We start from the raw sequence: 52152 nt of genomic DNA on the forward strand, positions 1-52152 counted from the left end.
ACGCCGGCCGTGATGCCCCACAGGGCGGCGGCGGTGCCCACCCACTCCTTGCCCTCCTCGCGGTGGGCGAAGGAGGTGCGGTCGTAGAAGACGTCGCCGAAGCCGTACTCGCCGGGCACCTTCGTCGGCGCGATGCCGAACAGCCGGGAGGGGAACTCGGCGACCAGCGGCTCGTGGTCGTGGGTGGCGATGTAGCCGGCGTGGCCGCCGCCGAAGCTCTGGTGCATGCCGAGCGTCTGGATGTCGCCGCAGGCGATGTCGGCGCCGTACGCGGCGGGCGGGGCGAGGACGCCCAGGGAGATCGGGTCGGCGCCGACGACGAGCAGGGCGCCGTGGGCGTGGGCCAGGTCGGCCAGCTCCCGGCCGCGCGTCTCGACGACGCCGTACACGTTCGGCGTCTCCAGGTAGATCGCGGCGTACGAGTCGTCGAAGGCGGGGACGGCCATCTGACCGTCGTCGCCCACGGGGGCGGGCACGATCTCGATGTCCGGGGCGAGGAAGTCGCGCAGCTTGCTCAGCTTGTCGGCGGCGACGGCCGCGCTGACGAGCACCTTCGAGCGGCCGGTGTAGCGGCAGGCCATGCGCAGCGCGGTGCCCGCCGCCTGGAAGCCGTCGTAGGTGGGGACGTTGACGACGTCCATCTCCAGCAGCTCGCCCATCATGCTGACGTACTCGAACAGGGCCTGGAAGCGGCCGTGGTCCTCGTACGGCTCGCCGGCGTACGCGGTCAGGAACTCGCTCCTGGAGTTGACCTCGTCGCAGACGGCGGGCACGTGGTGCGGGTAGCAGCCGTGGCCGAGGAAGCTCAGCGCCTCGTCGGTGCCGGTGGTCCGGCCGAGCAGGCCGTTCATGTGGCGGACCAGGTCGGGCTCGGCCGTGAAGGGCGCCGGCAGGTCGAGCGGCCGGTTCAGGCGCAGGTCCGCGGGGATGCCGGCGTAGAACTCCTCGATGCTCTCCGCGCCGATCGCGGCGAGCATCTCGGCCCGCACGCCGGGTTCGGCGTTCGGGATGTACGGGTGCGTCACGTGTCTCCTTCTGTCCTGAGCACGACGGCGTCGCGCGGGGCGAGGACGGCGTCGCCTCGCAGGTCGGTGTCGGTGAGCAGGTCCCGGCCGGGGTACGGCAGGGTGATCCGCTGCTCGTCGGTGGTGTGGTTGAGCAGGAAGAGGTGCCGGCCCCGCCGGACCGCCTCCACCCCGGCGGGCACGGCGATCGCCGGGACTCCGGCGAGCACGCGGTCCAGCACGGGCGTCAGGTCGGCGGGCAGGCAGCCGAGGTAGGTGGCGTTCCCCTTGCGGGTGATCGCGGGCAGCCCGTCCAGGTCGCCGCCCTCGAAGCGGGCGAGCACGGCCGTGCCCTTGTCGGGGCGCAGCCACTCGGCCCAGGTCCGGGCCGAGCCCGCGCCGCCGCCGGCGTGGCGCAGGGGCTGGGTGAGGCCGTCGGGCAGCGGCCAGAACTCCTCGACCGCGACGCCCAGCAGGTCGCGCAGCGGGCCGGGCGCGCCGCCGTCGTGCACCTGGTCGGCCTCGTCCACCACTCCGCTGAACGGGCCGACGACCAGCTCTCCCGTCACGGCGGCGAGTGCCTCGGCCTGCTCGGCGGTGCACAGGTAGAGGTTGGGCACGATCACCACGCGGTAGCCCGACAGGTCGGCGCCGGGCGGCGCCAGGTCGACGGCGATCCCACGGGCGTGCAGCGGCGCGTACCAGGACAGCAGCAGGTCCTTGAGCCTGAGCCGGTCGGAGGGCATCGACTCGGGCGCCTCCAGCCCCCACCAGCTGTCCCAGCCGAACACCAGCGCCACGTCGGCGCTGGTGTGGCCGCCCGCGACCTCCGCGAGCCGCCGCAGGTCCGCGCCGAGCCGCAGCGTGTCGCGCCAGCCGCGCGTGGCCGTGCCGCCGTGCGGCAGCAGCGCCGAGTGGAACTTCTCCGGCCCGTACTTCGCCTGCCGCCACTGGAAGAACATCACCCCGTCGGCGCCGTGGGCGACGGCCTGCAGGCTGTGCAGGCGCATCACGCCGGGCGGCTTGGGCGCGTTGACCTCGCGCCACGACACGGCCGACGGCGCGGACTCCATGAGCAGCCAGGGCCGCCGCTTGAGCGAGCGCATGAGGTCGTAGCTGAGCGCGACCGCCACGTGCGAGGCTGGGTCGGCCGGGTCGGGGTAGGCGTCGTCGCTCACCAGGTCCTCGGCCTGCGCCCAGGCCCAGTAGTCGAGGCCGTGCAGAATGCTCATGAAGTTCGTGGTGACGGGCACGTCCGGGGTGACGGCGCGCAGCGCGTCGCGCTCTGCGGTGAACAGCTCCAGCAGGGCGTCGCTGCAGAAGCGCCGCCAGTCGAGGAGCTGGGCGGGGTTGACCGGCCCTGGCGCCTTGCGGGGCGGCTCGACCTGGTCGAAGCCGGTGTAGTGCTGACCCCAGCAGGACGTGCCCCAGGCGGCGTTGAGCCCGCCGACCGTGCCGTAGCGGGCCTGGAGCCAGGCGCGGAAGTGGCGGGCCGACTCGGGGCAGAAGCATTCGAGGGTGTGGTCGGCGTACTCGTTGCCCACGTGCCACAGGGCCAGCGCCGGGTGATCGCCGTACCGGGTGGCCATCGCGGTCGCCAGCCGTACGGCGTGCTCGCGGAAGACCGGCGAGCTGGGGCAGTAGCCCTGCCGGGAGCCGAACTCCAGGCGGGTGCCCGCGGCGTCGACCGGCATGACCTCGGGATGGCGGCGCACCAGCCAGGGCGGCGGGGTGGCGGTCGCGGTGGCGAGGTCGGCCGCGATGCCGTGCTCGTGCAGCAGGCCGAGCACGCGGTCGAGCCAGCCGAAGTCGTACGCGCCCGGCTCGGGCTCCAGCCGAGACCAGGCGAAGACCGCCACGGTGACCATGGTGACCCCGGCCTCGGCCATGAGGCGCACGTCCTCGGCCCAGACCTCCTCAGGCCACTGCTCGGGGTTGTAGTCGCCGCCGTACAGCAGCCCCGGAACCCGGGTCAGACCCACTCGACACTCCCTCCTGTGTTTTGTATTCAGAATTCATAGTGCAGTATTTTGAATCACGTCAAGGGCTAGTATGGGCACGGCCGAAACCGAAGGAGCGTCATGCCGATCGACCGGCGACCGCTACGTGAGCAGATCCGCGAAGAACTGCTGGGCAGGCTGGACCGGGGAGACTTCGCCGCGGGCACCGACATCAACGAGGTAGCCCTGGCTGCCGAGCTCGGTGTGAGCCGCACTCCCCTGCGCGAGGCGCTGATCACGTTGGCGGGCGAGGGCGTCCTGGAGAGCAACCAGGGGCGCGGATTCCGGTTCGCCCCGATGAGCAGGAAGGAGTTCAGGGAGCTCTGCGAGATCGTGGCGGGGCTGGAGGCGCTGGCCCTCGACCGCTCCGACCCGGCCTACCTGCGCGAGATCGCGCCCGAGCTGCTGCGGCTGGCGCGCGACTTCCCCGACCGGATCGCCGAGCAGCACGTGATAGAGCGCCACGACGACGAGTGGCACGACCTGCTCGTCAGCGGCTGCCGCAACGAGCGGCTGATCGACCTCATCACCAGCGTCAAGGCGGGGCTGCGCCGCTACGCGCACCTGCTGGCGGGCGACGACACACCGCTCGAACGCGAGGCCGCCGAGCACTGCCGGGTGGCCGAGCTGCTCATGGCCGGCGACCGGGCCGCGGCCGTCCAGGCGTTGCACGACAACTGGGTCAACGGCATGGAGCGCATGATGTCCCGCATCCCCGCCTCCTGATGTGAGCTGCCGGGGGGTGCCTGACAGCCGCTGGTGAGGAGCCTGTTGCCGAGCTCGATCGCGCCGTGCAGGCTCAACTCCGCGGTGGGGGCAGCCTGCTCCACCAGGGCGCCCGCCGGCGAGGACCGGGCCGGGCCTGACGTAGGGCCCGACCTGGCCCTCCACGATCGGCCGAACAGCCGAGGGTCGGTCTCGGGTCAGGAGGTCGGGGGGTGCGGCGCCGGCTGGGTGTGGTGGTCCAGCAGGCGGGTGAGCAGTTGGACGAACTGGTCGCGTTCGGCAGGGGTCAAGGGGGCGAGCAGCTCGTCGTGGAGGTCGTCCAGGACCTTGTCGAGGCGGCGCAGGTGCCGGCGGCCCTGGGCGGTGATCGTGATGACGTTGCGGCGGCGGTCGTCGGGATCCGGCATCCGCTCGACGAGGCCGCGCTCGGCCAGTTCGTTGAGAACGCCGACCATGTCGCTGCGGTAGATGCCGGTGCGTCGGCTCAGCGTCGCCTGGCTGCCCGGGCCGTGCTCCTGCAACGAGGCGAGCACGGCGTAGTGCCACTTGCGGGCGTCGACCTGGGCCAGTCCCTCGTTCATGAGCCGGTCCGACTGCGCGGACACCCCTGAGAGCAGGCGACTGGCCCGCCGGCGCAGCCTCTCCGGCGTCTTCGTCTCGCCGTCGTACGGCATGTCCGCGGCTTCGGCTCTGCTGCTCATGACGCTGATCCTATCCCGTTGCGTTCGTCCGACTAACGATGTAGATTCGTTCATGACAGAAACGTTAGAGAGATAAACGTTAATTCGACGAATGAAACGGGGCGCCATGTCCACCGATACCCTGATCGCCGACCGCATGGAGATCGCCGACTTGTTCTCCCGCTTCGCGCGACTGCTCGACGAGAAGCGATGGGAGGATGCGGGCACCGTCTTCACCGACGATGTGGCGGTGCACTCGCCGCGCGGGGGCGAACTCCGCGGCCTCGACAAGGTCGTCGGCTTCATGCGACAGAGCGAGGTCGAGGGGCAGCAAGCCCAGCACATCACCACTGACCTGCTGGTGGACGTCGACGGCGATCAGGCGGCTGCCTCGGCGTACTCGCTCGTGCACTACTACCGCGACGGCCAAGCACCCCACTTCACAGGCGGCCTGCGAATGACGGGCACCGTGGTGCGGACGCCGGCGGGCTGGAGAATCCGTGAGCAGCGGATCACGCCCGCCTGGACCCGCGAGAGCTGATCACCCGGCGACCGGCGACGGCCGCAGGGCCAACGCCGTTCCAGCCTGCGTCTGAAACCCACATCCCAGAAGGAATCCCCTCATGCCCACGATCGACGTCCTCGACTCGACGATTCACTACGAAGACCACGGCAGCGGAGCCACCGTCGTCTTCCTGCACGGCAACCCCTCCTCCTCACACATGTGGCGCAAGGTGCTGCCCCTGGTCGGAGCGGGACGGCTGATCGCGCCCGACCTGATCGGCATGGGCCGCTCGGGCAAGCCCCTCGGCGACTACCGGTTCGCCGACCACGCCCGCTACCTCGACGCGTTCTTCGACGAGCTCGGCCTGGACGACGTCGTGCTCGTCGGCCACGACTGGGGCGGCTCGCTCGCCTTCGACCGGGCGGCCAGGCACCCCGATCGGGTGCGCGGCCTCGCCTTCTTCGAGACGATCGTGCGTCCGATCGCCTCGAACGAACTCTCCGAGCAGGCGCGCGCCCGTGCCGCGAAGCTGCGCTCCACCGAGGGCGAGTCCCTGATGCTCGACTCGCACTTCCTCATCGACACCGCCTACACCGGGGGCGTGCTGAACCCGCTCAGCGAGGAGGAGCTCGACCTCTACCGGGCGCCGTACCCCACCCGGGAGAGCCGTCGCCCGCTGCTGAACTGGACTCGCTCGCTGCCGATCGACGGCGACCCCGCGGACGTGACCGCCCGGATCGACGCCTACGGCACCTGGCTGGCCTCCAGCCAGGACGTCCCCAAACTCCTGCTCACCTTCGACTCCTCACCAACCCTCCTCGTCACCCCGGAGGTCGCCGCCTGGTGCAAGGACCACATCGCCGGCCTCCAGATCGAACACTGCGGTCCAGCCGGTCACCACGCCACCGAAGACCAGCCTGAAGCGATCGCCGCGGCGATCTCCACCTGGCTGGACCAGCAGAACCTCCGCTCTCATCGTTGAGAGGCTCCAGCCGGTACGGGGGCCTTCGTTCAGTTGGGCGTCGTGGGCCGGCGCCGGGGCAGCAGCAGGCTGGTCGCTGCGATGGCCAGTCCGAGTCCGGCCGCGATCAGGAAGACGCGGTCGTAGCCGGCGGCGAGGGCGACCGGGGAGCTTCCGCCGGCCGCCGTCTGGGTGGCGGCGGTGGCGAGCACCGCCAGGCCCAGCGATCCGCCTGCCTGGCCGGCGGTCTGGGCCAGGCCGCCGATGGCTCCCGCGTCGCGGTCGGGTACGTCGGCGGTGGTGGCGGCCATGAGGGTGGGGAAGGTCAGTCCGATGCCGGTGGCGATGAGCAGGGTGGGTCCGAGGATGCCGACGAGGTAGCCGCTGTCGCTCTGGGCCTGGGCGAGCCAGCCGAACCCGGCCAGGAAGCAGGCGCTGCCGGCCAGGATCAGGGGCCGTACGCCGGTGCGTGGCAGCAGGGCGGCGGCCGATCGCGCGATCACCATGAACATCACCGCCGCGGGGGTCTGCCCGAGCCCGGCTTGAAGCGCGCCGTAGCCGAGGACGTTCTGCAGGAACAGCGAGGTGAAGTACCACATCGCGATGCCTGTCCCGCCGAACAGCAGCAGCATGGCGTTGCCGACGGCCACCCCGCGGATGCGTAGCAGCCGCAGGGGCATCATCGGGTGGGTGGCGAAACGTGCCTCCACCACGGTGAAGACGGCGAGCAGGAGCAAGCCGGCCACGGCCGGCACCAGGACCGGCGCGGACGTCCAGCCGTGGTCGGTGCTGTGCATGATCCCGTAGATCAGCGCGGCCAGCCCTGCCGTGCCGGTGACCGCGCCGACGATGTCGAGGGTCTCCCGTCGGGCGGTTCGAGTGCTGGGCAGCGCCCTCATGGCTGCGGCGATCAGTGCCACGCCGATCGGCACGTTGATCAGGAAGACCCACCGCCAGGACAGGCCGGTGGTGAGGGCGCCGCCCGCGACGGCGCCGGCCATTCCGCCGACACCGCCCGCGGCCGACCACGCGCCGAACGCGCGGGCGCGCCGGCGGCCCTCGGTGAAGCTGGTGTTGATCACGGCCAGCGTCGCCGGGGCGAGCAACGCGGCTCCCACGCCTTGTGCGACGCGGGCGGCCACCAGGACCTCGGGAAGGGTCGCCAGGCCGGCGACCAGGCTTGCGGCGCTGAACAGCACCAGTCCGCCGGTCAGGATACGGCGCTGGCCGAACAGGTCGGCGGCTCGGCCGCCCAGCAGCATGAAGCCGGCGAAGGTGAGCAGGTAGCCGTTCACCACCCAGGCCAGGCCGGCGGGTGCGAAGCCGAGATCCCGGTCGATCGAGGGCAGCGCGACGTTCACGATGGAGGAGTCCAGGATCACCATGAACTGGCAGGCGCACACCAGCGCCAGGATCAGCCACTCGGGGCCGGTACGTGTTCCGGCCTGGTCCCTGATCACGGGGGACGCGGAAAGTCGCGAGGTCACAAAAGTCTCCTGAGGGCGGGATTCGGTCGAGGTGACGGCGCCACTCACGCGGTCCGGAGGGTGGTTGCGGACTCGGCCGCGCGGGTGTCCCCGTCCCCGTCCCCGTCGGTGCCGGTGACGCCGCTGCCCGCCAGCAGCCGGATCGCGGTCCGGGCCAGCCGCTGTCCCTGGTAGCGGGCGGCGTCCAGCGCCGCGCCCTTGAGGTCGTCTCCGGTCGGTCCGGTCACGGCGGAGACGCCGTAGGGGTTGCCGCCCGCGGCGTACACGGCGGGGTCGGTGAACCCGGGCGGGACGATCAGCGCGCCCCAGTGGTAGAAGACGTTGCCCAGCGACAGGATCGTGGCCTCGCTGCCGCCGTGCCGGTTGTACGCCGAGGTGAAGGCCGTCACCGGCTTGTCGGCCAGGCCGCCTTCCTGCCACAGCCCGCCGGCCTCGTCGATGAACTGCTTGAGCTGCGCGGCCGGCGCGCCGAACCGCGTCGGCGTCCCGAACGCGAACGCGTCGGCCCAGGCCAGGTCCTCGACGGTCGCCTGGGTGATCGACGTGGTCGCGTCGGCGTGCCGCCGCCACTGCGGGTTCTGGTCGATGGCGCTGTCGGGCGCCAGCTCGGCGACCCGCCGCAGCCGCACCTGGGCCCCGGTCGAGGCGGCGCCTTCGGCAACGGCCTGGGCGAGGGCGTGCACGGTGCCCGTCGCGCTGTAGTAGATGACGGCGACCTTCGCGGTCATGTCGGCTCCTGATGGTTGCGTAGGATTAGTTATGCGAATAACGTTATCCGCATAATAGTTATGCGCCTAACGAACTTGTCAAGGGGAGCGTCCGTGGACTTCGACCAAGCCGACACCATCAACCAGGCCATCCGTCTGCTGACCCTGCGTCACCGGGCCAGGGCCGCCGAACTGCTGGCCCCCCTCGGGCTGCACCCCGGCCAGGAGGCGCTCCTGCTCGAACTCGCCCGTACCGGCCCGATGATCCAGGCCCAGCTCAGCGAGGCGCTCTGCGTCGAGCGGCCCAGCGTCACACTCATGGCCCGCAAGCTCGAAGCGGCCGGTCACATCCGGCGCAGCCCCGCCCCCGATGACCAGCGCGCCACCGTCGTCGAACTCACCGACGGAGGCAGATCCCTGACCGAGGAGGTCAAGCGGCTATGGTGCGCCCTGGCGGAGGAGACCCTCGCCGGCCTGCCCGCCGAAACAGTGGCAGGGCTACCCAGCCTTCTCAAGACCCTGACGTCCAACGTCGACACCAGGCGCCCCCACAATCGCCACGCCGCCTCGGCGTCGCGAGCGTCGTCGGACGGCACTCCTCCCGTTCTGTGACCCATGCCACATGCAGTTCCTGTCAGCAATCGGGGCGCCGTTCCGCTCAACTCAGCGGGAGCAAGCGAACCGACAGGAGCACCACATGAAGCACCGCATCGTCGTCCTCGGCGCCGGCTATGCCGGGGCCTACGTGGCCGGGAACCTGGCCCGCCGGCTGTCCCGGGCGGACACCGAGATCACCGTGGTCAACGCGGTGCCGCACTTCGTCGAGCGGCTGCGGCTGCACCAGTTGGCGGCCGGCCGGGAGATCGAGGCTCAGAAGCTCGCCGACGTCTTCGCGGGCACGGGCATACGGCTGCGCCTGGCCCGGGTCACCGACGTCGACCCCGAGCGCCAGGTCGTCGCCGTGGCCGACACTGACGGCGGCGGCGAGCTCGGCTACGACACCCTTGTCTACGCGCTCGGCAGCCACGGCGCCGGCCAGGGCGTCCCCGGCGTGGCAGAGCACGCCTTCGATGTCGCCGCCCGGCCCTCGGCGCTGCGCCTGCGCGAGCGCCTGGACAACCTGGACAGGCAAGGTGAAGGCGGGAGCGTGGTGGTCGTCGGCGACGGGTTGACCGGCATCGAGACCGCCACCGAGATCGCCGAATCCCGGCCCGGCCTGTCAGTGGCGCTCATCGCCCGCGGCGAGCTGGGCGCCCGGCTCTCCGCCGCAGCCCGCGGCCACCTGCGTCAGGCCTGTGACCGGCTGGGCGTCACCGTCCTGGAGCACACCAGCGTCGAGGCCGTCGAGGCGACGGGGGTGCTGTGCGCCGACGGCACCGCCCCGGCGTCCGACGCGACCGTGTGGACGGCCGGGTTCGCGGTCAGCCCCATCGCCGCCGCCGGCGGGCTGGAGGTCACCGAGAACGGGCAGATCGTGGTCGATCGCACCATGCGGTCGGTCTCGCACCCGAACGTCTACGCCGCCGGTGACAGCGCCTACGCCATCGGCGACAACGGCCGGCCGCTGCCGATGTCCTGCGCTTCGGCCGGCTTCACCGGCGGGCAGGCGATCGCCGCGATCGTGGGACACCTGACTGGCCGCAAGGTCCCACACACCAAGCTGGTCTACTCCTACAACCACATCAGCCTCGGGCGGCGGGACGGGATCCTGCAGATGGTCGACGACGAAGGGCAGGCAAGGCCGAAGTACGTGGGTGGCCGGAAGGCCGCGCGGATCAAGGCGGGCATCCTCAAGGTCTCGCTGTGGGCCAACTCGCACCCGACCTTCGGCCTGCCCAAGCGCAGGCGCCGCCTGGCCGCCACGCCGGGCGCGTCCCCCGAGAAGGCGACCGCCTTCACGCCGGACGCGGCCGCCGAGAAAGCGGTCGCCTGACCGCCTCCCAGGGTTGATCCGCATGGACGCCACCGCCACTGATCGCTTCGACACCGGTCGGTTCGAGGCCAGCCGGAACCGGCTGGCCTCACTGGCCTACCGGCTGCTGGGCTCGGCAGCCGACGCCGAAGACGCCGTGCAGGATGCGTTCCTGCACTGGCAGGCCGCCGACCGGCAGCGGATCAAGGTGCCGGAAGCATGGCTGACGAAGGTTGTCACCAACCTGTGCCTCGACCGGCTCCGCTCGGCACAGGCTCGCCGCGAACGCACCGTCGGCGCCTGGCTGCCCGAACCGCTCCTCGACGGCGACCCGATGCTCGGCCCGGCCGGCACCTTCGAGCAGCGTGAATCGGTCTCCCTGGCCGTGCTGACTCTCATGGAGCGCCTGTCACCCCACGAACGGGCCGTCTACCTCCTGCGCGAAGCGTTCTCCTACAGCCACGCCGAGATCGCCGAGATCCTCGACATCACCGAGTCCGCAAGCCAGCAGCACCTCCACCGGGCCAGGCGCCGCATCACCGCCGCACGCCGCGGCGGCGGCGAGATCGACCCCACATCGGCCCGCAGGATCGTCGAGGAATTCCTCGCCGCTGCCTCCTCGGGCCGCACCGAACGGCTGGTGGAGCTGCTCACCGACGACGCGACCGCGATCTCCGACGGCGCCGGCCTGACCGAGAGGCTGCTGCGGTACGACACTCCGCAGCGCATCGCCGCCATCGTCCGGGCCGGCTTCAAACCCACACCCGCGAAACGGCGACTTGCCGGCGGCACGTCCGCCGTCCACTACGCGCTCGTCAACCGCGCCCCCGCCATCCTCTTCGTGCCCGGCGACCAGGTCGTCGGGGCCGTGACATTCGACATCACCAACGGCAGGATCGCAACCGTGCGCGGCATCGCCGCCCCCACCCGCCTCGCCCGGCTCACCGAAGCCTGGCGGCAGCACGAACCGGACAAGCCGCTCATCACCCAGTGGTGACCCGACGCCGACACGCCACCGCAGTCACCGCTGCCCGGCCCGCCCCGACCCTGACGAAAGTAAGGGCTCGACCCGGCCTTTCGGGCATGTCGGGCATGGCGCCGTCATTCCTACAGTGCTGCACATGATCAGAACTCGACGCAACCCCGCAGCCCTCCTCCTCGCCTTGGCACTGGCCCTCCCGGTGTCGGCCGCGGCGGCCGCCTCGACGTCCTTGCCCGCAGCCGCCTCCTCCACGGGGACCTCCGACGTGCGCTTCGCGATCCCTCGCCCCACGGGCCAGTACGAAGTCGGGCGCGACACCCTGCATCTCGTCGACGTCGGCCGCCGCGACCCGTGGATGCCCGCAGCCGGCGCACGCGAGTTGATGGTGTCGATGTACTACCCGGCTCGCGCCGGTGGGAGCGCCGCGCCGTACATGACCGTGGACGAGGCTCGCCTCCTCCTCAAGGGGCAGAAACTGGACACCGTCTTCAAGGCCGAGCAACTCGCCGGTGTCAGCACGAACGCACACGTGGGCGCCCGCCCCGTCGGCGGCAGGCACCCCCTGGTGGTGCTTTCCCCGGGATTCTCCCTCAACCGCGCCACCCTGACCACGCTCGCCGAAGACCTCGCCTCCAAGGGCTACGTCGTCGCCCTCGTGGATCACGCCTACGAGTCGTTCGGCACGACCTTTCCCGGCGGCCGCACCCTGACCTGCGTCGCATGCGAGACGGTGGAGAAGGCCCCCTCCGATGAGGCGGAGAAGGCGCTGATGGCCAAGGCCGCGGTCAACCGGGCAGCCGATCTGTCCTTCGTCATCGACCGGCTGACCCACCCCGCACGGTCCGCGCCCGCCTGGAAGCGCTCGCGCATGATCGACCCGCGCCGGATCGGCGCCGCCGGCCACTCGCTCGGCGGCAACGCCGCAGCGAGCGTCATGGCCACCGATCAGCGCGTCAGCGCCGGGGTGAACCTGGACGGCTCGTTCTTCGCCCCGGTCCCGGTCTCCGGCCTCGGCGAACGGCCGTTCCTCATGCTCGGCACCAAGGCCCAGCACTCGCCCGGCTCCGCCGACGCCACCTGGCCGCGGGACTGGCGACGCCTGGACGGCTGGAAGCGCTGGCTGACCGTGGCCGACTCCGGCCACTTCACCTTCATCGACCTGCCCATCCTGGGCGGGCAGGCCGGGATCACCGACCCTGCCGCGCCCCTGTCGGGCCAGCGGTCGGGCGAGATCACCACCGCGTACGTGGGCGCCTTCTTCGACCAGCACCTCAACAGCGAGCACCAGACCCTGCTGGACGGTCCCTCCCCCACCAACCCGGAAGTGACCTTCCAGAACCCCTGAGGCACGCGCCCGGAGCCAGACAGTCGGCTCCGTACATGCCCAGTGCCGGTCACGGCCGGGCGAGGCGACCCCGGACGCGCCACTCCCGACCTTCAGGGTGCCTGAAGCTTCGACTAAGCTTCAGGCAAGCTGAAGGTAGGAAGGAACGCCCATGGAACATGTCCTGTTGTCGGTGCACGTGCTCGCGAGCATCGTCTTCGTCGGAGGGTCGGCCGTCGCCGTGAGCCTGTTCCCTCGGTACGCGCCGATCGCCGTCGCCGTCCCTGCGGGCACCGGAGGGGCGGACTCGGTGGGGGCGGACTCGGAGGGGGCGGAGCCAGAGGTGCGCAACCGCGCGGTGGCTGTCGCGCTGCACCGCGTCACCGGGGGCTACGCCGCCTTCGGGCTGATCGTGCCCCTGGCCGGGATCGCCCTGGCGACCCTCCAGGGACGGATGGGCGAGATCTGGATCACCGTGTCCATGCTGCTCACAGCCGTCGCGGGCGGCCTGCTGGCCACGCAGATCCACCCGCGCCAGCGCGAGGCTCTCCGCGCCCCCGGCGACGGCCGGGCGCTGCGCACGCTGTCCATGCTCGCCGGTGTCTACAACCTGGCGTGGGCCGTCGTCGTCATCATCATGATCGTCCGCCCTGGCTCGGGCCGATGAGCGCGACCCCGGCCGGCGCTGCCGGGATGAGCGCGGCGCACCTGCGCGTGCTGCGTCTCGCGTCCGGCGTCGAGGCGCTCTCCCTGGCGACGCTGCTGGTCAACCTGCTCACCGTCCACGCCGAGGCGATCACCACGTTCGGCGGGCCGCTGCACGGCATGTCGTACCTGGTCGTCATCGGCGCGGTCTCGATGGCGCCGGCCGCCGCCGGCTCCGGAGCGCGGTGGCGCGCCGTCGTCCCCGGCGTCGGCGGGCTGCTCGCCCTGCGGCGCCTGCGGGGCCGCCCGGCCCCGTCGGACGCCGCCCCCGGCCTGCCGCGTCAGGACGGCTGAGGCCGTCACCGGGTACGGCTCAGCAGGCGGACGGTGACGATGTCGCCCGCATCCTTGCCGATCGCGCGGCGGACCTCGGCACGGACCGGCAGCTTGTGAATGCCGCCGCCCATGGCCATGAACGAGCTCTCGAACGGGTGACCGTCGATCGTCGCCCGTACCTTCACCAGACCCCGGGTCCCGAAGAACCCGGCCGACTCGGGCCAGACGACGTAGGTGTGGCCGCCCTTGGCCGGGCTCTTCTGCAGCGTCGCGGTGAACTCCTGGTCCAGCGCCTGCGGCTCGTCATGGAGCCGTCCGGTGTCCGCCATCGTGGGTCCTTTCCCGTTCACTGGACGATCTCGAGGCCGTTGCCGTCCGCGTCTCGGAAGGCGAACATCGGCGGGATGCCCTCCCACCGCAGCAGCTCGCCGACCGCGACACCGTGCGCGGCCAGCTCCTCGTGGAGGGACGCGGCGTCCGCCGTCGTGAGACGGATCCCGGTCTCGACCCCGGTGCTCGTACGCTCGCCCGCCGGGACCAGGGCGATCGTCGTCGCCGAGCCCGGAGGCGCCACCTCGATCCAGCGCCCGCCGAGCCGCCCCACAGGGACGTCCACGCGCTTCTCCAGGCCCAGCAGGCCCACGTAGAACTCGACGGCGCGGTCCTGGTCGGCCACGGGAACCCCGATGGTCCTGACGCCGGTGATGACGATGCTCATCCGCTCGCTCCCCTCGCTCCGGGCCGATGCCTCTCACCGTTCCCGCTCTCTGTACGAACGGCTACGCCCGTTGACGACGTTCGGCGAGCCGATTCGCCGAACTTCTTTCGCCCACCACGAGTGGTGCGGCGCGTCGCGGGGGGCTCCCCTGGATGAGGCAGAATCGTGGCTCGTGAGCGAGGTTTCCGCAGATGACCTGACATGTGCCCGGCAGGGGGACGGCGACGCGTTCGGCCGGCTCGTGGAGCCGCTGCGCCGGGAGCTGCACGCGCACTGCTACCGCATGCTCGGCTCCGCGCACGACGCCGACGACGCCCTTCAGGAGGCGCTGCTGCGCGCCTGGCGGGGGCTCTCCCGTTTCGAGGCCCGCGGCTCGCTGCGCTCCTGGCTGTACGCCGTCGCCACCCGCGCCTGCCTGGACACGATCGAGGCGCGCGGCAGGCGGGCGCTGCCCGTCGACCTCGGCCCCTCCAGCGACCACACCGTCGTGGACGCCGCCCCGCGTGACGACGTGGCCTGGCTCGGCCCCTACCCCGACGCGGCGCTGGGCGACGGCCCGCTCGGTCCCGACGCCCGTTACGAGCAGCGCGAGGCCGTCGAGCTGGCGTTCGTCGCGGCCCTGCAGCACCTGCCGGGCAACCAGCGGGCGGCGCTGCTGCTGTTCGAGGTGCTGGGCCTGTCCGCCGCCGAGATCGCCGCCACGATGCGGACCTCGACCACGTCGGTCAACTCGGCGCTGGCCCGGGCCCGCAAGGTCATCGCCGACCGGGTGCCGGCCCAGAGCCAGCGGCAGGCCGTGCGCAAGCTCGGCGACGCGCGGCTGCGCGACCTGGTCGCCGGGTACGCGGCCGCGATGGAACGCGGTGACGCCGCGGCCCTGGCGGCGCTGCTCACCGAGGACGTCACCTGGTCGATGCCGCCGCTCCCCCACTGGTACCGGGGCGTCGAGGCGGTCATGGACTTCGCCGTCCAGGTCCCGCTGACCCGCTGCGGCTCGTGGCGGCACCTGACGACCAGCGCGAACGGCCAGCCCGCCGTGGCCTCCTACCTGCGCAACGGCGGCACCGGGCCGTACCGGGCGTGGTCGTTGAACGTGCTGACCGTCCGCGGTGACGCCATCGCCGCGATCACCTCGTTCCTCGGCCCGGAGCACGCCGCCCTCCTCGGCCTGCCCGGGGCCCTTCCCGGATGACTTTTGGGAGGGAGACCGTACCCCTCGTCAGGGGGCGGGCGGCGTCCAGGCGGGGTCGCGGCCGGTGAGGCCGAGCAGCCGGTCCATGAGTGGGGCGTCGCCGGGTACGGGCACCGGCGGCCCGAACAGGCCGGGACTGCCCTGCGGAGATCCGGCGGCGACGGCGCTCACCCACGTGTACGCCTCCCGCAGGGCCTCCGCCAGTGCGGGCTCCTCGCCGGGGTAGGGCTGCCCCGTGGCGACGGCCACGTCCCAGCCGTGGATGACGACCTCGTCGACGGCGGCGGCCCCGGCGACCTCGGCCGGCATCCGGCCGCCGCCCACCTCCGCCGTCCCGCTCCACGCCGACGGAGCCCGCCACGCTCGGGCCAGCTCGTCGAGGCGGGCCGGGATGCGGTCACGCCAGTCGTCGCCCAGCCGCGACGCGTCGGGCGTCCGGGCACGGCCGCCGTCCTCCAGCGGCGTCTTGGTGGCGGCGGCGGTGAACGCCACGCAGAGACCGTCGATGTGGTCGAGCAGCTCGGCCACGGTGATGCCACCGGAGGGCGTCGGGGCGGAGAGCCGGTCGCCGGGCAGGCTCCGGATGATCGCGGCGAGGGCGTCCGTCGCGGGCCCGAGGTCGGCCGTCATCGCCGCACCACGTCCATCAGGGTGCGCGTTTCGTGGCGTACTGCGGGAAAGCTGACGGGCTCTGCGGGCATGAGGCCTCCTCGTCGCTCCGCCAGCCCGGCGTCCAGCTCCGGAGCGTCCTCCACCCTATGGCCGAGGACGGTGGGGCTCAACGCACATGACCATGAATTCAGAAGGCGTTGACGAGGACGACGTAGACGGCGGTGCCGATCCCGACGCTCAGGATCGTGCGGCGGCCGAAGGCGAGGTGCACGCCCGCGGTGACGGCGACCGCGAGCAGCGCGTACGGCATCGCGCGTGGTTCGGCGGAGACGGTGCCGTGCAGGGCGGTCACCGCGAGGATCGCGAGGATGCCCACCGGCATCCACACGGCCAGGTTCCGCACGACGGCGGAGCTGTGCAAGGTGCGCAGCAGGGCGAAGGGGACGGCGCGCAGGGCGAAGGTGATGGTGAAGACGATCGCCAGGACGGCGACGAGATAGGAGATGCTAGGCATCGACGGTCTCCGGGGTGGGCTCCTGGGCGGGCTGCCGGACGGGCTCCTGCGCCGGGCGGCGGGTGGTGAGCGCGTGGCGGGCCAGCAGCAGGGCGACGAACAGCAGCAGCGCGGTGAACATGGCGGCGCCCGGAGTGACGATGAGGGCGACGGTCACGCTGGCGCCCGCGAGCAGTGCCGGGGCGATCTCACGGCGGGAGCGGAAGGCGTCCAGCGTGAGCACGGTGAACAGGGCGCACAGCGCGAATTCCAGCCCCTTGACCGGCGCGGGCAGCGCCGTGCCGATGGCGACGCCGACCAGCCCGCCGCCCACCCAGTAGGCCTGGGAGGAGAGCTGCATCGCCAGCAGCCGCGGCGCCGAGCGCTCCGCCGCGGGCAGCGAGGCGCTGACGGCGTAGGCCTCGTCGATCATCGCGTAGATGGAGTACGCCTTCGCCAACCGGCCCCTGACCAGGTGCAGAGGGAAGGAGAAGGCGTAGAAGACGTGCCGGAAGTTGACCACCAGAACGGTCAGCGCGACGGCGGCGAGCGGCGTGACGCTCGCGATCATGCCCACCAGCAGGAGTTCGAGGGATCCGGCGAACGCGGCCAGTGACAGGGCGGGGGTCAACCACCAGGGCAGGCCGGCCTGGAGGATCAGCAGGCCGAGGGCGATGCCGAGCGGGAAGATCCCCAGACCTGCGGAGAACGAGTCGCGCACTCCTGCGACGATCTGCTGCCTCCGGGTGATCGGAGCGCAGCTGAGCGCAGGTGTGGCGATATGGGGCCGAACGTTCGATTGCACCCCTCTATGGTCTCGCAGAACCCTCGCCATGTGGTTGCGAGTATTGCGCTCAAGCGAGCGGCTACGGCAATGTTCGAGACATGGATGCGGTGGACAGAGCAATTATCGCCGAGCTGGAGCGGAACGGACGGCTGACGAACGTCGAGCTGGCCACGCGGGTCGGGCTCACCCCCGGGCCGTGCCTGCGGCGCGTGCAGCGGCTGGAGGCCGAGGGCGTCATCCGCGGCTACCGGGCGGTCATCGACCCCGCCTCCGTGGGCCGCTCGTTCGAGGTCCTGGTCGACCTCACCCTCGACACCCAGGACGCCGAGACCGTCGAGCACTTCGAGCAGACGTTGGCGCGGGCCGAGGCGGTCGTCGAGCTGCGCCGGCTGTTCGGCAGTCCCGACTACTTCGCCCGCGTGGCCGTCGCCGACCTGGCCGCCTACGAGGCCTTCCTCAGCCGTCATGTCATGACCATCCCGCGGATCAGGAACGTCACCTCGCACTTCACGATGAAGAACGTCAAAGTCGCCACGGGGTGAGCTCAGGTGCGCGGGGCGGACCCGGCGTGAGATTTCCGTAACGCCGTCCGTAGCCGGTCAGCAGGGGTTCATAACCGGTCGTCGCCAGGGTGAGGTCAACCGACCGGACGGGCGCGGTGTTCTCCCACCGCACCGTCCGTCCCTCCCTCCCCTGGAGCCACCCTCATGGCCGCCGCCCCGAACCGCTGGTGGGCACTGCCCGTCGTGCTGGTCGCCGTCTTCATGACGACGCTGGACTTCTTCATCGCCAACGTGGCCGTCCCCTCGATCAGGACCGGGCTGCACGCCGACGGCTCCGAGGCCCAGCTCGTGATCGCCGCCTACGGGCTGGCGTACGCCGCCGGGCTGGTCGTCTCCGGCAGGCTCGGCGACCTGTACGGGCCGCGCCGGGTCTTCTCGGCGGGCCTGGCGCTGTTCACGCTCGCCTCGGCCGCGTGCGGGGCCGCGCCGGCCGCCTGGGTCCTGGTGCAGGCCAGGGCCGTGCAGGGGGTGGCCGCGGCGCTGCTCGCCCCGCAGGTACTGGCCCTGCTCGGCGGCCTGTACCAGGGGGCGGACCGGGCCAGGGCCTTCGGCTGGTACGGCACGGCGGTGGGGCTGGCGGGCGTCAGCGGGCAGGTGATCGGCGGGCTGCTGATCGCGGCGGACCCGTGGGGGCTGGGCTGGCGGGCCTGCTTCCTGGTCAACGTGCCCCTGGGCCTGGCCGCCCTCGTGGCGACCGCGCGCGTCCTCCCCTCCGCACCGCCTGTCCGACCGGAGGACGGGCCCACGGCCGGCGCCGGGCGGGGGCTGGACGTGGCCGGGGCGGGGCTGGTCGCCGCCGGGCTGGTGGCGGTCGTCCTGCCGCTGGCTCAGGGGCGCGAGCACGGCTGGCCGGCGTGGACATGGCTGTGCCTGGCCGCCTCGGCTCCCCTGCTCTGGGCGTTCGCGCACCGGCAGCGCCGTCTCGCCGCGGCGGGGCGGCAGCCGCTGCTGGACCTCGGCGTGTTCCGGGAGAAGGGGTTCGCGGGCGGGCTGGTGGCGGTGGCGCTGCTGTTCGGCGGCTCGGCGGGGCTGTCGTTCGTGCTGGCGCTGTACCTCCAGGAAGGGCTCGGGCTCGGGCCCGCGGCGGCCGGGGCGGTGTGCACGGCGCTCAACGGCGGGTTCCTGGCCGCCTCCGCGCGGGGGGCGGCCATGGCCGGGCGCCTGGGAGCGCGGCTGCCCATGGCCGGAGCCGCCGTGCTGCTGCTCGGGCTGCTCCTGCTCGACCACGCCGTGGCCGGACACGCCGGCGCCGCCTCCGGGGGCGGGGCGGTGGCGTGGCAGATCGCCGGAGCGCTGCTCGTGACGGGCGGCGGGATGGGGCTGCTCATGCCGCCGTTGCTGTCCACCGCGCTGGCCCGGGTAAGGCCGGCGCTGGCCGGGGCGGCGGCGGGCGTGCTGGGGACCGTACAGGAGACAGGGGGCGTGCTCGGCGGCACGCTCACCGGGACGGTCCTGCTGGGCTCGCTGGAGTCGGGGTGGGGGCCGGCCGCGCGGGCGGGGCTGGCCGTGCCCATCGCGTGCGCCCTCGGCGTGCTCGCCATGACCGCGCTGACCTGCCGGCACACCCCGGCGGCTCGCGCGGCGTCGCGGCCCACCACCACCGGCGGGGCCGGGTCAAGAACGAACACGACGCCATGACCTGCGCAGACGCCGGGGCAGCCGCGCACGGCGGACGGACCGGAGTAGACTCGGGCTACCGAGGACTTTCTTGTGCGTTGGCAGTGGGCCGGCGTCGCCCACGGCGATAGAACACTTGGGGCCCCGTGCATGAGGGGCTTGGACGGGCAGGCGATCATGCCGCCGGCGCTTCTCACTGCTCACGACCCGCTCAGCGGCGCGGGCGCACCACGCTGCGCATCGGCGTGCACGCCTCTCCTGCGGATCGTCCCACCCGACGCCGCCCGCGGTCGCTAGCCGCCGGCCCGTGGCCTGGGTGGCCGCCGGGCGTCCCACACGTGTTCTCTGTGCTGTGACAGGAGGCTTCCATGCGCATCTTCTCGCCGGCTCGTCCGGGCAGAGCCGGTCCGGTGACCACCATCGTGTACCTGACCGGCGAGATCGACATCTTCACCGGCGAAGCCCTCCGGCGGCGGCTGCTGCGCGCCCTGCCCGGCGAGGGCGGCCGGCTCGTCGTGGACGTGTCCTCGGTGTCGTTCTGCGACGCCTCCGGCCTGGGGGTCCTGGTCGACATTCAACGCCAGGCCCGTTCGCGGGGAGTCGCGCTCGCCCTGCGGGCGCCGCGCCCGCACATGACCAGGCTGCTACACATCACCGGTTTGCACCGCAGCCTCACAGTCGTACCGTAATCGCGCTGACCTGCCGCCCAGCACGTCGAGCAGCGCGGTCAGGTGGGCGCGGGTGAGGTTCAGCGCGTGATCATCCCGGGATGCGCGGCGTCGAACTCGGCGAGCCCTTCAGGGGTGAGCCTCAGGTAGAGGCCGCCGGGAACGTCCACCACCAGAGGCGTGCCCTTGCCATGGAGCACGATGGAGATGTCCAATTCGAGATACGTGTTCTCGTGCTGCTTCTCCAGGAAGTTGCGTTCGATGATGTCGGCGTTCCGCGATCCGGCTTCGTCCGCCGTCTTGGTGCTGCCACCGATGCCGCCGAAGCCCAGATTCCCATCGGTCGATCCGGCGGACCCGCCTCCTCGGACCCCCTGGCCCCGGCCACGCTCCTGGCCGTGCCCGCTGGTGGTCATGGTCTGCGCGTAGACGCGTTGCTTGACCAGCGCGCTGGTGATCTCGTGGGCCCCGTTGACGTCGATCCCCACCTTGCCGATCCCGGGAATCTCGTAGTCATGCGCGAGCAACTGCTGCAGATGGGCGCGCATGGTCCTTTCCTTGGTGACCTCGGCAAGGGACATGCCGGCCGGGCTGGAGAGCTCGAATCCGTTGGGCCGGTCGGCCAGCGAGGGCACCTCCGCCCGGAGCTTCGGCGGTACCGCGGCCATCGGCGCCCATTGCTCCACCAGTGTGGCGGCCGGGAACGCGACCTGGCTGACGTCTCCCTTGGGGACACCCTCCCTCAGGGTGGTGGACATGGCGTTGGGCCCTGCCGTCTCCGCCCATCGCGGGTCCGCGGCGACGACCGGCGTAGGCGCCGCGACCGGGGTGCCCTGCGGCACCTCCGTGGTGAGGTGTCCCGGCACCAACACGCCGAGCCCGCCGTTCGCGACCGCTCTGGACGTCGAGACGACCCCGACATGCCTGTCGAAGAGCCTCCCGGCTCCGTCGTGTCCGGTTACCTCGCCCACCTTGAGCACCATCCTGCGGGCCGCGCTCTGCATGGGTTCCAGGACAGGGCGGACCGGGACGCGCTCAAGCGTGATCTCGTAGGCGACCGGATGCCTGAACTCCTGCGGGGCTTCGCGTGTCTGGTAACGGTTGATCTCTTTCACAGCTGTTCCCTGCGCGTCCGCGGTGTGGGAGTCGCGATGGTTCGCGTACCCAGCTTCGCCTCCCCTGAGATCGCCGTCCGAAGACTGCAGGTAGCGCGCGAGCACCTCCGCGCCGTGGTCCGAGCCCACTTCGCGCACCCTCAAGTCGCCACCGAGGCGCTCGCTGCGGAGCATCAGGCCGGTGTCAGGACGCTCACCGACGTGTACTCCGTCACCGATCTCGGCGGTGACCCGGATACCCACGCGTTCGGTGACTCGGCCGTGTTCATCTGTGACGAACAGCCAGGATGACACTCCGTTTCCGCGAAGCTCCCCCAATTTCGTACCGAGCGCGCCCTGGCCGTAGTGGCCTCGCAGGTGCTCCGCCACTGGGTGGTTCGTGAACTCCTGCTCCGGGAAGAGAAGGCCATCGTCGCGGAGCATCTCGACGATCTTCGGGAGTACGGCATGCGCGTCGAGATGCTGAACGGAGGCGGTGTTCATCGCCGCCTCGGGCGCGGCGTAGGCGCGGGCCGTGTCCCCCGCCTGCTGGGCGGGCTCCACCGCCTCCGGGCCGTCCAGTCCGTGACGGCGTGCCACCTCGTCCGGAAGGACGAGGTCCATGATCTCCTGCACCCGGACGTACGTGGTCGGGCCCCGTTCGACCGTTTCCCCGCTGGTTCTGGTCGGTGTCACCTCCAGAACCAGGTCCGCGCGGTACCAGTGCGAGGTGCTCCCATCTGCGTAAGTGACCCGGGCTACGTCGCTGCCGCCCAGATAGGAGCTCTCCTGCGCCATCCGCTTCGAGGTGCCATGCACACCCGCTCGCGCCACGACCTTTCGCTTGGTTCCGCTGGGCTCCTCGTCTCCTCGCGTGTGACCCGCCGACTCCCCATCGCTGCCGAGGGTGACGCGCAGACCGGTACGGGCGTGCCCGCCCAGGGACTGCCTGCTGCGCTCGCTGTTCGTCATCCTCGAGTTACTGTTCGAGTAGCTTTCGAGCTCTACTCCGTTCTCCGACTTGACGTGCTCCAACCCGGCCACGTGCGCCTTCACGTGCACATCGTGCCGCGATCCCCCTCGCTCGGAGACGGTGTAGTACAGGCCGTCAGGGTGAGATGTGATCATGGTTTCCAGCCTGATCACGTCAGTGGCGGTTTCGAACACGGGCGGTACGTCCAGACGCTCCGCAGGCACCGGCAGTCCCGCCCACCTGGAATATGCCTCCGCCACCGCCCGAGGCAGGTCAGGCATGGCACCCAGACGGACGATGGCGGACAGCTCATCGTCACGAGGACTCCATGCATCACGGGGCGGCTCGGTCGACGACTCGATACGTCCCAGCTGCGCGACGTCCTGCGCGAGCACCGGCGCCTCCGGCAGGTGGGCATACGGTACGAGGAACTCCGCCTTGCTGCCGTGCACCTCCCACGACGCGTTCGTCACCTCTGTGCCGTTTCGCGAGGTCCTCATCCTGACGTCGAAGGAGAGATCCCGCGTGATGGTGAAGCCGCCACTGGTCTCCGTGCGGTCGTACCTCGTGTTACCGGCGGAGAAGCCGACACTCTCCGCCTTCGTGCCGCTCCCGGTGAGAGCCAGGTTCACCGGGTCGACCTTCAACCCGTCGTTCACCTCGGCGCGCGCGACACCACGCACCTCCCCACGGCCTGCGACAGAGGTCTCCCGCTGGCTGGTGTTGGTCTGCGACGTGATCCTGCGCTCGTTCACCGTCATTTCGGTCGAGCCGACCTCGTGCCGCCGGCCGAGAGAGCCCTCGGCCAAGATCTCGACGGTGTAGCCGCCGATCGTCTTCTCGTACCTGATCCCGTGTAGAGCATGCGTCAGGTCGGCTTCCAGGGCCACGCCCCCGAAGCGGCTTTCGATGTCCCGCATGATCTGCCGCCTGATCCCTTGCGGGAGGTCGGGCAGTGCCTCGTCGACAGCCCGGCGGATCTCCGTGGAGAGGAGCGTCTCGGAGTGGACGCGGACGCCGCTGCCCAGTCCTGTGCCCCGCCCGGCCGCGAGCGTCTCAGGCTCCAGCACGTGCGGGTCGTAGCCACCGTCCGGATGCTCGCCCCGGGCCGGATCTTCACCATCCGGTTCGCTCCGCACGAGCTCCCTACGTACGTCGTCCACCTCCCGGTGGAGATCGGCGAGTTTCCGCTGGATTGCGTTGAATTCGCCGGGCGGCCGGAGATCGTGCCCGAAGATGTCCTGCTCCATCCGGGGCGCGTCGCGAGCCGGTATGAGCAGCTCGGCCTTCACCCCGACCTCGAACGTGCCCATCTTCTCGGTCTCGACCCGCAGCACCATGTGGGCGTCGTACATGGTGACGTCACGGACCTGGGTCAAGACGGTGTGGTTGCCGTGTGCCCTGTTGGTGCCCGCCACATGGTCCGTTCCGAAGCCGAACCCGCCAATGGCCCGGGCGACGACCTCCGACCCGCTCCCCAGGGCCACACCTATCTTGCCACCAGCATGAACGTTGAGGCTCGCGCCCTGCCGATGTATCGTCCCCTCGCTCTCGCGCCGTCCCATGTCGTCCCGGAACATCGTCTCGATCGGTGGCCGCCCGCTTCCGTCGACAGGCTCGATCCGCGTGATCCGGCTGGTGATCTGGACAGAGTCCTCCGCTGATCGCAGCGGGGAGCTCTTGTACCGGACCGCCTCGGAGGCGGCCCCGCTCGACAGCATCGACTGGCTACGGTTCTTCATTCCCTGCTCGCTGAGCACCGTGGACGTGAGGTGCTCAATGATCTTGACCACCTCACCGGCGGGCACACCCGCCGACAGCGCCCGACGCTGCACCTCCAGCACAAGGGGCGTGACGTCCATCCCGGTGATGGAGATTCCGTGATCACGGAACTTGTGCTCAGCTCCGATCGGAACCTCGTGGCGGGGAAGCGGCGGTGGGTGGTCGGCGGGCAGAAGCGGCCCTTCCCGGGTGAACTGCCGAGGGAAAGGGAGGGTCACTGACAGTTCGGGGACTGCCGCGGTTTCTGTGACCATTTCACCGTTGCGGTAGATGTCGAGGGAGATGCCCGCGGCGAAGTAGTCGTGCACCGGGGAAACGGCCTTGTGACCGCTGATGACCTCGATGCCATTCGTGTGGGTCGTGCGGAACGTACTGCTGATGCCCGCACGAGGCAGGGCGCTCGCCTCAGCCTCGTCCGGCGAGTGGTACAGCCCTCTCATCAGACCCGCGCTCCGATCCAGGGAGGAGGCCCGCGAGGACTTGCCCTCCACACCATCCCCGCCGAAGGCGACCGGCTTCTCGGGCGCCAGGCTCGGGTGCTCCACGTGCCTGAACTCACTCGGCCTCAGCTTGAGGTAGACGACATCGCCACCGACGCCGAGCGCCACGCCCCTTTGGAGGCGGTCGGTCCATGTTTCGCGGTTGCCGTCGGAAAGCACCTGCGTCAGCCAGTGGCGAATCGCAGCTCGTTCCCGCGGGGTGACACCTTGGACGCCGTCGGACACAGCCTGAGCCGTCGCCCTCGAGTCTCGCGGGACCTTGACGTCGTGTACGGCCGTTTCGCCCATGGCGCCGATCTCGACGGTACGAGGTGGATGGACCTCGGGCTTGTCCATACCGGCCGACGCCTCAAGCCGCTTCCAGGTCGGCGAACCATCAGGCCGCAACCCCGCAGAGGGGTACGCGACAGGCTGCGGCATCTCCGTGTTGGAAGCCAGACGAGGCGCGGGAAATTCGGCCTGTGAGAACAGCGCGTCGGGGCCCTTCCAAGCAGTCGACCTGATGGCCTCCTGGTTGTGTCGCACCGCCGCCAGGATCGTTTCAGCGTCGGGCCCGGGTACGCGCTTGAGGCCGGCGTCCGAGCCGGACGGAGGATGTTCGGACGGAGGATGTTCGGACGGAGAGGTCGGGTGAGGCGAGGGCGAGGCGTCGGCACCATGTGGCAGGGACCCGGCCAGGTGCTGCCCGTCCGCACCGAGCGCACTGGACGTGATGCCCTTCGCCAGCACGTCCCAGCTGAAGTTCCCCTGGGCCAACAAGGTCCCCGCGGTCGTGATCCCGCCGGTCACGGCATACTGCGCGGCCTGCCCGTACAGGGACGAGCTGGCCGCGGCCAGCAGCTTCTCGGCCGTGGACATCTCGGCCCTGGTCAGGCCGGCCCGCAGGGCCTGCGAGGCCAGCCGGTTCAGCCCGCCGGAGAGCAGCCCCATGAGCGCGCCCATGGCACCACCGGTCAGCGCCGAGATCACGAGCTGGGGAACGTCGATTTCGTCTCTGCGGCCCTTCACCATCTGCAGGATCTGGACGCCCATGTCCATGCCGGCCACGATCCCGGCGAACAGCGCCATGTTGCGCAGGCACTGCCTGGCGATCTGCGCGACCGTCATCCGGGCAATCTGTAGACGTGGTGGGATGAGCGCCAGACTCGCCCCGCCACTGGCCAGGGCCGCGCCCAGCAGATACACCAGTTGCGCGATCAGCAGCCAGACCGTGATCTCGATCATGTATTTGGTGTACTGGATCTGCACTCCCACGCCGTTGAGCGCGACAGCGGCCTCCACGAGTCGTTTGACCACCGTGGCGACCTGACCGCCGACCACCGTGTTGACGTGGGCGGCGAAGGCGAGGTGGGCCTCCCCGTCCCAGTCGGCGCCGATCTTGGCTGCGCTTCCCGGCTGCTCGGCCTCCGTGCCCTCGACGAGCCGGTACGCGGCGCTCACGCACGCGTCGGCCAACCGGAAGCAGCCGGCCTCGTCCCCTTCCGGCCAGTCCATGCCGACCACCCAGCCGATGTACGGCTTGGCGAAGTCGGGTACGAGGAACCCGTCGAAGCCCACGGAAGATCAGCTGCGCTCGACGGAGGGTGGCTCCGTCCCCTCGTAGGTGCGGGCGTTGACGTTCAGCCCTGAGGCGACACCCTCAAGCTCGTCGATGTGCGTCTTCAGGGCGTCGAAGATGCCGCTTTCGATCGCGGGCAGCTTCTTGGCCAGTTCGGCGCCGTACATGTCGTGGCCGAGCGTGTTCCTGTCCCGGTCGAAGGCGGCGCGGAGGTCGGCACGCACCTCCTCCGCGTCGTGCGCGAGCTGGTCGTAGGCCTTGGCCCGTCGGCGCAGCGCCTCGAACCGCACGAAGTAGCCGCTCACGGGGCCGGCTTCACGGGGCTGGGGAAGAACGCGTCGAGCATGTCCCGCTCTCCGAAGACCTCCTGGTACGGCATGCCCTCCGGCATGAGTGGCTCCAAGAGCTGCTTGCTCTGCTCCGAGACCGCGGCGGTGGCTTTGCCGGCCTGCTGCATGATCGCGTCGGCCAACTGCGAGGGGGACAGGGTGCGATACGCCCGGGGGCTCAGCTCGATGCCGCGTAACTGACCGTTGCGGCCAACAGTCACGCTCACCATCCCGTCCGTGGAACATGCCGTGTGCTCCGTGGCGGAGAGTTCTTCGTATGCCTCGCGAATACGCGCCAACTGCTGATTGATCTCACCAGCGAGCCTTCCGATCTCGCCCTCGAACGCATCCGTCACAGAGGAACCTTTCGTCCGTCTAATGCCGGTTGGCATCTTACGGTGCCTCTTCGCGAAGCTTCAAACGAGCTGTAAGGTTTGCCGGCGGCGCAGGGGAGATCACGTACAGCGACCGGCACCCTGACCCGCTGGTGTGGCGGTGAACGCAGCCCACCGGACCCGGCCGGACACGCAAACGAACCGGGGCCCGCACCAGTGAAGGTGCGAGCCCCGGCTCGGGTGTGCCCTGGGTCAGGCGGGAACGATGTTCTCGGCCTGCGGGCCCTTCTGTCCCTGGGTGATGTCGAAGGCCACGCGCTGGCCCTCACGCAGCTCGCGGTAGCCGCCCTGGGAGACGATGTTGGAGTAGTGGGCGAAGACGTCGGCGCCGCCGCCGTCCTGCTCGATGAAGCCGAAGCCCTTTTCCGCGTTGAACCACTTCACGGTTCCGTTAGCCATGTCGATCTCCTTCTGGTTGGCAGGGCCGGTGTCCGCCGTGTGCGGACGCCGCGTCGCCGTAATGAGCCCATCCGGAGATGACCGGCAAACAAAAATACGCCTGAAGGTTACATACCGTCAGGCGCACACGTTCGTATGGGTACCTCAACTGCAACTGCGTTCAGCCTAGCACATCCACGGGCCACTCCCCCGGCCGTCGTCACCCCGCGAGTCAGGGCAGCGGGTCGCGTAGGGATCTCGTCAACATTCACGCAGTTGGCGTATGAAATCCGTCAAGATTCGCAGAACCCGCCAAATGTCGCGCTTAGCTCGTCATGGGGCCGTTCAGCGGGACGGCCGGACATATCCGGAAGTGAGGAGCGGGGATGGCGGACGTCGTCTACCTGGCCCTGGTGATCGCGGTCTTCGTGGTCCTGGGACTGGCCGTCAAGGCGGTGGAGCGGCTGTGAACGCCGTCAACGCCGCGGGGCTGGCGCTGGCCGCCGTCCTGGTGGTGCTCATGGTCGTGGCCCTGCTTTTCCCGGAGCGCTTCTGATGTCCTCGTCCCTGGCCGGGATCGTGTTCATCGCCTCGATCCTGCTCGCCCTGGCGATCTGCTACCGGCCGCTCGGCGACTACATGTACCGCGTCTACACCGGCACCAGGCACTCGCGGGCCGAGCTGGCGTTCTACCGGCTGGCAGGCGTCAAGCCGGACGGCGAGCAGCGCTGGGCCGTCTACGCGCGCAGCGTGCTCGCGTTCTCGGTCGTCTCGATCCTGTTCCTGTACGGCCTGCAACGCCTGCAGAACCACCTGCCGCTGAGCCTCGGCATGAAGCCGGTGGCCCCCGACCTGGCCTGGAACACCGCTGTCAGCTTCGTGACGAACACGAACTGGCAGGCGTACTCAGGCGAGTCCACGATGGGCCACGTCGTGCAGACGGCCGGTCTGGCCGTGCAGAACTTCCTCTCGGCGGCCGTCGGCCTGGCGGTCGCGATCGCGCTGGTGCGCGGCTTCGCCAGGAACAGCAGCGACAGCCTGGGCAACTTCTGGGTGGACCTGGTACGCGGCACCGTCAGGATCCTGCTGCCCATCGCCTTCGTGGCCGCGCTGGCGCTGGTGGCCGGCGGCGCGATCCAGACCTTCGGCGACCATGTCTCCTGGGCCACGCTGACGGGCGGGCAGCAGACGCTCACCCCGGCCGCTGCGGCGTCGCAGGAGGCGATCAAGGACCTGGGCACCAACGGCGGCGGCATCTTCAACGCCAACTCGGCCCACCCGTTCGAGAACCCGACGGCCTGGACGAACTGGATCCAGATCCTCCTGCTGCTGCTCATCGCCTCCTGCCTGCCGCGCACCTTCGGCCGCATGGTGGGCGACAACAGGCAGGGCTACGCGATCGCGGCGGTGATGGCGACCCTGTTCGCCGTCAGCGTGGCCGTGACCACCTGGGCGGAGCAGAGCGCGGGCGGCACGGTTCCGCAGGCGATCGGCGCCGCCATGGAGGGCAGGGAGGCCCGCTTCGGCGTCCCGGACTCGGCCCTGTTCGCCTCCGCCACCACGCTGACCAGCACCGGCTCGGTGAACTCCTTCCACGACTCCTACACCGCGCTCGGCGGCGGCATGCTGATCTTCAACATGCTGCTCGGGGAGGTGGCGCCCGGCGGCGTCGGGGCCGGCCTGTACGGCATCCTGGTGCTCGCGGTGGTCACCGTGTTCGTGGCCGGGCTCATGGTCGGCCGCACCCCCGAGTACCTGGGCAAGCGCATCGGCGCCCGGGAGATCAAGCTCGCCTCCCTGTACTTCCTGGTGACCCCGGTGCTGGTCCTGACCGGCACGGCCGTGGCCATGGCCACTCCGGTGGGCAGGTCGGCGATGCTCAACACCGGCCCGCACGGCTTCTCGGAGATCCTGTACGCCTACACCTCCGCCTCCAACAACAACGGCTCCGCGTTCGCCGGCGTGAGCGTCGACACGGTCTTCCACAACACGACGCTCGGCCTCTGCATGGCACTGGGCCGCTTCCTGCCGATCGTGCTGGTGCTGGCGCTGGCCGGCTCGCTGGCCGGGCAGGCGCCGGTCCCCGTCTCGGCCGGGACGCTGCCCACGCACCGGCCGCAGTTCGCCGGCATGCTCGTCGGCGTCACGGTCGTCCTCGTCGCCCTGACCTTCCTGCCCGCGCTGGCGCTGGGGCCGCTGGCGGAAGGGATCCAGCGATGACCGCGAACCCCGCCGGCGCCGGACGCGCCCTGGCCGGCCGTCAGCCCGCCAAGGGCGGCGGCCTGTTCGACCCGCGCCAGCTGCTGAGGTCGCTGCCGGACGCGCTGCGCAAGCTCAACCCCGCCACCATGTGGCGCAACCCGGTCATGTTCATCGTCGAGGTCGGCGCCGCCTTCACCACGGTGCTCGCCGTGCTCACGCCGTCGTCGTTCGCCTGGGCCGTGGTCGTGTGGCTGTGGCTGACCGTCGTGTTCGCCAACCTGGCCGAGGCCGTCGCGGAGGGGCGCGGCAAGGCCCAGGCCGCCACGCTCCGCGCCGCCAAGCGCGACACCGTGGCCCGCCGCCTGGCGAGCCCGGACGCCTCCGAGTGGGAGAGCGTCGCCGCGCCCGAGCTGCGGCAGGGCGACCTGGTCGTGGTCGAGGCCGGGGAGGTCGTCCCCGGCGACGGCGACGTGGTCGAGGGCATCGCCAGCGTGGACGAGTCGGCCATCACCGGCGAGTCCGCGCCCGTGATCCGCGAGTCGGGCGGCGACCGGTCGGCGGTCACCGGCGGCACCAGGGTCCTGTCCGACCGCATCATCGTCAAGATCACCCAGAGGCCGGGTGAGAGCTTCGTGGACCGGATGATCGCCCTGGTGGAGGGCGCCAACCGGCAGAAGACGCCCAACGAGATCGCGCTGAACATCCTGCTGGCCGCGCTGACGATCATCTTCCTGGTGGTCACGGTGTCCATGCAGCCGCTGGCCATCTACGCCAAGGCGGTCAACCCCGGCGTCCCCGACTCGATCGCGCTCGACGGCGACGGCGTCACCGGGATCGTGCTGGTGTCGCTGGTGGTCTGTCTCATCCCGACCACCATCGGGGCGCTGCTGTCGGCCATCGGCATCGCCGGCATGGACCGGCTCGTCCAGCGCAACGTGCTCGCCATGAGCGGCCGGGCGGTCGAGGCGGCCGGTGACGTCTCCACGCTGCTGCTGGACAAGACCGGCACGATCACGCTCGGCAACCGGCAGGCGGCGGAGTTCGTCCCGGTGCCCGGGGTGTCGGAGCTGGAGCTGGCGCGCGCCGCGCAGCTGTCCAGCCTCGCCGACGAGACCCCCGAGGGCCGTTCGATCGTCGTGTTCGCCAAGCAGGCGTACGGCCTGCGCGAGCGGGCCCCCGGCGAGCTGGCCCGCGCCCACTGGGTGCCGTTCACCGCCCAGACCCGCATGTCGGGCGTGGACCTGGACGGGCACCAGATCCGCAAGGGCGCGGCCACCGCGGTCATGAAGTGGGTGCGCGACCACGGCGGCCACCCCACCGACCAGATCGGCCACCTCGTGGACGGCATCTCCGCGAGCGGCGGCACCCCGCTGGTCGTCGCGGAGCAGGGCCGGGTGCTCGGCGTCGTCCACCTCAAGGACGTGGTCAAGCACGGCATGCGCGAGCGGTTCGACGAGATGCGCCGCATGGGCATCCGCACCGTCATGATCACCGGCGACAACCCGCTGACCGCCAGGGCCATCGCCGAGGAGGCCGGGGTGGACGACTTCCTCGCCGAGGCCACGCCCGAGGACAAGCTGGCCCTCATCAGGAAGGAGCAGGCGGGCGGGCGGCTGGTCGCCATGACCGGCGACGGCACCAACGACGCCCCTGCCCTGGCCCAGTCGGACGTCGGAGTGGCCATGAACACCGGCACCTCCGCCGCCAAGGAGGCCGGCAACATGGTCGACCTCGACTCCGACCCGACCAAGCTCATCGAGATCGTGGAGATCGGCAAGCAGCTGCTCATCACCCGGGGCGCGCTGACCACGTTCTCCATCGCCAACGACATAGCCAAGTACTTCGCGATCGTGCCCGCGATGTTCGCCGCCGTCTACCCGGGCCTGGACCTGCTCAACGTCATGCGGCTGGCCAGCCCGCAGTCGGCGGTGCTGTCCGCGGTGATCTTCAACGCGCTCGTCATCGTGGCGCTCATCCCGCTCGCGCTGCGCGGCGTGCGCTACCGGCCGGCCGGCGCGTCCCGGCTGCTCAGCCGCAACCTGGCCGTGTACGGCCTGGGCGGCATCGTGGTGCCGTTCGCCGGCATCAAGCTCATCGACCTGCTCGTCCAGCTCCTACCGGGGATGTCATGAACCGCCTGCCAGGCCCGCTCCGCCGCCTCCTCGCGGCGCTGCGCGCGCTGCTCGTCCTGACGCTGGTGACCGGCGTCGTCTATCCGCTCGCGGTCACCGGCCTGGCCCGGCTCCTGCCGGGCCGGGCGGACGGCTCCCTCGTGCAGCGCGACGGCCGGACCGTGGGCAGCGCCCTGGTCGGCCAGTCCTTCACCGACGCCGGCGGCCACCCGGTCAGGAGGTACTTCCAGAGCCGCCCGTCCGCCGCGGGCGACGGCTACGACCCGCTCGCGACCGGCGCGAGCAACCTCGGGCCGGAGGACGTCGTCGACGTCCTGCCCGCGCCCGGCGAGAAGGGCAGGACGTCGCTGTTGACGCAGGTGTGCGCCCGCTCCAGGGCGGCCGGTGAGCTGGAGGGCGTCTCCGGGGCGCGGCCGTACTGCACGCCCGACGGCGTGGGGGCCGTGCTGAAGGTGTTCCCGGCCGTCGGCGTCCCGGTCCGCGCCGTCAGCGTCAACCAGGTCTGTCCGGCCACGCCGTTCCTCGCCGCGTACCGGGGGGTCAAGGTCGAGTGCGCCAGGCCGGGCGAGGACTACGCGGCCGGCCGCACCGTCCCGGTCCGCGGGAGCGTCACCCGCGCCGAGGTGCCCGCCGACGCGGTGACGGCCTCCGGCTCCGGGCTCGACCCGCACATCTCGGTGGCGTACGCCGAGGTGCAGGCGCCGCGCGTGGCCAAGGAGCGCGGCCTGCCGCTCCAGCGGGTGGAGGAGCTGATCAGGCGGCACACCACCGGTCGTAGCCTGGGCTTCATGGGCGAGCCGGTCGTGAACGTGCTGGAGCTCAACCTGGCGCTCGACCGGCCGAGGGGGTGAGGAGCGGTGCCACGGGGACGGCTGCGGGTCTACCTGGGCGCGGCTCCCGGCGTCGGCAAGACGTACGCGATGCTCTGCGAGGGCCGCCGCGCGATGGCGCGCGGCCGGGACGTCGTCGTCGGGTACGTCGAGACGCACGGCCGCGCCCGCACCGCCGAGCTGCTGGACGGCATGGAGGTCGTCCCCCGCCGGACCCTGGTCCACCGCGGCGCGGAGTTCACCGAGCTGGACGTCGACGCGGTCGTCGCCCGCCGCCCCCGCGTCGCGCTGGTGGACGAGCTGGCCCACACCAACGTGCCCGGCTCCCGCAACGCCAAGCGGTGGCAGGACGTGGACGAGCTGCTGGACGCCGGCATCGACGTGGTCTCCACGGTCAACATCCAGCACCTGGAGTCGCTCAACGACGTCGTCCGCGACATCACCGGCGTGCCGCAGCGCGAGACCGTGCCGGACGAGGTGGTGCGCAGGGCCGACCAGGTCGAGCTGGTGGACATGTCACCCGAGGCGCTGCGCCGCCGGATGGCCCACGGCAACGTCTACGCGCCCGAGAAGGTGGACGCGGCGCTGTCGAACTACTTCCGCGTCGGCAACCTCACCGTGCTGCGGGAGCTGGCGCTGCTGTGGGTCGCCGGGAAGGTGGACGAGCAGCTCGACCGCTACCGCGCCGACCACGGCATCGAGGGCACGTGGGAGGCGCGCGAGCGGGTCGTGGTCGCCCTGACCGGCGGTCCGGAGGGCGACACCCTGGTACGGCGGGCCGCCCGCATCGCCGGCCGGACCAAGGGAGCCGACCTGCTGGCCCTGCACGTGACCACCGGCGACGGGCTGACCGGCGCCGACCCCGCGCACCTGGCCCGGCAGCGGACGCTGGTGGAGAGCATGGGCGGCACCTACCACCAGGTCGTCGGCGACGACGTGCCCCGCGCCCTGCTGGACTTCGCCCGGGGTGTCAACGCCACCCAGCTCGTGCTGGGGGCCTCGCGGCGTGGCCGCTTCGCCCAGCTCCTGTCGCCGGGGGTCGGGGTGACGACCACGGCCCTGTCGGGCCCCATCGACGTCCACATGATCACTCACGAGCGGGCCAGCAAGGGCCGCCGCCCGTCCCGGAGCGGGGCGGCGCTGACGCGGCGGCGCCGGCTGCTCGGCTGGGCGATGACCGCCCTCGGCCTGCCCGTCCTCACGGCCGTCCTACACGGATTGCGCGACACGCTGGGGCTGCCGAGCCAGATCCTGCTGTTCCAGATGTGGGTGATCGCGGTGGCGCTCGTCGGCGGGCTGTGGCCGGCGATGGGCGCGGCCGTCGGCGGGTTCCTGCTGCTCAACTACTTCTTCACCAACCCCTACCGGACCCTGCTCGTCTCCGACCCTGAGGCGCTGCTGGCGCTGATGGTGTTCGTCGTGGTCGCCGCCGCGGTCAGCGCGATCGTGGACGTGGCCGCCCGCCGCACGCGGGAGGCGGCCCGCGCCGGCGCCGACGCCGAGCTGCTGTCCACGCTGGCCGGCCACGTGCTGCGCGGCGACTCCGCGCTGCCCTCGCTGCTGGGACGGCTGCGCGAGACGTTCGGCCTGTCCTCCGTCACGCTCCTCGAACGAGCCGGCGAGCCCACCCCCGACGACCAGGCGCAGCCGGAGGCGTGGCACATCGTCGCCACCTCCGGCGGCCGGCCCGCCACCTGCCCGGGCGTCGCCGACACCGACGTGGCCGTGGACGACCGCCTCGTCCTGGCCGCCCGCGGCCGGCTGCTCGACGCGGCCGACCGCCGGGTGCTGGAGGCGTTCGCCGCCGAGGCCGCCGTCGCGCTGCGCCAGGAACGGCTGCGCGAGCAGGCCGCCCGCGCCGAGCCGCTGGCCGAGGCCGACCGGATGCGCACCGCGCTGCTCGCCGCCGTCAGCCACGACCTGCGCACCCCCCTCGCCTCGGCCAAGGCGGCCGTCGAGAGCCTGCGCGGCACCGAGATCGACTGGTCGCCCGAGGACCGCGCGGAGCTGCTGGCCACCGCCGACGAGTCGCTGACCACGCTGGACCGGCTCGTCGCGAACCTGCTCGACATGAGCCGCCTGCAGGCCGGCGCGCTCGGGCTGTCCCTCCAGCCGGTGGCGCTGGACGAGGTCGTGCCGCTGGCCGTCGACGAGCTCGGGCCGCTCGCCCGCCGCGTCGAGGACACCATCTCCTTCGAGCTGCCCGAGGTCCTCACCGACCCGGCGCTGCTGGAGCGGATCCTCGTCAACCTGGTCTCCAACGCCGTCCGCTACAGCCCGCCCGCGGAGAAGGTCCTCGTCACCGCCAGCAGCCACGGCGAGCAGGTGCAGATCCGCGTCGTCGACCGCGGCCCCGGCGTGCCGCGCGACGCGCACGACCGCATGTTCCTGCCGTTCCAGCGGCTCGGCGACCGCGACAACCACACCGGTCCCGGCCTGGGCCTGGCCCTGTCCCGTGGCCTGGCCGAGGCCATGGGCGGCACGCTGGTCCCCGACGAGACGCCCGGCGGCGGCCTGACCATGGTCCTCACCCTGCCCGCGTGCCTGCCCCCGCCCCCTCCGGAGGTGCCATGACCCGCATCCTCATCGTGGACGACGAGCCGCAGATCCTCCGGGCGCTGCGGATCAACCTCGCCGCCCGCCACTACGAGGTCGCCGTCGCAGCCGACGGCGCCTCGGCGCTGCGCCAGGCCGCCGACTGGCGCCCCGACCTGGTGATCCTCGACCTGGGCCTGCCGGACCTCGACGGCGTGGACGTCATCCACGGCCTGCGCGGGTGGACCTCGCTGCCGATCCTCGTGCTGTCGGGACGGGCGGGCAGCGCCGACAAGGTGGAGGCCCTGGACGCGGGGGCCGACGACTACGTCACCAAGCCGTTCGCCGTGGACGAGCTGCTCGCCCGCATCCGCGCCGCCACCCGCCGGGCCGGCGGCCACGAGCCGGAGGCCACCTCGGTCGCTGTCGGCGACCACGTCGTGGACCTGGTGGCCAAGCGGGTCTCCGGCGGGGTGCGGCTGACGCCGACCGAGTGGCGCATGGTGGAGCTGCTGCTGCGCAACCCCGACCGGCTGATCAGCCAGCGGCAGATGCTGGCCGAGGTGTGGGGTGGCGCCCACGTCAAGGAGACGCACTACCTGCGCCAGTACATGGCCCAGCTGCGCAAGAAGCTCGAACGCGACCCGGCCCGCCCCGTCCACCTGCTGACCGAGCCGGGCATGGGCTACCGCTTCAAGCCCTGATCCGCATGTTTGCTGCCTCTTTGGGTAAGATTGCCGCTGGTGTGCCGGGAAGTCTGGTCGGCGTGTTCTACAGCCGACCCTTCCGAGGAGCTCTCCTTGACCCGCAGGCCGCCGTCGTCCTCCCGTGTCCTGCGCCTGTTCGGCCGCGGCTCGCGGGCCGAGTCCCGCCGCATCGCCGACGTCCTGCGCACCGAGACCATCGGCGGCGCGCTCCTGCTCGCCGGCGCCCTGCTCGGTCTGGTGTGGGCCAACTCGCCGTGGGGTGGAGCCTACGAGGCGCTGCGGTCGTTCCGGGTCGGGCCCGCCGCCCTTCACCTGGACCTCAGCCTGGCCGCCTGGGCGGCCGACGGCCTGCTGGCGATCTTCTTCTTCGTGGCCGGCCTGGAGCTCAAGCGCGAGTTCACGGCCGGTGACCTGCGCGACCCGCGGCGCGCGGCGGTCCCCGTCGCCGCCGCCATGGGCGGCGTGCTCGTCCCCGCCGTCGCGTACCTGGTCACGACCTCCGTCGCCGGCGCCGCCGACGCCGCGCAGGGATGGGCGATCCCGACCGCCACCGACATCGCCTTCGCGCTGGCGGTGCTCGCGGTGATCGGCCGGCATCTGCCGGCCGCGCTGCGCACGTTCCTGCTCACCCTGGCCGTGGTGGACGACCTGCTCGCCATCGTGATCATCGCGGTCTTCTACACCGAACGGCTCGCGCCGCTCCCGCTGCTCGCCGCCGCCGTGCCGCTGGCCGTCTTCGCCCTCCTCGTACGGCGGGACGTGCGCGCCTGGTGGCTGCTGCTGCCGCTGGCGGCGCTCACCTGGGCCCTGGTGCACGCCTCCGGCGTTCACGCCACGGTGGCCGGAGTGCTGCTCGCCTTCACCGTTCCCACCTCTTCCTCCGGCCGCCGGGCCGGGGCGACCGCGCCGGCGGAGCACTTCGAGCACCGGTTCAGGCCGTTGTCGGCGGGGGTGGCCGTGCCGGTGTTCGCGTTCCTGTCGGCGGGGGTGGCGATCGGCGGGCCGGACGGGCTGGTCCGGACGATGGCCGACCCGGTCGCCCTCGGCGTCGCCGCCGGGCTGATCGTCGGCAAGCCGCTGGGCGTCATGGCCGCCACCTGGCTGGTGTCCCGGTTCACGCACGCCGAGCTGGACGAGAGCCTGGCCTGGGTGGACGTGCTGGGGCTGGCGCTGCTGGCCGGCATCGGGTTCACCGTGTCGCTGCTCATCGGCGAGCTGGCCTTCGGCGCAGGCAGCCAGGGCGACGCCCACGTCAAGATCGCCGTGCTCGCCGGCTCGCTGACGGCGGCGCTCCTGGCGGCGGTGGTGCTGCGCCTGCGCGACAACGTCTACCGCCGCATCGAGCAGGAGCAGGAGTCTTCCGGCCCGTCCTAGGCGCGGCTGCTGCGGCGCGGCAGGAGTGGCGGTGGCCTTTCGGCCTTGCTCATCGCGTACGCCAGCTCCGCCCGGACGGCGAAGGCGTTTCCGCCAGTGTTCTCAATCAAAGAGATGGTCTCCTGGGCGGCCGCCTCATTGGACCCGTAATGCACAACCACCAGCGCGCCGTCGGCTGCCAGCCGCTGCGCGATGGACCGGCCGATGCCCCGCGAGGCCCCGGTCACCAGCGCCGTACCCGAACGGCGACGACTGCGCCTCGATCGCGCGTGGGATTCCATCAGGATGGGGGCCTGGAATGTCGAAAGACGTCGATCCCACCCCGTTGGCTGGAACCGGCGGCTGCCGGGCGTCAGCCTGTCACCCATGATCACTCGGGACATCGACCGGATCGACCACTCCGTCCTCTACACCACCGACATGGACGCCACCGCGGCGGCCTACGAGGCGCTGGGATTCACGCTCAGCCCGCTGTCCATGCACATGGGCTCCGACCGCCCCGGCGGCGAGCGCAGGCCGATGGGTGCCGGCAACCGGTGCGCCCTGTTCGGCCGCACCTACCTGGAACTGCTCGGCCTGTACGGGGACGGCTCGGTCGATCCCTGGAACATCCGCCCGCTCATCGCCCAGTACGAGGGCCTGCACGGCTACTCCTTCGGCTGCACCGACATCGAAACCGCCGAGAAGCGCCTGCGCACGGCCGGCCTGTCCTCCTCCGGAGTGCTGCCGCTGCAGCGGGACGTGGACACCCCTGACGGCGTGGAGAGCGCCCGCTTCCAGGCGGTCCACCTCGACCGCGCGCTCACGCCCGAGGGGCTGATCCACGCCGCGTACCACCTGACCCCTGAACTGATCCACCAGCCGCGCTACCTGGAGCACGCCAACGGCGCCACCGGCCTGTACAGCGTGTTGCTCGTGGTCGACGACGCCGACCTGGAGCCCACCGTCGCCCGCTACGCCCTCATCCTGGCCACCGAACCGATGATCGAGGGACCGGTGCACGTGCTGCCACTGCCGCTGGGCAGGGTGGAGGTCGTCGCGGTGTCCGCCTTCCGCGCGATGATGCCCGGCGAGCCGGTGCCCGCACTGCCGTACATGGCCGGGCAAGCCGTGTCCGTACGTGACGTGCGGGCGGCCCGCGCTCTGGTGGAGGGCAACGGGTTTGCCACGGGCGACATACCGGGCGGGTTCTTCGTCGGCGCCGCCCAGGCTCGTGGCGCCGCACTGGCCTTCCTGGAGGTGTGACCGGTGACCGGCCTGATCCACGCACCCGCCGGGACGCTGCGTGGCGTCCCCGCGAACGGCGCGGTCACCCCCTTCCGCGGCATCCCCTACGCTCGCGCCGAGCGGTTCGCCGCGCCGCAGCCGACGCGGTGGAACGGCGTGCTGGATGCCGTCCACCCGGGTCTGGCAGCCCCGCAGCCGCGCACGTCGCGGCTCGAACGTGCCCTCGGCCCCGGCAGCGATCTCCGTCAGGGTGAGGACTGCCTGTCACTCAATGTGTGGACACCGGGCGGCAGCGGGTTGCCGGTCCTGGTGTGGCTGCACGGTGGCGGCTTCCTGACCGGTTCCGGTGCCCAGTCCTGGTACGACGGCGCGCTGCTGGCCGAACGCGGCCGGATGGTGGTCGTCACCGTCAACTACCGGCTGGGCCCCTTGGGCTACCTGTATCTGACGCCGCAGTTCCCCCCGGCCAACCTCGGCCTGCTCGACCAGATCGCCGCCCTGCGCTGGGTGAGGGAGAACATCTCGGCTTTCGGCGGTGACCCGGCTCGCATCACCCTGGCCGGCCAGTCCGCCGGAGCGATGTCCGCGCTGGCGCTGTCCGGCCGTGACCTGTTCGGGCAAGTCATTCTGCAGAGCACACCGGCCGGCGTACAGCCGTACAGCATCGGCGAGGCCGCCGAGATCGGCCAAACGTTCCTGGACGTCCTCGAACTGCGTCCCGGCGACGCCGAACGGCTGCGCACCGTACCGCTCGCCGACCTGCTCGGCGCCCAGGAGCAGGTCGCCCGCCGCATCGCGCAGTCCGGCAGGGTGACGCCGCCCTTCCAACTGGTCGCCGCCGACGGCGTGCCGGCCGACCTGACCACCGGCCCCCGGGAGGAGGTGCCCATGCTGATGGGCACCACCCGGGACGAGGCCCGGGCCTTCTTCCCCCAAGCTGAGGCCGGGCTCACCGCGCGGCTGTTCCGCGACGGCAACCTGCGCCTGGCCGGCCGAGCCCGCTCGGCCCACCTCTACCAGTTCGACTGGTCACCGCCGGGCAGCCCGTTCGGCGCCTGTCACTGCATCGAACTGCCGTTCGTCTTCGGCAATCTGCCCGCCTGGCATGCCTCCCCGATGCTGGCCGGCGCCGAACCCGGGCAGCTTGAGCGACTCGTGGCGTACGTGCAGGGCGCCTGGACGGCCTTCGTCCACGACGGCTCGCCCGGCTGGCCCGCCTTCCCTCACGTCGAGCACATCACGCTAGCCTGACCACGGTGACCGCCCCGGTCCTGGACAAGCTCGATCGCGCCATCGTCCACGCCCTCCACGTGGACGGCCGCGCGCCCTTCAGCCGTATCGCGTCGGTGCTGGGGGTGTCCGACCAGACAGTGACACGCCGCTACCAAAGGCTTCGCTCCGCAGGGCTGCTGCAGGTCATCGGTCAGGTCCAGGCGCGACGGCTGGGCTGGGCGGAGTGGTTCGTCCGGATCCAGGTCGTCCCCGACGCGGCTGTGCCCATCGCCGAAGCGCTGGCCCGCCGAGCGGACACCTCCTGGGTCAGCCTCACCTCCGGCGGCACCCAGATCGTCTGCGTGGTGCGGGCACGCAGCTTCCGCGAGCGCGATGCGCTGCTGCTGGGCCAGTTGCCCCGCACACCGCGGGTGGTCGGGGTGACGGCGCACTGCCTGCTGCGGGTCTTCGCCGGCGGCCCCACCGGCTGGCACGGCAGAGCCGACTCGCTCACGTGCGAGCAGATCGCCGCGCTGGCCCCGCGGCACGCACCAGGGGCTCAGCGGGAGCGGGTCGTCCTGGACGAAGACGATGAGCACCTGCTGGCGGTCCTGGCCCGGGACGGCCGCGCCGGATACCCGGAGCTGGCCCGGGCCACCGGCTGGTCTCCGGCAACGGCCAAGCGCAGGCTGGACCACCTGCGCGACTCCGGCGTGCTGTTCTTCGACGTGGACATCGACCCTCTGCTCCTGGGCTTCGAGATGGTCGCGATCCTCTGGCTGACCGTCGAACCCTCCGCCCTGCGCCGCACGGCCCAGGCGGTGGCCGCGCATCCCGAGGTCGCCTTCGCCGCCGCCACCACCGGCCCGACCAACCTGCTGATGTTCGTCGCCTGCCGCGACGCCGGCGCGCTCTACGACTACCTCGAGGGCGGCATCGGCAGCCTGCCAGGAGTGCGGCACATCGAGAGCGCCCCGGTCATCCGAGACAGCAAACGAGCCGGCACAGCCAGAACAGCGACGTAGCCGGCGCCACGGGTCACCGACCGTCGCTGTCGAGTCCAGGTCGGCCACGTACGTGATCACGGCGGTACGGCGACCAGGAGAACTCCCCGCGGGACGGATCGCGGGCGGCGCAGGCTCGTGCAGAGGCGGCCGGTGACATCGGCTGGCTGCGCGGTGGATTCCGGCATCCTGGACAACCAGCTCGGCAGCCGCTCGGCCAGGAGAGGGCCTCACGTCGCGGCCCTGACACCTCCTGTGGAGTCGTTCGTGGTGCCGGCCGGGGCGCGGTCGAGACGGCCGGTCCAGACGCGGCCGAGCTGGAGCATGCTGCCGCCGAACATCAGCACGCCGATCGGCACGTGCAGGACCTTGGCGTGCGCCATGCCGAGCGCCGCCTGTACGAGCGTCAACACCAGCATTCCTACCGCCGGCATGATGACGGCGAGCCGTCGCGTCATGATGGCCGCCCCCAGGTGCAGCAGCACCGTGACGACGACCGCGACCGCGGACGCGGCGTGCAGCTCGCGCCCACCGGGTGAGGACAGCAGCAGGCCGGCCGTGACCGCCTGGACGAGGAGCGCGAGGGTCTGCAGCAGCATCGCGACACGTAGGAACACGGGGTCTCCTCCGGGGAGTGCGGGAGCGTGGGCGGCGTGCCGCCCGTGACGACCGAGCCATCGTCCCGCTCGGCCGGTCGCCGCGCGTCCGGCCAGGGGAGGCTTCCGTGCCTACCCCGAGGGGGGCAGCGGGACCGTCCCGGTTACGCCGCCGGGAGTAGCCGGCCGTACACCGGCACGACGACCTGGGACGGCGACGCGTGGACGATCTCCCGACCCCTACGATGAGCTGTCATTGGCGACATAACGAATTCGCCTGCGCGTTTGTGGAGGAAACCAGTGCCAGCGCCGATCCTTCGCCCCCGCGGCGAGGTCGCCCGGGTCATGCCGGTCGAGCTGTTCTTCGATCTTGTGTACGTGTTCGCCATCACCCAGCTCTCCCACCTGCTCCTCAACCACCTCGACGCGGCCGGGGCGGCGCAGACGCTGCTGCTGACGCTGGCCGTGTGGTGGGCCTGGATGTACACCACCTGGACCACGAACTACTGCGACCCCGACCACCCGGTCCTGCGGCTGACACTGACCGGGGCCATGCTGGCCGGGCTGGTCATGGCGGCGGCGCTGCCGCAGGCGTTCGGCCCGCGGGCCTGGTGGTTCGCCGGCGCGTACGTGGCGCTCCAGGTGGGGCGGACGGTCGTGGTGACGGTGGCGGCCCGCGCGTTCCCGATCGGGCGGACGTTCCGGCTGGTCCTGGCCTACCACGTGGTCAGCGCGGTGCTCTGGATCGCGGGCGCCGCGCTCGGCGGGACGGCCCAGGCGGTTCTGTGGACGGCCGCCCTGCTCGTGGAGTACACGGCGCCGTGGCTCGGCTATCGCATGCCGATCCTCGGCGGCGTGACGCCTGCCGACTGGACGATCGACGGCGCCCACATGGCCGAGCGCTGCCAGCTCTTCGTCATCATCGCGCTGGGCGAGTCGGTGCTGGTGACCGGGGTGACGCTGGCCGAGCACCCGCACCTGGACGCCGCCACGGTCGCCGCGTTCACCGTCGCGTTCCTCGCCAGCGTGGCGACCTGGTGGGTGTACTTCCACCAGACCGCCGAGAAGGCGGCCGAGGCCACCGCCCAGTCCAGCGACACCGGGCGGCTCGGCAGGTCCGCGTACACCTACATCCACATCCCCATGGTCGCCGGGATCATCGTGGCGGCCGTGGGCGACGAGCTGGTGATCGCGCACCCGCTCGGCGGGGTCTCCGCCGGCACGGTCCTGACGGTGCTGGGCGGTCCGGCGCTGTTCCTGGCGGGGCACGCGCTGTTCCAGAAGGCCGTGTTCGGGCGGGTGCCGGCCAACCGCGTCGCCGGGATCGGCGTCCTGGCGGCGGCCGGGCTGCTCGTGGCGCTCGCGCCCGGTCTCGTGCCGCCGCTGGTGCTGGCGGTCGTCGCCGCGCTGGTCCTCGCCGCGGTCGCCGCGACCGACATGGTCCGCGGCCGGTCCCGCGCCACGGCCGGCCTCGCCTCCTGAACCCCGGCCCCCTGCCGGCCGGCTCCTGACTCCCCCGGCGGTCAGACCGGCTCGCCGGCGACTCCCGAGCGCCCCGCGGGGACGCCCACGAGCAGCACGGTCGCGCGTGGCCGCACGGACTCACCGAAGACTTCCGCAAGGGCGTCGGTGATGGCGGCGATCAGCCGGGCGGGGACGTCGCCGAGCCCGGGAACGGTGAACGCCCCCTCGCGGAGGTTCAGCGTCACGACCGGCGCCGTCTCCTCGGCCGGCTCGCCGCCGATCCCCCAGCGGCGCTGCGGGATGCCGAACAGGTCCACGACGGCCAGCGACCGCAGCCGCTCGCCGAACACGGCACCGACCGCGTCGGTCAGCGCCCGGATGAGCTTGGGCTCCACGTCACCGTCGAGCGCCTCCTCGCGGATCTGCACGTGGAAGTGCGGCATGGTAGGTCTCCGTTCATCGAGTACGACCTAAAGCTTTGAACACAAAATACCTTTGAGTTCAAAGGTAAGAGAGGTGATCTGCCATGTCAACCGACGGACGGCGCCGGCAGGGCGGCGAGGAGGCGCCGGGGCCCGGGGTCGACGACGCCATCCGGGCGATGTTGCTGCTCATGCCGCGCATGGTGGGGCGCGCCAAGCGGATCCAGGTCCCCGAGGAGCTGCGGTCGCTCGCGCTGGCGCCGCGGCACCTCTCGCTGCTGTCGTACCTGCTGTTCGACGGGCCCATGACCGTGAACGACCTGGCCGCGCGCCTGGAGGTCGCTCCGACGACCGTCAGCCTCATGGTGGGCGAGCTGAGCCGCAAGGGCGTCCTGGAGCGACGGGAGGACGAGGCCGACCGGCGCCGCCGCATCGTCAGCATCACCGACGCCCGGCGGCCCGCCATCGCCGGCTGGCTGGCACCGGGAGCGGCGGCCTGGCGGCACGCCCTCGAACCCCTGACGCCCGCCGAGCGACGCCTGTTCATCGACACCCTGCGCGCGTACGAGGCGGCGATCGCCGACGACGACCGCGATCCCGCCTAGAAGATCACTGATCGCCGCCGTCCGGCGGGTGATCCGCCACGGGCCCGGCGCCGCGCAGGTCGCCGCCGGCTGTTGCAGGGCCTGCTCGCTTTGGTCGCCGGCCAGGACGTGGAACCGGCCGAGGACTCCGACGGCCGGGCCGGACGCTGGCGCATCGCGACGCTGGGCGTAGTGCTCCAGGTGGCGGGTGAGGGTTCGGCGTGGAGGGTGCTCGGCGAGGGTGAGCGGGCTGTCCGGTGGCCCGCATCGCCTCCGCCCGGTACGCCTCCTCGCCGGCGTCAGGCGATCTTGGGGGTGGCGCGCATGCCGACGTACACGCAGGCCGTGCCGTCCGCCAGGGTGGAGAAGACGACGGGCATGTAGTCCTCGCTGAAGGACGGGCCCGCCCCCGTGGCCGCGAAGACGGTCTGGGTCACCGGGAGCAGCTCCATGTCCAGGGGCGGGGACATGTCCTTCATGTCGTCCACGAACTCGTAACGCATGCGCAGGCCGACACTGGCGTCATCACCGGCGCCTCCGCTGTCCTGGCTGACGGTGATGACGACACCGGCGCGCCGGTAGGTGCCGAGCAGCGGGGTGACGTCCACGGTGGGGGGTTCGGCGGGCAGGCCGAAGGGGGCGGGCATGGTGACGCCGGCGAGTTCGGCGAGCAGGTCGCGGAACAGGTCGGCGTACAGGAGCCGGGCGCTGCCGCCGTTGGTCAGCAGGACCAGGGCGAGGCCGGCGTGCGGGACGACGCGCAGGTAGGCGTACTGGCCGATGGCGGCGCCGTCGTGGCCGTAGCCGGGCACGCCGTTCCAGTCGTAGAGGGTCCAGCCGAGGCCCCAGCCGTCGGCGGAGACGGTCCACTTGTCGGGCACGTCGGTCTCGCGGCGCTGCATGGCGGCGACCGCCTCGGCCGACAGCACCGGGCCGCCGCCGGCCAGGTGCATGGCCGCCAGGCGGGCCATGTCGCCGGCAGAGGTGATGACGCGGCCGGCGGGGCCGGCCGAGCGCGGCATGAGGTCCCAGGCGGGGGCCGGGTCGGGGTCGGCGCCGGGCTCGCCCAGGTGGCTCATCGCGGCCGGGAAGCGCAGCGCCTCCTCCGGCAGCGTCATCGAGCGCTCCAGGCCGAGCGGGGTGAACAGCAGGTCCTTGAGTGCCTGGTCCCAGGTGCGGCCGGTGAGGACCTCGATGAGGCGGCCCAGCACGATGTAGCCGAGCCCGCCGTAGGAGATCGCGGTGCCGGGCGGGCAGTCCAGCGGCACGTCCCGGGCGGCCTCGACGTAGCGGGCCAGGCAGTCGTCGCCGCGCCCGCCGTCATAATTGAAGTCGTTGGTGACGCCGCCGGTGTGCGACAGGAGCTGGCGGACGGTGATCGTCCGGGTGGCCACGGGGTCGGGGGTGGCGAACTCGGGCAGGACGTCGGCCACCCGGGTGTCCAGCGTCAGCCGGCCCTCGTCGATCAGCCGCATTACCAGGGTGGCCGTGTAGACCTTGGCGATCGAGCCGGACAGGAACACCGAGTCGGTCGTCACCTCCACGCCGGTGCCCCGGTGCAGCACGCCGCTCGCCAGCTCGTGCACCCGCCCGTTGACCAGCACCGCCAGCGACGCGCCCGGCACGTGGTGCCGCCGGCGCAGCTCGTCGAAGCGCGCCTGCCAGCGGGCCAGGTCAAAGGTCTGCCCCTGGGAGCCGGCACTCCCCCAGTCGCCGCCGGCCGTCCAGCCACCCTGCTCGGTCCACTGCACGTTCGTCGCCATGCTTCCCCCTGTACGTCGTTCCCTCGATGCGCACACTGTACGCACACTGGAGCAGTGTGCGCAATTCGCGCACGGCGGTACCGTCGAGGTGGTCAGCAGACATGAGGCACCACCCGGCGGCGGTGCGGCCGTGCGGCTTGGCGGCCGGCCGGCGAACGTGCAACGCACATGCGCGTTCTCGGCGCACGACGCACGTGGGGCGAGCTTTCTATGCGGACAGGATGGGAGCACTGTACGCATGCTGCGAACGTCGTACGCTACCATGGGCGTCCCGCAACGAGGAGACCTTTATGCCAGCCGAGAAGCAGCCCATTCCCTCGGTATGGGCCCGCCCGCGTCGCAAGCGGGAGCAGCCGTCGCTGAGTCGCGACCGGATCGTGTCCGAGGCCATCCAACTCCTGGACACCGAGGGCATCGACGCCCTGAGCATGCGCAGCCTCGGCGCCCGGCTCGGCGCCGGAGCCACGTCTCTCTATCGGCACGTGGCCAACAAGGACGAGCTGATCGAGCTGGTCGTGGACGAGATCTACGGCGAGGTACGGGTGCCCGCCGCCGACCCCGCACGCTGGCGGGCGGCCGTCACCGAATCCGCCCACAGCCTGCGCTCGATGGTGCTGCGTCATCCCTGGGTCGTCTCCGTGCTCGGCCAGGTCGGGCTCGCCTATCTCGGGCCCAACCTGATGCGGCAGTCGGAGCGCATGCTCACCCTGTTCGAAGCGGCGGGCTTCGCCGTCGACGAAGCCGATCGGGCCATGAAACTGCTCATCGCCTACGTCATCGGGATGACCACCAGCGAGGCCGCCTACCTGTCGGTGCTCGCCCGCAGCGGCCAGAACGAGCAGGACTGGCTCGAGAGCCTGCGACCGACCACGGAACAGGCCCTGCAGGACTACCCGCTCCTGCGCGCCGCGGAGCAGACCAAGGATCCGGAGCAGATCCGCGCAGAGTCCTTCGTCTACGGCGTCGAGCGCATCCTTGATGGCTTGGAGACCAGGCTCGGCCGCACCCCCGCCCGTTGAGACACGGCCGGAGGGCGACGGCCCGGAGCCGGTGGCCCACTTCTGCAGGCGCCGATGCGGAGCGCTCCGCGGCCGGCTCCGAACCGCATCCTTCGACGTGGTGAGCGCCGACGACCTATCGGTTGCCGGGAGGGTCCCAGAGGCCCGCGGCGGCGGTCTCGGTGACGTAGTCCTCGAACCGCCTGGCGGGCCGGCCGAGGGCGCGTTCCACGCCGTCGGCGACCTCGGCGTGCCGGCCGTCGCGGACGGCCGTGAGCAGGCCGGTGAGCAGCCGCGCGACGTCTGCCGGGACGCCGCCCGCGACCTGGCGTTCGACGAAGACCTCGGGGTCGGCGTCGACGTGACGGACCGTGCGCCCGGTGGCCTCGGCGATGAGGCCGGTCGCCTCACCGACGGAGATCGCCCGCGGACCGGTCAGCTCGTAGAGCCGGCCGGCGTGGCGGTCGTCGGTCAGCGCCGACACCGCGACCTCGGCGATGTCGTCCGCGTCGACGAACGGCGTGCGCCCGTCACCGGTGGGCAGGTACAAGCTCCCCTCCAGGACCCCGCGCAGCCAGAACGCCTCGCTGAAGTTCTGCGAGAACCAGGTCGGCCGCAGGATGGTCCACTCGACGCCGGAGTCCCGGACGGCCCGCTCGGCGGGCTTGAGGGGATGCCGGTCATCGGCGTCGACCCCGGGGGCCGACAGCAGCACCAGCCGCCCCACGCCCGCGGCGACCGCCTGGGCCACGAACCGCGGGAGGCGCGCCTGACCCTCCGCGCTCGGCTGCAGGCCGGGCGTCATGAGGTAGGCGGTGCCGACGCCGTCGAGCGCGGGCCCCCAGGTGGCCGGGTCGTCCAGGTCGAAGGAGACGTCGCCACCCGTACGGGACGCCGTCCGGACCGGCCGGCCGGAGGACTTGAGGCGCCGGGCGATGCGGCGACCGGTCTTGCCGGTGCCGCCGAGAATGAGGATGTTCTGCACAGCTTCCAGAGAACTCCATCGGCCGCAGACGATCCATGGGAGAGCGTCGCCGATACATTTGTGATCGTCTACCATGCGCGGCATGGATGTCCTGAGCGATCTGCTGCATCGGGCCCGTACCAGGAGCTCGATGGTGCGGCAGCTGGTTCAGCGGCCGCCGTGGTCGATGACCTTCGCCGACGTTCCTCCTCTCACGATCGTGGCCACGCTCGGCGGCCGCGCGTCGATCCGGCTCGACGACGACGACGCCGTGCCGCTGCTCCTGGGCGCCGGCGACATCGCCCTCATCAGCGCCACCGGCCGGTACACGATCGCCGACGATCCGTCCACCCCGCCCCAGGTCGTGGTACGCGGGGGGAAGAAATACGCCGTCGGCGGGAACGAGGACGCGCCGGCCGGCCGGAGCTTGGCGCCCCGTACCTACGGCGACGGTCTGCCCGGGGCCACGACCATGCTCCGCGGCGCGTACGAGCTCCGCGGCGACGTGGGGGAACGCCTGCTGGACATGCTCCCGCCGCTGGCCGTCGTGCCCGCCGGGCCGCGGACCCGGGCGGCGCTGGATCTGCTCACCACCGAGGCCGCCTGTGACGAGCCCGGCCAGGACGCCGTCCTCGACCGGCTGCTGGACCTCGTGCTCGTGCTGGCGTTGCGGGCCTGGTGCGCCAGGCCCGAGCCGGGGCTCCCCGCCTGGTACCGGGCACTGGGCGACCCCGCCGTCGGAGACGCGCTGCGCCTGCTCCACGAGGATCCCGCCCACCGGTGGACGGTCGCCGCGCTGGCCGCGAAGGTCGGCATGTCCCGCGCCGCCTTCGCCGCCCGCTTCACCGGCCTGGTCGGTGAGCCCCCGCTCACCTACCTCACCAACTGGCGGATGACCTTGGGGGCGGACCTGCTCCGTGACACCGAGGCGACCGTCGCCGTCGTGGCCCGCACGGTCGGGTACGAGGACGCCTTCGCCTTCAGCGTGGCGTTCAAGCGCGCCCGCGGCGTGAGCCCCTCGATCTGGCGCCGCGGGATGCGCTGACCCCGGCTCGGCGCTGCCACTCAGCCGTGAGCGTCACGTAGCCAGTCGGGATCGTGCGCGTTCCTCGCCTTCGTGCCCGCCTGGCCCGGGCAAGCCGCCTGACCGGAACATTTGTACAAGATACCGGCGCGCACCGACGGCGACAGTAGGCCCATGATTATCTCCCCGGGGCTCGACGACCCCACTGTCTCGACGACGCCTGCCTGCGCTTTCCGCATCGGCAGGATGATGTGAGCAGCCCCGCACGGCGCCGGCGGCGCCTCTTGATCGCCTCGGCTGTCCTCCTCGTCGTCGTCGGGTTGCTTCTCGTGAACGCGGCGGTGGTGACGCGGCAGAGCGCCGAGGCCAGTGGGAATCCGACTCTGCCTCTCGACGGCGGGAACATCTACGTCCGCCAGGACGGCCCCCCGGATGCCCCGGCACTCGTACTGATCCACGGGCTCGCCGCGTCGACCCGGTCGTGGGACGCGCTCGTCCCGCTGCTGGCCACCTCCCATCGCGTCATCCGGATCGACCTGCTCGGACACGGCCGGTCGGCCAAACCGGCCGGCGGCGGCTACGGCATGCCGGAGCAGGGACGCCGGGTCGGTGAGGCGATGGACCGGCTCGGGATCAAGCACGCCGCAGTGGTCGGCCATTCCACCGGTGGCGCGGTCGCCACCGCTCTGGCCGAGCAACGCCCCGACCTGGTGTCCTCGCTCGTGCTCATCGACACCGCGCCCCGTCTGTCCGCCGCCGTATCAAGCGGCGGCGTCGGCGGGCTCCTGTACACCCCCGTCATCGGGCAGCTGCTGTGGCGGCTTCGGACCGACAGCCTGATCCGCAACGCCGCGAGCACCGCGTTCAGCCGTCGCGGCTACGAGGTCCCGCAGGCGGTCGTGGACGACGCGCGCGGCATGACCTACCACGCCCTCATCGCGACAACGCAGACCGGCGACGACTATGTGAATCAGCGCTCGCTCCCCGATCGGCTGATTCCCCTCGGCAAGCCGCTGCTGGTGATCTTCGGTGCGGAGGACCGGAGATGGCGATCCTCCTCCGCTGCCGAATACCGCGCCGTTCCGGGCGCGAAAGTCGAGTTGCTGCCCGGCGTTGGCCACTCGCCCATCATGGAGGACCCCCCGCGGACCGCCGCGCTTCTGCTGGCCTTCACCGCGAGCCACGCCACCCCGGTGCGCTGAACGACATGACGCGCCCATGGCGGGACCCGGTGCTCCCGGCATGGCGGGACCGGCCTGCGGTGCGTGGATCCGGCCTGTGTGCTCAAGCTGTACGTGCATGCCCGACAACCTTCGCCCAGGACAGGGAGATCGCGATGCCACACACCAGCTCACACATCTACTGGGAGGAACACGGCCAGGGCCCGCTGACACTTGTCATGCTGCCGGGATTCGGCGCCTCGGCTGAGTCCATGACCGGGATCGCGCGGCACCTGAGCGGGTTCCGCGTCCTGATCTTCGACCTGCCCGGACATGGTCAGTCCGTACGTGCGCCGGCGGACGGGAGCCTGCCCACGCTGGCCGCGACCCTGCACGACGCGATCAACGACGCGGGCGTCGACACTTACTGCCTGGTCGGCTATTCCCTGGGTGGCGCGATCGCACTGCGTATCGCGCTTGACCACCCGGATGAGGTACGTGCGCTGATCGGTGTCGTTCCGTGGAACGCCGCGGGGACGACCGCCGGGGACGAGGTGATCGCCGCCTTCGATGCCGCGTACGGCAATGTCGAGGCCCTCACGCGAGCAGTGGCGGCAATCTCCCTGGACCCGTCGAAGACCTCGACTCTGACGAGCAGCATGCTGACCGTCACCGAACAGATGTGGCACGGCTGGCTGGCCGGCGGTGCGCTGACGAGCCATGCCGACGAGCTGCCTGAGATACGCATACCGACCTGCTACATACTCGGCGGAAAGGACGTCGTCGTAGATCAAGCCAAGCAGCTTGACGACGTGCGGCGCATCCCTGGAAGCCGCGCGGTCCTGCTGAGCGAGCTTGGACATCTGTGCGGTCTCGAGACGCCCGACGTCGTCGCGAACGAGATTTCGAGCTTCCTGGAGACGGAGATACGCGCCGATCCAGCTGGAAGTCGTTGAGAGTCCAGGACAACGGGCGAGTGCGCGGCGAGCCCGATCCGGCGATCACCGCCAGGGTTCGTCGAGCGCACCGATCAGGTTTCCGCGCCGTGTCCGTCTGTACGTGTGAGATCGACTCACGGAAGGCTGGCACGATGCGGAAACTGATCTTCGGCATGAACCTGAGCCTGGACGGCTACATCGCCGCTCCCGGCGACGACCTCGGCTGGAGCGTACCGAGCGACGAGCAGTTCCAGTGGTGGTCCGACCGGGTGGCGGCGACCGGCCTGGCGCTGTACGGGCGCAAACTGTGGGAGGCGATGAGCTCCCACTGGCCGACCGCCGATCAGCAGCCCGGCGCGACACCGGCGGAGATCGAGTACGCCCGCCGCTGGCGGGACATGCCGAAGGTGGTGTTCTCCTCGACGATCAGCACGGTCGACTGGAACACCCGCCTGGTCACCGGCGACGCGGTCACCGAGATCACCCGGCTCAAGGCCGAAGACGGCGGCCCCATGGACCTCTGCGGCGCCACCCTTGCCGCAGCGGCCATGCGGGCCGGGCTGATCGACGAGTACGTGCTGGTCACCGCACCGGCCTTGCTGGGCGGCGGCACGCCGTTCTTCACGGCCCTGGACAGCTGGGTGAGCCTGAACCTGGTGGAGACGCGGACGTTTCCCGGCGGCGTGGTACTGACCCGATACGAGACGAGGCGATGAGCACGGGCCAGACGGATGCCCCGCCGGCAACGCCGGCGGGGCGGTGGGTGTTCAGCTGGTCGGGGTGCTCATTCCGCGGTGACTTCGGTGACGGCGGCCGATGCGCTGGACTCGTCGACGATGGGGCTTCTGTCTGATGGCAGCGTCGGGGGCAGGCCCAGCCATGGTTTGTCGGTGGCGTCGAATCCGGTGAGCTCGGCGATCTTCCCGTCGACGATGTGCAGGACCGCGATGTTGAACAGCCGGTACTCCAGGTCGTCGGGGGTGCGGAGGTACAGCACGGCCGCAGGCATGCGGTTGACCGTCGTGGTGATACAGCGCCAGTCGTCGTAGCCGCGCTGGAAGAGCCCACTGGAGACCCAGCCGTCCACCGCGTCCTTGGCCGTCATGATCAAGGTGCCCGGCTCGGGCAGCATCGCGAAGCGCAGGTCGTCGCGCAGCAGCGACATCAGCCCGTCGAGGTCGTTGCGCTCATGGGCGTCGATGTACGCCTTCACCACGCCGCGCTCGTCATTCGACAGCTCGTGGGTGGCGGGGCTCCGCCAGTCGAGGCGGCGGCCGGGCAGCTGCTCGCGCATCGTCACACGGGCCCGCTGTAGTGCGCTGGTCACCGATGCGACGGTCAGCTGGAGGGCGTCGGCGGCTTTCGACGCCGGCCAGCCGAGGACGTCGCGCAGGACGAACGCCGCCCGCTGCCGCGGCGGAAGGTGCTGGACGGCGACGATGAAGGCCAGCTCGATCGTCTCCCGCGCCACCACCGATTCCTGCGGGTCCTCGGGGAGCATCCGGTCGGGGTACGGCTGCAGGTACGGCACCTCGGAGCCGGGGTCCGGCAGCCCGGACGGTACGGGTGTGCGGTCGTTGCGCTTCTCCAGGAAGTCGAGGCAGGCGTTCGTCGCGATCCGGTACAGCCAGGTCCGCAGGGCCGCGTGGCCCTTGAACGTCTCCCGCTTGTTCCATGCTCGCAGGAACGTCTCCTGCGTCATGTCCTGGGCGTCCTCGTAGTTCGCGAGCATCCGGTAGCAGTGCACCTGCAGCTCACGCCGGTGGCGCTCCGTGATGAGCGCGAACCGCGCCGTGTCGCCTGAGCGGACCGCCGCGATGAACGTGGCCTCGTCGGCGCCCAGCGGTCTGGCGTCGGTCATGGTCATCAATCCTTCCACAGCTGCAAGAGGGCTGACAGAACTGACGACGTGGCGGCGGATTTCTGATCGGTGCGCGGCCTATCAGCCATCACAGCTACTGGCCGCCCGGCCGCAGGCCGTCCTACTCGACGAGCCGACGAACCACCTGTCCACGGCGCTGGTCGAGGAGATCACCGAGGCCCTGTCCGCCACGGCGGCAGCCGTGGTGCTGGCCACGCACGATCGGC

At 71.5% G+C, this 52152-nt stretch carries 50 protein-coding genes and 1 pseudogene (1 of these 51 cut by a window edge); 31 read left to right on the forward strand and 20 right to left on the reverse strand.

All coding sequences use genetic code 11. From position 1 onward, the window contains the following. Both gcvPA and ACIBG4_RS38950 read right to left on the reverse strand, forming a co-directional pair. Positions 1–1025 carry the 5' portion of an aminomethyl-transferring glycine dehydrogenase subunit GcvPA gene (gene gcvPA, locus ACIBG4_RS38945; RefSeq protein ID WP_397207227.1) on the reverse strand. It extends 319 nt beyond the left edge of the window, so only the first 1025 of its 1344 coding nucleotides appear in the window; the start codon lies at positions 1023–1025; its stop codon lies beyond the left edge, outside the window. Next, positions 1022–2986, reverse strand: coding sequence for a beta-galactosidase (locus ACIBG4_RS38950; protein WP_397207229.1), 1965 nt, complete (start codon positions 2984–2986; stop codon positions 1022–1024). Before ACIBG4_RS38950 ends, gcvPA begins: the two co-directional genes overlap by 4 nt. Before the next feature lie 99 nt (positions 2987–3085). Between ACIBG4_RS38950 and ACIBG4_RS38955 the strand changes: the two genes are divergently transcribed. Then, on the forward strand, positions 3086–3730 hold the full coding sequence (locus ACIBG4_RS38955; protein WP_397207231.1) for a GntR family transcriptional regulator: 645 nt from the start codon (positions 3086–3088) through the stop codon (positions 3728–3730). A 197-nt stretch (positions 3731–3927) separates the two neighbouring features. Here the strand turns inward: ACIBG4_RS38955 and ACIBG4_RS38960 are convergent, their stop codons facing one another. After that, the gene (locus ACIBG4_RS38960; protein ID WP_397207233.1) at positions 3928–4431 is read right to left on the reverse strand and encodes a MarR family winged helix-turn-helix transcriptional regulator; all 504 of its coding nucleotides are present in this window, start codon (positions 4429–4431) and stop codon (positions 3928–3930) included. Between the two features lie 106 nt (positions 4432–4537). Between ACIBG4_RS38960 and ACIBG4_RS38965 the strand changes: the two genes are divergently transcribed. After that, positions 4538–4951 (forward strand): nuclear transport factor 2 family protein, encoded by a 414-nt coding sequence (locus tag ACIBG4_RS38965; RefSeq protein WP_397207235.1) that lies wholly within the window; start codon positions 4538–4540, stop codon positions 4949–4951. Positions 4952–5033: 82 nt separating this feature from the next. Next, positions 5034–5897 (forward strand): haloalkane dehalogenase, encoded by an 864-nt coding sequence (locus tag ACIBG4_RS38970; protein WP_397207237.1) that lies wholly within the window; start codon positions 5034–5036, stop codon positions 5895–5897. 29 nt (positions 5898–5926) lie between these two features. Here ACIBG4_RS38970 and ACIBG4_RS38975 read toward each other — a convergent pair whose 3' ends face one another. Together ACIBG4_RS38975 and wrbA are read right to left on the reverse strand one after the other, a co-directional pair. Further along, entirely contained in the window at positions 5927–7363 is a 1437-nt protein-coding gene (locus ACIBG4_RS38975; protein WP_397207239.1) for an MFS transporter, read from the reverse strand. 44 nt (positions 7364–7407) lie between these two features. Further along, positions 7408–8091 carry an NAD(P)H:quinone oxidoreductase gene (wrbA, locus tag ACIBG4_RS38980; protein ID WP_397207241.1) on the reverse strand — a complete coding sequence of 228 codons (684 nt, stop codon included), beginning with the start codon at positions 8089–8091 and terminating at the stop codon, positions 7408–7410. Between the two features lie 93 nt (positions 8092–8184). Between wrbA and ACIBG4_RS38985 the strand changes: the two genes are divergently transcribed. The 6 genes from ACIBG4_RS38985 to ACIBG4_RS39010 all read left to right on the forward strand — a co-directional run bounded on the left by ACIBG4_RS38985 (position 8185) and on the right by ACIBG4_RS39010 (position 13287). After that, complete coding sequence (locus ACIBG4_RS38985) at positions 8185–8682, forward strand: MarR family winged helix-turn-helix transcriptional regulator (RefSeq protein ID WP_397207243.1); 498 nt, start codon at positions 8185–8187, stop codon at positions 8680–8682. A gap of 85 nt (positions 8683–8767) precedes the next feature. Further along, positions 8768–10003 carry an NAD(P)/FAD-dependent oxidoreductase gene (locus ACIBG4_RS38990; protein WP_397207245.1) on the forward strand — a complete coding sequence of 412 codons (1236 nt, stop codon included), beginning with the start codon at positions 8768–8770 and terminating at the stop codon, positions 10001–10003. A gap of 22 nt (positions 10004–10025) precedes the next feature. Next, positions 10026–10979 (forward strand): sigma-70 family RNA polymerase sigma factor, encoded by a 954-nt coding sequence (locus tag ACIBG4_RS38995; RefSeq protein ID WP_397207247.1) that lies wholly within the window; start codon positions 10026–10028, stop codon positions 10977–10979. Between the two features lie 124 nt (positions 10980–11103). Next, positions 11104–12309: an alpha/beta hydrolase family protein gene (locus tag ACIBG4_RS39000; RefSeq protein WP_397207249.1), complete on the forward strand. Its 1206-nt coding sequence runs from the start codon at positions 11104–11106 to the stop codon at positions 12307–12309. 151 nt (positions 12310–12460) lie between these two features. Beyond that, a complete protein-coding gene (locus ACIBG4_RS39005; protein ID WP_397207251.1) occupies positions 12461–12955 on the forward strand; it encodes a hypothetical protein in 495 nt (164 codons plus the stop codon). Beyond that, positions 12952–13287 (forward strand): hypothetical protein, encoded by a 336-nt coding sequence (locus tag ACIBG4_RS39010; protein WP_397207253.1) that lies wholly within the window; start codon positions 12952–12954, stop codon positions 13285–13287. The genes ACIBG4_RS39005 and ACIBG4_RS39010 overlap by 4 nt, the downstream gene beginning before the upstream one ends. Positions 13288–13292: 5 nt before the next feature. On the opposite strand, the gene ACIBG4_RS39015 is transcribed toward ACIBG4_RS39010, so the two are convergent. Both ACIBG4_RS39015 and ACIBG4_RS39020 read right to left on the reverse strand, forming a co-directional pair. Continuing rightward, complete coding sequence (locus ACIBG4_RS39015) at positions 13293–13598, reverse strand: DUF1905 domain-containing protein (protein WP_397207255.1); 306 nt, start codon at positions 13596–13598, stop codon at positions 13293–13295. A gap of 17 nt (positions 13599–13615) precedes the next feature. Then, positions 13616–13987, reverse strand: a complete 372-nt coding sequence (locus tag ACIBG4_RS39020; RefSeq protein WP_397207257.1) for a VOC family protein — start codon at positions 13985–13987, stop codon at positions 13616–13618. Positions 13988–14159: 172 nt separating this feature from the next. Between ACIBG4_RS39020 and ACIBG4_RS39025 the strand changes: the two genes are divergently transcribed. Next, positions 14160–15179, forward strand: a complete 1020-nt coding sequence (locus ACIBG4_RS39025) for a sigma-70 family RNA polymerase sigma factor (protein WP_397207260.1) — start codon at positions 14160–14162, stop codon at positions 15177–15179. 27 nt (positions 15180–15206) lie between these two features. On the opposite strand, the gene ACIBG4_RS39030 is transcribed toward ACIBG4_RS39025, so the two are convergent. The 3 genes from ACIBG4_RS39030 to ACIBG4_RS39040 all read right to left on the reverse strand — a co-directional run bounded on the left by ACIBG4_RS39030 (position 15207) and on the right by ACIBG4_RS39040 (position 17005). Then, a complete protein-coding gene (locus ACIBG4_RS39030) occupies positions 15207–15809 on the reverse strand; it encodes a TIGR03086 family metal-binding protein (protein WP_397207262.1) in 603 nt (200 codons plus the stop codon). Between the two features lie 169 nt (positions 15810–15978). After that, positions 15979–16305: a branched-chain amino acid transporter permease gene (locus ACIBG4_RS39035; RefSeq protein WP_397207264.1), complete on the reverse strand. Its 327-nt coding sequence runs from the start codon at positions 16303–16305 to the stop codon at positions 15979–15981. Then, positions 16298–17005 carry an AzlC family ABC transporter permease gene (locus ACIBG4_RS39040; RefSeq protein ID WP_397207266.1) on the reverse strand — a complete coding sequence of 236 codons (708 nt, stop codon included), beginning with the start codon at positions 17003–17005 and terminating at the stop codon, positions 16298–16300. The genes ACIBG4_RS39035 and ACIBG4_RS39040 overlap by 8 nt, the downstream gene beginning before the upstream one ends. Before the next feature lie 164 nt (positions 17006–17169). Between ACIBG4_RS39040 and ACIBG4_RS39045 the strand changes: the two genes are divergently transcribed. The 3 genes from ACIBG4_RS39045 (at position 17170) to ACIBG4_RS39055 (ending at position 19940) form a co-directional block, all read left to right on the forward strand. Next, on the forward strand, positions 17170–17613 hold the full coding sequence (locus ACIBG4_RS39045; RefSeq protein ID WP_310711365.1) for an Lrp/AsnC family transcriptional regulator: 444 nt from the start codon (positions 17170–17172) through the stop codon (positions 17611–17613). A 165-nt stretch (positions 17614–17778) separates the two neighbouring features. Beyond that, positions 17779–19272 carry an MFS transporter gene (locus tag ACIBG4_RS39050; RefSeq protein ID WP_397207268.1) on the forward strand — a complete coding sequence of 498 codons (1494 nt, stop codon included), beginning with the start codon at positions 17779–17781 and terminating at the stop codon, positions 19270–19272. A 347-nt stretch (positions 19273–19619) separates the two neighbouring features. Further along, positions 19620–19940 carry an STAS domain-containing protein gene (locus ACIBG4_RS39055; RefSeq protein ID WP_397207270.1) on the forward strand — a complete coding sequence of 107 codons (321 nt, stop codon included), beginning with the start codon at positions 19620–19622 and terminating at the stop codon, positions 19938–19940. Between the two features lie 59 nt (positions 19941–19999). On the opposite strand, the gene ACIBG4_RS39060 is transcribed toward ACIBG4_RS39055, so the two are convergent. The 4 genes from ACIBG4_RS39060 to ACIBG4_RS39075 all read right to left on the reverse strand — a co-directional run bounded on the left by ACIBG4_RS39060 (position 20000) and on the right by ACIBG4_RS39075 (position 26949). Further along, entirely contained in the window at positions 20000–25825 is a 5826-nt protein-coding gene (locus ACIBG4_RS39060) for a hypothetical protein (protein WP_397207272.1), read from the reverse strand. Positions 25826–25831: 6 nt separating this feature from the next. Further along, positions 25832–26131, reverse strand: coding sequence for a hypothetical protein (locus ACIBG4_RS39065; protein WP_397207274.1), 300 nt, complete (start codon positions 26129–26131; stop codon positions 25832–25834). Further along, positions 26128–26511, reverse strand: coding sequence for a YbaB/EbfC family nucleoid-associated protein (locus tag ACIBG4_RS39070; RefSeq protein ID WP_397207276.1), 384 nt, complete (start codon positions 26509–26511; stop codon positions 26128–26130). Before ACIBG4_RS39070 ends, ACIBG4_RS39065 begins: the two co-directional genes overlap by 4 nt. A 231-nt stretch (positions 26512–26742) precedes the next feature. Further along, positions 26743–26949, reverse strand: coding sequence for a cold-shock protein (locus ACIBG4_RS39075; protein WP_310711358.1), 207 nt, complete (start codon positions 26947–26949; stop codon positions 26743–26745). 445 nt (positions 26950–27394) lie between these two features. Here ACIBG4_RS39075 and ACIBG4_RS39080 point away from each other — a divergent pair, with 445 nt between their 5' ends. From ACIBG4_RS39080 to nhaA, 7 genes are all read left to right on the forward strand, one after another. Next, on the forward strand, positions 27395–27484 hold the full coding sequence (locus tag ACIBG4_RS39080; protein ID WP_310711357.1) for a K(+)-transporting ATPase subunit F: 90 nt from the start codon (positions 27395–27397) through the stop codon (positions 27482–27484). Then, positions 27484–29148: a potassium-transporting ATPase subunit KdpA gene (gene kdpA, locus ACIBG4_RS39085; protein WP_397207279.1), complete on the forward strand. Its 1665-nt coding sequence runs from the start codon at positions 27484–27486 to the stop codon at positions 29146–29148. The genes ACIBG4_RS39080 and kdpA overlap by 1 nt, the downstream gene beginning before the upstream one ends. Continuing rightward, positions 29145–31262 (forward strand): potassium-transporting ATPase subunit KdpB, encoded by a 2118-nt coding sequence (kdpB, locus tag ACIBG4_RS39090; protein WP_397207281.1) that lies wholly within the window; start codon positions 29145–29147, stop codon positions 31260–31262. The genes kdpA and kdpB overlap by 4 nt, the downstream gene beginning before the upstream one ends. Then, positions 31259–32113 (forward strand): potassium-transporting ATPase subunit C, encoded by an 855-nt coding sequence (locus ACIBG4_RS39095; protein WP_397207283.1) that lies wholly within the window; start codon positions 31259–31261, stop codon positions 32111–32113. The genes kdpB and ACIBG4_RS39095 overlap by 4 nt, the downstream gene beginning before the upstream one ends. Positions 32114–32119: 6 nt before the next feature. Then, entirely contained in the window at positions 32120–34666 is a 2547-nt protein-coding gene (locus ACIBG4_RS39100; protein ID WP_397207285.1) for a DUF4118 domain-containing protein, read from the forward strand. Then, entirely contained in the window at positions 34663–35331 is a 669-nt protein-coding gene (locus tag ACIBG4_RS39105) for a response regulator (RefSeq protein ID WP_310711352.1), read from the forward strand. Before ACIBG4_RS39100 ends, ACIBG4_RS39105 begins: the two co-directional genes overlap by 4 nt. A 96-nt stretch (positions 35332–35427) precedes the next feature. Further along, positions 35428–36708 (forward strand): Na+/H+ antiporter NhaA, encoded by a 1281-nt coding sequence (gene nhaA / locus ACIBG4_RS39110; RefSeq protein ID WP_397207287.1) that lies wholly within the window; start codon positions 35428–35430, stop codon positions 36706–36708. Here nhaA and ACIBG4_RS39115 read toward each other — a convergent pair. Then, positions 36705–37076: an SDR family NAD(P)-dependent oxidoreductase gene (locus ACIBG4_RS39115; RefSeq protein ID WP_397207289.1), complete on the reverse strand. Its 372-nt coding sequence runs from the start codon at positions 37074–37076 to the stop codon at positions 36705–36707. The two genes, nhaA and ACIBG4_RS39115, sit on opposite strands and share 4 nt — an antisense overlap. Here ACIBG4_RS39115 and ACIBG4_RS39120 point away from each other — a divergent pair. Genes ACIBG4_RS39120 through ACIBG4_RS39130 form a run of 3 tightly spaced genes read left to right on the forward strand, consistent with a single transcriptional unit; the run spans position 37075 to position 40172 of the window. Beyond that, on the forward strand, positions 37075–37953 hold the full coding sequence (locus tag ACIBG4_RS39120; protein WP_397207291.1) for a VOC family protein: 879 nt from the start codon (positions 37075–37077) through the stop codon (positions 37951–37953). The genes ACIBG4_RS39115 and ACIBG4_RS39120 overlap by 2 nt on opposite strands. Before the next feature lie 3 nt (positions 37954–37956). After that, complete coding sequence (locus tag ACIBG4_RS39125; RefSeq protein WP_397207293.1) at positions 37957–39186, forward strand: carboxylesterase/lipase family protein; 1230 nt, start codon at positions 37957–37959, stop codon at positions 39184–39186. 5 nt (positions 39187–39191) lie between these two features. Then, entirely contained in the window at positions 39192–40172 is a 981-nt protein-coding gene (locus ACIBG4_RS39130) for an Lrp/AsnC family transcriptional regulator (protein ID WP_397207295.1), read from the forward strand. A gap of 209 nt (positions 40173–40381) precedes the next feature. Here the strand turns inward: ACIBG4_RS39130 and ACIBG4_RS39135 are convergent, their stop codons facing one another. Continuing rightward, on the reverse strand, positions 40382–40768 hold the full coding sequence (locus ACIBG4_RS39135; RefSeq protein WP_397207297.1) for a hypothetical protein: 387 nt from the start codon (positions 40766–40768) through the stop codon (positions 40382–40384). Between the two features lie 279 nt (positions 40769–41047). Here ACIBG4_RS39135 and ACIBG4_RS39140 point away from each other — a divergent pair, with 279 nt between their 5' ends. Further along, positions 41048–42229, forward strand: coding sequence for a low temperature requirement protein A (locus tag ACIBG4_RS39140; protein WP_397207299.1), 1182 nt, complete (start codon positions 41048–41050; stop codon positions 42227–42229). Between the two features lie 41 nt (positions 42230–42270). Here ACIBG4_RS39140 and ACIBG4_RS39145 read toward each other — a convergent pair whose 3' ends face one another. Next, positions 42271–42654: a tautomerase family protein gene (locus ACIBG4_RS39145; RefSeq protein WP_310711343.1), complete on the reverse strand. Its 384-nt coding sequence runs from the start codon at positions 42652–42654 to the stop codon at positions 42271–42273. An 83-nt stretch (positions 42655–42737) separates the two neighbouring features. Here ACIBG4_RS39145 and ACIBG4_RS39150 point away from each other — a divergent pair, with 83 nt between their 5' ends. Further along, entirely contained in the window at positions 42738–43238 is a 501-nt protein-coding gene (locus ACIBG4_RS39150) for a MarR family winged helix-turn-helix transcriptional regulator (protein ID WP_310711342.1), read from the forward strand. A 278-nt stretch (positions 43239–43516) separates the two neighbouring features. Here ACIBG4_RS39150 and ACIBG4_RS39155 read toward each other — a convergent pair whose 3' ends face one another. Beyond that, entirely contained in the window at positions 43517–44980 is a 1464-nt protein-coding gene (locus tag ACIBG4_RS39155; RefSeq protein WP_397207302.1) for a serine hydrolase domain-containing protein, read from the reverse strand. Positions 44981–45270: 290 nt separating this feature from the next. On the opposite strand from ACIBG4_RS39155, the gene ACIBG4_RS39160 reads away from it, so the two are divergent. Next, positions 45271–45999: a TetR/AcrR family transcriptional regulator gene (locus ACIBG4_RS39160; RefSeq protein WP_397207304.1), complete on the forward strand. Its 729-nt coding sequence runs from the start codon at positions 45271–45273 to the stop codon at positions 45997–45999. 115 nt (positions 46000–46114) lie between these two features. Here the strand turns inward: ACIBG4_RS39160 and ACIBG4_RS39165 are convergent, their stop codons facing one another. After that, positions 46115–46963 carry an SDR family oxidoreductase gene (locus ACIBG4_RS39165; RefSeq protein ID WP_397207306.1) on the reverse strand — a complete coding sequence of 283 codons (849 nt, stop codon included), beginning with the start codon at positions 46961–46963 and terminating at the stop codon, positions 46115–46117. Between the two features lie 82 nt (positions 46964–47045). On the opposite strand from ACIBG4_RS39165, the gene ACIBG4_RS39170 reads away from it, so the two are divergent. The 4 genes from ACIBG4_RS39170 to ACIBG4_RS39185 all read left to right on the forward strand — a co-directional run bounded on the left by ACIBG4_RS39170 (position 47046) and on the right by ACIBG4_RS39185 (position 50780). Continuing rightward, on the forward strand, positions 47046–47987 hold the full coding sequence (locus tag ACIBG4_RS39170; RefSeq protein WP_397207308.1) for an AraC family transcriptional regulator: 942 nt from the start codon (positions 47046–47048) through the stop codon (positions 47985–47987). A gap of 230 nt (positions 47988–48217) precedes the next feature. Next, positions 48218–49168: an alpha/beta fold hydrolase gene (locus tag ACIBG4_RS39175; protein WP_397207310.1), complete on the forward strand. Its 951-nt coding sequence runs from the start codon at positions 48218–48220 to the stop codon at positions 49166–49168. Between the two features lie 134 nt (positions 49169–49302). Continuing rightward, positions 49303–50082 carry an alpha/beta fold hydrolase gene (locus ACIBG4_RS39180; protein WP_397207312.1) on the forward strand — a complete coding sequence of 260 codons (780 nt, stop codon included), beginning with the start codon at positions 49303–49305 and terminating at the stop codon, positions 50080–50082. 134 nt (positions 50083–50216) lie between these two features. Further along, positions 50217–50780 (forward strand): dihydrofolate reductase family protein, encoded by a 564-nt coding sequence (locus tag ACIBG4_RS39185; protein ID WP_397207314.1) that lies wholly within the window; start codon positions 50217–50219, stop codon positions 50778–50780. A gap of 68 nt (positions 50781–50848) precedes the next feature. Here ACIBG4_RS39185 and ACIBG4_RS39190 read toward each other — a convergent pair whose 3' ends face one another. Then, complete coding sequence (locus ACIBG4_RS39190; protein ID WP_397207316.1) at positions 50849–51925, reverse strand: RNA polymerase subunit sigma-70; 1077 nt, start codon at positions 51923–51925, stop codon at positions 50849–50851. Between ACIBG4_RS39190 and ACIBG4_RS39195 the strand changes: the two are divergent. Beyond that, positions 51924–52152 (forward strand): annotated as a pseudogene (locus ACIBG4_RS39195) (ABC transporter ATP-binding protein); the annotation flags it as partial. The gene ACIBG4_RS39190 and the pseudogene ACIBG4_RS39195 sit on opposite strands and share 2 nt — an antisense overlap.

It is taken from the genome of Nonomuraea sp. NPDC050383 (genome assembly GCF_044459125.1).
Lineage (GTDB): Bacteria > Actinomycetota > Actinomycetes > Streptosporangiales > Streptosporangiaceae > Nonomuraea.

Coding starts and splice junctions, on each gene's coding strand:
- wrbA (WP_397207241.1), bottom strand. CDS start 8,091: ATGACCGCGAAGGTCGCCGTCATCTACTACAGCGCGACGGGCACCGTG.
- ACIBG4_RS38955 (WP_397207231.1), top strand. CDS start 3,086: ATGCCGATCGACCGGCGACCGCTACGTGAGCAGATCCGCGAAGAACTG.
- ACIBG4_RS39180 (WP_397207312.1), top strand. CDS start 49,303: ATGCCACACACCAGCTCACACATCTACTGGGAGGAACACGGCCAGGGC.
- ACIBG4_RS39115 (WP_397207289.1), bottom strand. CDS start 37,076: ATGGGTGACAGGCTGACGCCCGGCAGCCGCCGGTTCCAGCCAACGGGG.
- ACIBG4_RS38960 (WP_397207233.1), bottom strand. CDS start 4,431: ATGAGCAGCAGAGCCGAAGCCGCGGACATGCCGTACGACGGCGAGACG.
- ACIBG4_RS39105 (WP_310711352.1), top strand. CDS start 34,663: ATGACCCGCATCCTCATCGTGGACGACGAGCCGCAGATCCTCCGGGCG.
- ACIBG4_RS39050 (WP_397207268.1), top strand. CDS start 17,779: ATGGCCGCCGCCCCGAACCGCTGGTGGGCACTGCCCGTCGTGCTGGTC.
- ACIBG4_RS39015 (WP_397207255.1), bottom strand. CDS start 13,598: ATGGCGGACACCGGACGGCTCCATGACGAGCCGCAGGCGCTGGACCAG.
- ACIBG4_RS39155 (WP_397207302.1), bottom strand. CDS start 44,980: ATGGCGACGAACGTGCAGTGGACCGAGCAGGGTGGCTGGACGGCCGGC.
- ACIBG4_RS38995 (WP_397207247.1), top strand. CDS start 10,026: ATGGACGCCACCGCCACTGATCGCTTCGACACCGGTCGGTTCGAGGCC.
- ACIBG4_RS39120 (WP_397207291.1), top strand. CDS start 37,075: ATGATCACTCGGGACATCGACCGGATCGACCACTCCGTCCTCTACACC.
- ACIBG4_RS38970 (WP_397207237.1), top strand. CDS start 5,034: ATGCCCACGATCGACGTCCTCGACTCGACGATTCACTACGAAGACCAC.
- ACIBG4_RS39020 (WP_397207257.1), bottom strand. CDS start 13,987: ATGAGCATCGTCATCACCGGCGTCAGGACCATCGGGGTTCCCGTGGCC.
- ACIBG4_RS39160 (WP_397207304.1), top strand. CDS start 45,271: ATGCCAGCCGAGAAGCAGCCCATTCCCTCGGTATGGGCCCGCCCGCGT.
- ACIBG4_RS39150 (WP_310711342.1), top strand. CDS start 42,738: ATGTCAACCGACGGACGGCGCCGGCAGGGCGGCGAGGAGGCGCCGGGG.
- ACIBG4_RS39145 (WP_310711343.1), bottom strand. CDS start 42,654: ATGCCGCACTTCCACGTGCAGATCCGCGAGGAGGCGCTCGACGGTGAC.
- ACIBG4_RS38990 (WP_397207245.1), top strand. CDS start 8,768: ATGAAGCACCGCATCGTCGTCCTCGGCGCCGGCTATGCCGGGGCCTAC.
- ACIBG4_RS39190 (WP_397207316.1), bottom strand. CDS start 51,925: ATGACCGACGCCAGACCGCTGGGCGCCGACGAGGCCACGTTCATCGCG.
- ACIBG4_RS39185 (WP_397207314.1), top strand. CDS start 50,217: ATGCGGAAACTGATCTTCGGCATGAACCTGAGCCTGGACGGCTACATC.
- ACIBG4_RS39000 (WP_397207249.1), top strand. CDS start 11,104: ATGATCAGAACTCGACGCAACCCCGCAGCCCTCCTCCTCGCCTTGGCA.
- kdpA (WP_397207279.1), top strand. CDS start 27,484: ATGTCCTCGTCCCTGGCCGGGATCGTGTTCATCGCCTCGATCCTGCTC.
- ACIBG4_RS39005 (WP_397207251.1), top strand. CDS start 12,461: ATGGAACATGTCCTGTTGTCGGTGCACGTGCTCGCGAGCATCGTCTTC.
- ACIBG4_RS39035 (WP_397207264.1), bottom strand. CDS start 16,305: ATGCCTAGCATCTCCTATCTCGTCGCCGTCCTGGCGATCGTCTTCACC.
- ACIBG4_RS39045 (WP_310711365.1), top strand. CDS start 17,170: ATGGATGCGGTGGACAGAGCAATTATCGCCGAGCTGGAGCGGAACGGA.
- ACIBG4_RS39010 (WP_397207253.1), top strand. CDS start 12,952: ATGAGCGCGACCCCGGCCGGCGCTGCCGGGATGAGCGCGGCGCACCTG.
- ACIBG4_RS38965 (WP_397207235.1), top strand. CDS start 4,538: ATGTCCACCGATACCCTGATCGCCGACCGCATGGAGATCGCCGACTTG.
- ACIBG4_RS39075 (WP_310711358.1), bottom strand. CDS start 26,949: ATGGCTAACGGAACCGTGAAGTGGTTCAACGCGGAAAAGGGCTTCGGC.
- ACIBG4_RS39030 (WP_397207262.1), bottom strand. CDS start 15,809: ATGACGGCCGACCTCGGGCCCGCGACGGACGCCCTCGCCGCGATCATC.
- ACIBG4_RS39095 (WP_397207283.1), top strand. CDS start 31,259: ATGAACCGCCTGCCAGGCCCGCTCCGCCGCCTCCTCGCGGCGCTGCGC.
- ACIBG4_RS39055 (WP_397207270.1), top strand. CDS start 19,620: ATGCGCATCTTCTCGCCGGCTCGTCCGGGCAGAGCCGGTCCGGTGACC.
- kdpB (WP_397207281.1), top strand. CDS start 29,145: ATGACCGCGAACCCCGCCGGCGCCGGACGCGCCCTGGCCGGCCGTCAG.
- ACIBG4_RS39170 (WP_397207308.1), top strand. CDS start 47,046: ATGGATGTCCTGAGCGATCTGCTGCATCGGGCCCGTACCAGGAGCTCG.